Here is a 45412-nt window from a genome sequence, read left to right as displayed (position 1 = left end):
TTTGGCGGCAGCCGCCATCGGCTACCTGCTCGGCTCCATCCCCTTCGGCCTGATCCTGACGAAGGCGGCCGGACTTGGCGACGTGCGCAGCATTGGATCCGGCAATATCGGCGCGACCAATGTGCTCAGAACCGGCAACAAGAAGCTTGCTGCCGCAACGCTTCTTCTCGATGCACTGAAGGCATCCGCAGCCGCCTGGATCGTCGGCTACTTCCTGGGTAACGAAGCAGCGCTGATTGCAGGCTTCTTTGCCTTCATCGGGCACCTCTTCCCGGTCTGGATCGGCTTCAAGGGCGGCAAGGGAGTCGCCACCTATATCGGCACGCTGCTCGGCGTTGCGCCGATCATGGTTCTTGCCTTTGCTGCGGTCTGGCTGGCGGTCGCCTTCACGACCCGGTACTCGTCGCTTTCCGCACTGGTTGCAATGCTTGTCATTCCGGTTGCATTATGGATACTGGGGGCCGAAAAGGTTGCAGCTGTCATGGCGATCATGACTGCAATCTCCTTCTGGAAGCACAAGGCCAACATCTCCCGCCTGATGAGCGGGACGGAAAGCAAAATCGGGGCGAAGGGATAGGATGGACGCTCGCAGCGCAAGGCCAAAGGGAATTGCGCTGACGGAACGCCGACGCATCGCGTGGCTGCGTCTTATCCGCTCCGACAATGTCGGACCGGCGACCTTTCGCGACCTCATTAATCATTTATATCGGCGTTCTCTTTTTCGGCCACCCGTCGCAACTCAGCAAGCATCTGCCTTATGAAGGCGATGTTCTCATGCGAGCCGGATCGTCCGGTATCTTTCTTTGCGAACTTGGCCGCCATGGGATAGTCTCTCAGGAAAGAGAAACCCTGCCTTTTCGGCTAGCCTGAACCACACTTCAAAAACGATACCTCAATTATCACAAATTGCAATACGATTGCTATCTCGCATTGGTTGTGTAGCATTATAATGCGTAAAAATGCAGTCAAACCACTTGACCGAAACGATTTCCCTGTCCATGTCGAGGAACCGGTTATCTTGGCACGGCAGGGATTCCATCTGCTTATCCGCCGGCCTGGCCCATTTTTTTAGAGAATCATGATGAATGTTGTAGTGGTAGAATCGCCTGCCAAGGCAAAGACGATCAACAAGTATCTGGGCTCCGGATACAAGGTGCTCGCCTCCTTCGGCCATGTCCGCGATCTACCTGCCAAAGACGGCTCGGTTCTTCCCGATCAAGATTTCGAGATGCTGTGGGAGGTCGATAGTGCGTCAGCCAAGCGGCTCAAGGACATTGCCGATGCGGTGAAGTCGTCCGACAGCCTGTTTCTCGCAACCGACCCGGATCGCGAGGGTGAAGCGATTTCCTGGCACGTCCTCGACATGCTGAACAAAAAGCGCGTGCTGAACGGCAAGACTGTGAAGCGGGTCGTTTTCAACGCGATCACGAAGAAGGCCGTCCTCGATGCGATGGCCGACCCGCGTGATATCGACGTGCCGCTGGTTGATGCGTATCTGGCTCGCCGCGCCCTCGACTACCTCGTCGGCTTCAACCTGTCGCCCGTACTCTGGCGCAAGCTTCCCGGTGCACGTTCAGCCGGCCGCGTGCAGTCGGTGGCGCTGCGCCTCGTTTGCGATCGCGAATCCGAAATCGAGCGCTTCATCTCTGAAGAATACTGGAACCTTTCGGCTCTCTTGAAGACGCCGCGAGGCGACGAGTTCGAGGCAAGGCTGGTTGCAGCGAATGGCAAGCGGTTGCAGGCTCGCTCGATCGCGAACGGCGAGGAAGCCGGCAAACTGAAAGCGCTTCTCGAGGGTGCCACCTATGTAGTGGATACCGTCGAGGCGAAGCCGGTCAAGCGCAACCCGGGACCACCCTTCACAACCTCCACACTGCAGCAAGCCGCTTCCTCGAAGCTCGGCTTTTCGGCGTCTCGTACCATGCAGATTGCCCAGAAGCTCTACGAGGGTGTCGACATTGGCGGCGAGACGGTTGGTCTGATCACCTACATGCGTACGGACGGCGTTCAGATGGCGCCCGAAGCCATCGATGCGGCACGCAAGGCCATCGTCGATCAATTCGGCCAGCGCTACATGCCCGAAAAAGCTCGCGTCTATTCGACCAAGGCGAAGAACGCACAGGAAGCCCACGAAGCAATCCGGCCGACCGACTTCAATCGCTCGCCCGATCGCGTGCGTCAGTTCCTCGATGCCGACCAGATCAAGCTTTACGACCTGATCTGGAAGCGTGGTATCGCGAGCCAGATGGCCTCGGCCGAGATCGAACGCACGACGGCTGAAATCACGGCCGACAACAACGGCGAGAAGGCCGGCCTGCGCGCTGTCGGCTCGGTGATCCGTTTCGATGGTTTCATCGCCGCCTATACCGACCAGAAGGAAGATGGCGAACAGAGCGACGACGGTGACGAAGATGGTCGCCTGCCCGAAATCAATGCGCGCGAGAACCTCGCGAAGCAGAAGATCAATTCGACCCAGCACTTCACCGAGCCGCCACCGCGCTACTCGGAAGCGTCGCTGATCAAGAAGATGGAAGAGCTCGGCATCGGTCGCCCTTCGACCTATGCTGCGACGCTGGCGACGCTGCAGGACCGCGAATATGTCACCATCGACAAGCGCAAACTCATCCCGCAGGCCAAGGGACGGCTGGTGACGGCCTTCCTCGAAAGCTTCTTCACCAAGTATGTCGAATACGATTTCACGGCGGATCTCGAAGAGAAGCTCGACCGGATCTCGGCCGGCGAGCTGAACTGGAAACAGGTTCTGCGCGATTTCTGGAAGGATTTCTTCTCCCAGATCGAGGACACGAAAGAGCTTCGCGTCACCAACGTTCTCGACTCGCTCAACGAGGCGCTGGCGCCGCTTGTTTTCCCGAAACGCGAAGACGGCGGGGACCCCCGCATCTGTCAGGTTTGCGGCACGGGCAATCTGTCGCTGAAGCTCGGGAAATACGGCGCCTTCGTCGGCTGCTCGAACTATCCAGAATGCAACTATACCCGCCAGCTTTCATCCGAAGGCGGTTCGGAAGCCGAAGGCGTTGCGCTGAACGAGCCGAAGAATCTCGGTGCCGATCCGGTGACCGGCGAGGAATTGACGCTGCGTTCCGGGCGCTTCGGTCCCTACATACAGCGTGGAGATGGCAAGGATGCCAAGCGCTCTTCCCTGCCGAAGGGTTGGAAACCAGAGGACATCGACTATGAAAAGGCGATGGCTCTGATTTCGTTGCCACGCGACATCGGCAAGCACCCGGAAACCGGCAAGATGATTTCTTCGGGCATCGGTCGTTATGGGCCGTTTCTGCTGCACGATGGCGGCTACGCCAACCTTGAAAGCGTCGAAGACGTCTTCTCGATCGGTCTTAACCGCGCTGTGACCGTGATCGCCGAGAAAGCGAGCAAGGCGCCGGGCGGACGCGGGCGGACGGCAGCAGCAGCGCTGAAGGAACTCGGCGACCATCCCGATGGCGGCGCAATCACCGTTCGCGACGGCAAGTACGGCCCCTATGTGAACTGGGGCAAGGTCAATGCGACGCTGCCGAAGGGCACTGATCCGCGGGCACTGACCGTCGAGGAAGCGCTGGCGCTGATCGCCGCCAAGGCGGGCAAGGCACCGGCCTCGAAGAGCAAGGCAAAACCGAAGGCGAAGGCCGCGGCCGCCGAAACCAAGACGACCAAGACCGCCGCCAAGCCGACGACGGCCAAGGCGCCGGCAAAGACGAAGAAGAGCAAAGAGTGAGCAAAATCCCGCGGGAGAGAACGAAGGGCACGGGCAAGCGTCCGGGCAAGATCGGACGCGCCAGCCAGCAACCCGCAGCCGAACCGCTGAACATGGCCCACGGCACGCTGCCTTCCCGCGAAGTGATCCTGCGTTTCATCGCCGATCATCCGCAGAAAGCGTCGAAGCGCGAACTGGCGAAGGCCTTCGGGCTGAAAGGCGAAAGCCGCGTCGAGTTGAAGCACCTCCTGCGCGAACTGGAGCAGGAAGGCATGCTCCAGAAGACGCGAAAGTCGCTGATCCGGCCGGGCGCCTTGCCGCCCGTCACCGTGCTCGACATCACGACGCGCGACAAGGACGGCGAACTGATCGGTCGTCCGGCGGAGTGGCCTGATGATCAGGGCGTTGCGCCCGCCGTCGCCATCCGCCAGTCGACGTCCCCGGCGGGACGCAACGGCAAGGGCAAGGCCCCTGTTGCCGGGATGGGCGATCGCATCCTGGCGAAGATCTTTCCGGCCGCCGACCGCGGCGGGCCAGCCTACACGGCGCGCATCATCAAGATCCTCGACAAGCGCCGCGGCGCGCTGCTTGGCGTTTTCAAGGATGCGCCGGGTGGAGCCGGCCGTCTGCTGCCGATTGAGCGGCGCGGCGAGGAAATGGTGATCGATCCTGAGTACAAGGGCGAGGCCAAGGACGGCGATCTCGTCGAAGTCGAAGTCGCTCGCCTCGGTCGCTTCGGCCTGCCACGCGCCAAGGTGCTGTCGATCATCGGTTCCGTTGCATCCGAGAAGGCGATCTCGATGATCGCCATCCATGCGCACGGCATTCCCTATATATTCCCGCCGGCAGTTGTCGCCGAGGCGGATGATGCCAAGCCCGCGACAATGTCGCATCGCGAGGATTGGCGCGAGGTCCCGCTCATCACCATCGATCCGGCCGACGCGAAGGACCATGACGACGCGGTCTATGCAGAGACAGATCCTTCGTCGGACAATCCGGACGGCGTCATCGTCACCGTCGCCATCGCCGATGTTTCCTATTACGTGCGGCCGAATTCGCCACTCGACCGCGAAGCTCTGAAACGCGGCAACTCGGTCTATTTCCCCGACAGGGTCGTGCCGATGCTGCCGGAGCGGATTTCAAACGACCTCTGCTCGCTGAGAGAAGGTCTGGACCGCCCGGCGCTTGCCGTTCGCATGGTGTTTTCGAAGGACGGCCGCAAGATCGGCCATACCTTCCATCGCATCATGATGAAGAGCGCGGCAAAGCTCTCCTACCAGCAGGCACAGGCAGCGATCGACGGAAAACCCGACGACAAGACGGGACCGCTTCTGGAACCCATTCTGAAGCCGCTCTGGAATGCCTACAGGGTGATGACGCGCGGGCGCGAGCGACGCCAGCCGCTCGAACTCGACATGCCGGAGCGCAAGATCCTGCTGAAGCCGGATGGCACCGTGGATCGTGTCTTCGTGCCGCCACGCCTCGATGCCCACAAGCTCATCGAGGAAATGATGATCCAGGCCAACGTCTCGGCCGCCGAGACGCTGGAGAAGAAGCGGCAGGTCCTGATCTATCGCATCCATGACGGCCCGACACTCGCCAAGCAGGAAGTGCTGCGCGAGTTTCTGGCGACCCTTGGCATATCGCTCGCCAAGGGCGGCAACATGCGCGCCAACAATTTCAACATGATCCTTGCCAAGGCCGATGACACCCCGCATCAGACGATGGTCAACGAGATGGTGCTGCGCTCGCAGAGCCAGGCGATCTACAGCCCCGAGAATATCGGGCATTTCGGCCTGAACCTGATGAAATACGCGCACTTCACCTCGCCGATCCGCCGCTATGCGGACCTCATCGTGCATCGTGCGCTGGTCGGCTCGCTCGGCTTCGGCGAAGGCGGCATCACCCCCGATGAGGAAGGGGTGCTCGATGACATCGCCGCCGAGATCTCCACCTTCGAGCGGCGCGCCATGGCTGCCGAGCGCGAAACGGTGGACCGCCTGATCGCCCATCATCTTGCCGGTCGCGTCGGCGAGGAATTCGAAGGACGCGTATCAGGTGTGACGAAATCGGGACTATTTGTCACTCTCCCGGACTATGGAGCGGACGGCTTCGTTCCTATATCTACGCTCGGAACGGACTACTTCATCTATGATGAGGCACACCAGGCGCTGTCTGGCGAAAAGACCGGGCTTGGATATCGCCTCGGCGACGGTGTCACGGTCAAGCTTGCAGAAGCCATTCCGCTTGCCGGTGCGCTACGCTTCGAGATGATCAGCGAAGGGCGAAAGATGCCCACAGCTGTACGTTCGTTCCACAAGGCGGGCCGGCGCGACGCAAGCCGCGCGCGCAAGAAGGCCGGAACAAGGCCGCCAAGAGGGCGGCGATAGGCGTGTAGGGACGCCGCGAAAGGAAACGAACGATGACGACCACCTCTACCGACCAGGCAATCCGTTACGGAGGCAGTGAGGAGGTGGAGCGTCCGCTCGGCCGCTCTATCAAGCGCGGCATGCTGAACACCTGCCCCGCATGCGGCAGCGGCAAACTCTTCAAAAGCTTCCTGAAGCCGGTGGACAATTGTGCCGCCTGCGGCGAGGCCATGCACCACCATCGCTCGGACGACCTGCCGCCCTATCTCGCCATCGTGGTCATCGGCCATCTCATTATCGGCGGCTACATGGCAACCGACCTCCTCTGGCCAATGCCCCTCTGGCTGACGTTCGCGATCTGGACGCCTATCACGCTGCTGGCGACACTGCTGATCATCCAGCCGATCAAAGGCGGCGTCATCGGCCTGCAATGGGCATTGAAGATGCACGGCTTCGGTGGACAAACCGACGATCACGACGCCTACGAGATACCGGGCCGCAAACGCTAGGCGCGTACCTGCCCCTTCACCTTCACGACACAATTGACGTGTAGTGGCACGCCCAGCGGTGCCCCGCTTCCGCGGGGCGAAATCTCATGCCTATTCGGTAAGGTTCTTTGACTATATCCATTCAAGATCATCCAGGTTATTGCCGCCAGCGCGTTTCATCTTGTAAAGCACAGCCGTCACTCGGATTTGGTACTCCTGTGCCTTTCTATGGTGCTTCGCGGTGAGCGATTCTGTGCAGCAGGTCTCTAAGGATGCGTATATGTCTCAGCCGCGAAACGGCACAGCAGCAGGCGATGTCGAAGAAATTCATTGGCCTTCGCTGGTGGCAGCCGTCTCGTCCATCTCCGCTGTCGGCATAGCAATCGGCCTCGGGCTTCCGCTTCTCAGCATCATTCTCGAAAAGCGCGGCATTCCGTCGACGCTTATCGGATTGAACACCGCGATGGCCGGGGTTGCCGCGATGGCGGCTGCGCCCATCACCACGAAGCTGGCGCACAAATATGGTGTCGCCCCGACCATGATCTGGGCCGTCGTGATTTCAGCGATCAGCGCGCTCGCCTTCTACTACGCCCAGGATTTCTGGATGTGGTTTCCGCTGCGTTTCGCCTTTCACGGCGCGACAACGACGCTGTTCATCCTGTCGGAATTCTGGATCAACGCCGCCTCGCCGCCTTCCAAGCGCGGTTTCGTGCTCGGCATCTATGCCACTGTCCTGTCGCTGGGGTTTGCCGGCGGACCGCTGCTCTTTTCGATTCTCGGCAGCGATGGCATCTTGCCGTTTGCTGTCGGCGCCGGCGCCGTTCTGCTGGCAGCCATTCCAATCTATATCGCGCGGTATGAGAGTCCGGTCCTCGAAGAGAAACCCGAGCTGCATTTCATGCGCTACGTCTTCCTGGTGCCGACAGCAACAGCTGCCGTCTTCATCTTCGGGGCCGTCGAAGCCGGTGGTCTGGCGCTGTTCCCTATCTATGCAGTGCGCGCCGCCTTTACCGAATCGCAGGCAGCCCTGCTGCTGACCGTAATGGGAATCGGCAACGTGATCTTCCAGATTCCCGTCGGCCTACTTTCGGACCGCATGAAGGACAAGCGTCCGCTGCTGGCCGCCATGGCCTTCATGGGCCTGATCGGCTCCCTGATGCTGCCGGTCCTCGTGCACAGCTGGATTCTGATGGCGACGGTTCTCCTCTTCTGGGGCGGCTGCGTTGCGGGACTCTATACGGTGGGCCTCAGTCACCTGGGCTCGCGCCTGACCGGCTCCGACCTCGCGGCAGCCAACGCGGCCTTTGTGTTCTGCTATGCGGTTGGCACAGTGGCCGGACCGCAGGTCATCGGCGCGGCCATCGACGTTGCGGGCAACAACGGTTTTGCCTGGGCGATCGCTGGATTCTTCGGGCTTTATGCCCTGCTTTCCGCCGTCAGACTGCTTTTCCTCCGAAAGCGGGCTTGACTTTTCGGGCTGGATTCGTAGTTTCGCGCCAGAATTTGCCGTGGAGCCTATCCGGCCTGCCACGGCTTTCATTTTATTAAAGGCAGGACGACCATGGCCAAGGCTACCACAATCAAGATCAAGCTGCTGTCGACGGCCGACACCGGTTTCTTCTACGTCACGACGAAGAACAGCCGTACGATGACCGACAAGATGACGAAGACCAAGTACGACCCGATCGCTAAGAAGCACGTCGAGTTCAAGGAAACCAAGATCAAGTAATCGCTTGATCTGACGTCTTCAAAAAGGCGCGCGCCCACGGGCTGCGCGCTTTTTTTGTTCGCCGGCTTTATTGTCTGATTTCTGATGCCTGAAAACAGAAACGCCGTCCTCCCGAAAATGCGGAAAGGACGGCGTTTTCTTGAAAGGGGGTCGACCGGCAAGCAACGCGGCACGAGGAACCGCTAAATGTTGCAAACCAGCCGACCGACCCCACGACCCAGGAGATGCGGCGGACCTGAGCATCATGGGGTATCTCAGACTCCTCACGGGGAGTGCTTATCTCTTATGGTTCGATAATTTGCTCGAAAATGAAAGAAAATCAACAAATTCTTAATGGTTAGATCTCCGAGGTTGATTCTGTGGTTAAAAGTACGGCTTTGGGACAGTTTTTAGAGCTTCGAGTCGCCTCCAATAGCAAGAATAGCGCCAAATTGACAAAGAATGGCGAAACTATAGGTCAATAGTATTAGCTTGCGCCTTTACGCCTCGAAACTTGGTTATCACAGCTACTTGCGAAGTGCCGCCTAAATCTGATTGATCCTCACATTTATCACTGAGCCCGTACCGCATCTGCTTGGCGCGCTATCGAGAACCAACAAATGTTCAGGTCAAATGGCCGGCTTTGCATTCAAGTTACTTGGCTGCCACGCGTCGGCAGGCATGAATCAGGTAGCTGTGGATGACCCAAATGCTTCATAGAAGTGTTACTCAAGCCGCGGCGACGACCCGATTGCGACCGCCCGTTTTTGCCTCGTAGAGCGCCAGATCGGCCTGCTTCATCAGCTGCCCCGGCGTAACGACCGACGAGATGCGCGACGAGATGCCGAAGGAGGCAGTCACGCTCAACTCCTGCCCCGATGACTTCAGCAGGAACGGTGTCGTTTCGACCACAGAGCGCAACCGCTCCGCGACGGTTGCGGCCACCTCGGGCGAGGTATCGGGCATGACCACCACGAATTCCTCACCGCCGTAGCGGCAGGCAAGATCGGCGCCGCGGACGGTGGAGCGAATGCGGTTCGCAAACTCCCGAAGCACATCATCCCCGGCATCATGCCCATAGGTGTCGTTGACCTGCTTGAACCGATCGATATCGGTGATCAGCACCGATAGCGGACGGCCCCGCGCCATTGAGCGATTGAACAGCGTGCTCAGGTGATTATCCAGGTAGCGGCGGTTGCTGAGCCCGGTTAGCGGATCCGTGACGGCAAGCTCGATCGTCTGCTTGACACTCGCGCGTAGGCGATCGTTGTAGTGCTTGCGGCGAATCTGAGTGAGGCTGCGCGCCACCAGTTCGTTGGGATCGACCGGCCGAACGATATAGTCGTTGACGCCGAGTTCCAGCGCCCGGATCACCATGTCGTCATCGCCCTGCTCCGTGATGATCAGGAGCGGCAGAAAACGCGTGCGCTCCAGAGAGCGAAGCTGCGAACACAGACGCAGGGGATCGTAGTCGTCGAAATTGGCGTTGATGATGACGAGCTCAAAGGGATTTTCCGACGCCTCGAAAAGAGCCGCCTGCGGATCCGAGATCGCGCAGACGTCGGCGATAGGCTTCAGTGCCTTGATGATGCGTTCCTGCGAATTGGCGCGCCCGTCGACGAGCAGGACCTGGGCCGATTCGTCGCCCCGTCCCTCGCCCGAGCGTAGCAGTTCGTCGATTCCCATCGTATGGGCGGTTTCAGAGCGAATCCGTAATTCGTCGCTGAGCGTCTTCAGCCGCAAGAGGCTCTTCACCCGCGAGATCAATTGAAGGTCATTGACCGGCTTGGTGAGAAAGTCATCGGCGCCGGCCTTCAGGCCACGCACGCGGTCGGCCGGCTGATCCAAAGCCGTCACCATGACGACGGGTATATGCGAAGTCTTTGGGTTGGCTTTCAGGCGCTCGCACACTTCGAAGCCGTCCATTCCAGGCATCATGATATCGAGAAGGACAAGATCGACCTGGTTCCGCTCGCAGATTGCCAGGGCCTGATAGCCGTCGCCGGCGGTCAGTACGTCGAAATACTCGGCGACTAGCCGAGCCTCAAGCAACTTGACGTTGGCCGGAATATCATCAACCACCAGAATGCGCGCAGTCATAGGCTTCTTTCCGATGCGTCAGGCATCGCCCAGATAGGTCTTGATCGTCTCAATGAATTTAGGAACGGAAATGGGTTTGGAGACATAGGCCTCGCAGCCGCCCTGGCGGATGCGTTCCTCGTCTCCCTTCATGGCAAATGCTGTGACGGCGATAACGGGAATGACGTGCAGATCATCGTCTTCCTTCAGCCATTTCGTAACCTCGAGACCGGAAACCTCAGGTAGCTGAATGTCCATCAGAATCAGGTCCGGCCGGTACTTGCGCGCGAGATCGAGCGCCTCCATGCCATTTCGGGTCTGGATCGTCGTGTAGCCGGACGCCTCAATAAGGTCGCGAAAGAGCTTCATGTTGAGCTCGTTGTCTTCTACAATCATCACCTGTTTGGGCATGACACGCGTCCTACGTCCGTTCTGGTACCGCTTCCCCGCAAGAAGAAGACTTATGCGGCGGCTTGGTTCCATAGAACCGATGGCGGCACACTATCGCTATTTGGTTGAAAAATAGGTAATTTACCCAGAGAAATGCAAAGCAACTTCAAGACTTCGAAACAACTCGCGGCCGATCCACAGCTGACCGCAATCTCCGTTCTCACCTGGCTTGCCAACGAACCGGAACTGTTCAGTCGTTTCCTCGCGTTGACCGGCGTCGAACCGGCGCAAGTCCGCCACGCGATCAGCGATCTTGGGTTTATTTCCGGCATGATGGACTTCATCATGCAACACGAGCCGACAGCGATGGCCTTTTGCCAGGCGACCGGCACCGCGCCCGACGCATTGAATGCGGCATGGCTGCACTTTTCGCCGCCGGGACTTGGCTCGGGAGAATATTGAGCATGGATACTGCTACCAACATCAGCCAGGTGCGCCTCGGCGACCGGCCTTTGGTCGTCTGCGACATCGACGAAGTGGTTCTCGAGTTCCTCACTCCCTTTACCGCTTTTCTGCGCTCGCACAGTTACGACCTCCTGCCACGGTCGTTCCGCCTCTACGGCAATATCGTCTCTTTGCTCGATGGCAGCGAGTTGGATAAAGCAGCCATCGATTCGTTTGAGGAAGTATTCTTCGCGAACCAGCACCTCTGGCAGAGGCCGGCGGAAAACGCGGTCGAAACGCTGCAGGCGCTCTCGGCCGACGCCGACATCGTCTTCTTGACCGCAATGCCACCTCGGCACCACGGTATCCGACGAGAATTTCTCAACCAGCTCGACCTCTCTTTCGACCTGATCGCCACGGAGGAGCCCAAGGGGCCTGTTGTCGCAAGGCTTCATGATCGGCGAAGCCTGCCTGTCGCCTTCATCGATGATATGCAGCGCAATCTCCTTTCCGTTGCCGATCATCTGCCTGAGTGCCTGCTCCTGACCATGATGGCCAACGCGGATTTCAAGCCGTTCGCACCACCGCCGGTTGGAAACATCGTGGCGGCCACTGGCTGGGACCATGCCGCAGAGCTGCTAAGGGCACATTTCGCGGCCGATGCCCTCACGAGCGCAAATCCAGCCGCATGAGCGGCCGGCCATCCTTTCGCTTTGCCACGGTTTCAAATCCAGCCGCATCGAAGATCGCGGTCGACCCCGTACAAAGCGTCACCGACTTCGATTGCTTGACGTGGTCGATCGGACAGCCTTCAAGGTAGCGAGCGCCGTGACGCCGCGCATGATCGATTGCACCGGCAAGGAGACGATGGCTGAGCCCCTGCCCCCGCAAATGCGCGAGCAGGAAAAAGCAGCTTACTGCCCAGAATGACGGATCGTGAGCATCGCCTTCCTCCACCGGTCGGGACACCGTTCGCGGCGAATTAAATTGCGGCACGTCGTGCCGGGATCCGACTTGGACCCAAGCGACCGGCTCGTCATCAGCATAGGCCAGGATGCCTGGCGGCGGACCGACGGCTATCCGGCCCTGCATGTGCGATTTTCGCTCTCCCGGCCCCATCTTCGCTCGCACGGCATGAGGCAAACGGAGGGCAACGCACCAGCAGTCATAGAAGGCTCCACGAGGACCGAAGAGCCGTTCGAAGTCACCCCACCGGTTCGCGGTCACCGGCTCGAAACGGAGATCGATATCCAATGCAAACCTCCTCGCCTCTCTTGAGACTCAAAAGTTTAGAGGCTAATGTTGCAATGTTCAATCTTTGTTCTCGTCATGACACTTGTGTACGCCAAGACACCCGGCTTCTGTCGCGACTGCCTTGCCGAGCAGAAGGCCGAAACGCGCCGCTGCGCGGCGTGCGGAAGCCCTCGTCTCGTGCGGCACAAGGAACTGTACGAGCTGACGCTGGCGCACATCGATTGCGACGCCTTCTACGCAGCGATCGAGAAGCGCGACAATCCTGAGCTCGCCGACAAGCCTGTCATCATAGGCGGCGGAAAGCGCGGGGTGGTCTCGACCGCCTGTTACATCGCGCGTATCCATGGCGTTCGTTCGGCGATGCCGATGTTCAAGGCCTTGGAGGCCTGCCCGCAGGCAGTGGTCATTCGGCCCGACATGGAAAAATATGTCAAGGTCGGACGCGAGGTCCGCACCTTGATGCAGGAACTGACGCCGCTGGTTCAGCCGCTTTCGATCGACGAGGCGTTTCTGGAACTCGGCGGCACCGAGCGGTTGCATCACGATCCGCCGGCGCGCACGCTTGCCAAGTTCATCCAGCGCATCGAGAAGGAGATCGGCATAACCATCTCCGTCGGCCTTTCCTACTGCAAGTTTCTCGCCAAGGTCGCGTCCGACTTGCAAAAGCCCAGAGGTTTCTCGGTCATCGGCCGGGAAGAGGCCGTCTCCTTCCTTGCCCCGCGGCCGGTGACGACGATCTGGGGCGTGGGCAAGGCATTTGCGGCTACGCTCGAGGCTGACGGCATCCGCACCATCGGCCAGTTACAGGGGATGGAGGAAAACGACCTCATGCGTCGATATGGCAGCATGGGGCAGCGGCTGGCGCGCCTTTCGCGTGGCGTCGACGACCGCGAAGTCCATCTGAACGATGCGGCAAAGAGCGTTTCGTCCGAAACGACCTTCTTTGATGACATTTCCCGCTACGATGAACTCGTTCCGATCCTCCGCAGTCTTTCGGAGAAGGTCTCCTGGCGGCTGAAGAAGCACGACATTGCCGGCCAGACGGTGGTTCTGAAAATGAAGACGGCGGACTTCAAGTTGCGCACTCGCAATCGCAAACTCGAAGACCCGACCCAGCTTGCCGACCGGATCTTCCGCACCGGGCTGGAACTTCTCGAGAAGGAAACGGACGGTACGAAGTTTCGCCTGATCGGGATCGGCGTGACCGATCTTTGCGACCCCGCGCGCGCCGATCCACCCGACCTTATCGATGTGCAATCCGGCCGCAGGGCAGCCGCCGAAGCGGCAATGGACAAGCTGCGCGACAAGTTCGGCAAAGGCACCGTCCAGACCGGATATACGTTTGGCGGCAAGCGCGAACACTAATATGTGAGCCTGCCTCAAGGTCCGTTATTTCAAGTTTTCCTTAAGCTTCGCCGATTAGGCTGGCGTTTCAAGTATTGCGTATCGGTTGAGTCATATGTTGTCGCGTCTCGTTTTTGTCCTCGGCTTGCTGTCGGCCACCGCACTCGTGCACCCCGCGCTCGCGGCGGATGCACGCACGCTGCAGATCTTCGTATCGAAGGATGCGCAGTCGCTCACACTCTATGACGGCGCCGAGGTCGTGGCGACCTCGAAAGTCTCGACCGGAAAGCCGGGCCATGCAACGCCGAGCGGCATCTTTTCCGTTATCGAGAAGCGGCGATATCACGAGTCCAACCTCTATTCGGCGGCTCCGATGCCCTTCATGCAGCGGCTGACCTGGTCCGGCATCGCGCTTCACGAGTCGGACTCCGTGCCCCAGTACCCGGCATCGCACGGCTGCGTCCGCATGCCGTCAGCCTTCGCCAAGCAGCTTTATAAGCTGACGGAGATGGGCGTTCCGGTTATCATTACCGATGGCGAACTAACGCCTGAACCGATCGATCATCCGACGCTCTTCCGGCCGGACATGCCAGAGCCCGCAGCGTTGCTTTCCGACGCGGCTTTGCGGCCGGCGATCGGCCAGGCTCCCGTTCAGGTCGCGATGAACGACGTCGCGCTACCGGCTGCCCAAACTCCGGCGGCAAGAGCGCCCGCGAACGACACGCCGATCCGCATTCTCATCACGCGCCGCAGTCTGCGCGAGGAGGTCATCGACCTTCAGACCTACCTCAATGAGCTCGGATTTGCCGCAGGTGAACCCGACGGCTTGCTCGGCTCGGCAACGCTGCAGGCGATCGGCGATTTCAAATTGAAATATCCGGTTGAGCCCACGGCAGACAAGTCACCAACGAGTGACGCACTCACCAAGGCGGTTTATGCCGCGGCCGGGAAGGGAACGCCGCCGAACGGCGTCATCATGATCCGCCAAGGTTTCCAGCCTGTTCTTGAAGCGCCGATCTCGATCGAGAACCCTCGCCTTGCCCTCGGCATGCATTTCTTGATGGCACGCAGTATCGATTTCGAAACCGGCTCGGCAGACTGGATGGGTGCGACGCTTCCAAATACACTCTCGCGCGCAACCATGACGCGGCTTGGAATCAGCAGCCTCGAGAGCTCGATCATATCAGGCACGCCGATCGCCAATGCTCTGAGCCGTATCGATATTCCCGATGAGACGCGGCGAAAAATCGACGCCATGCTGACCCCCGGCTCGACACTGACGATTTCCGACACCGGCCTCGGACCCGAGACCGGCAACGGAACCGACTTCATTACCCTAACAAGGGGCTGACGTCAGACCAACTCGACGTCAACGACGCCAGGTGCCGCACGAAGGGCCGCGGCAATCTCGGGCGTGATGCGATATTTTTGCGGAAGCTCGACTTCCACCTCGCGTTTGCCCTCCTCCTTAATCACGATGAAGGAGACGAGGCCATCACCCTTGGCATTGAGGTGCGCCGCGACCGCGCGAAGCGGCCCGGAATCGCGCACGTAGACGCGCAGAGCCTTCTGCATCTGCAGAGACTTCTCCTCAAGCGACTGTATGGTCTGCAGCCGAAGGCCGACACCTTCCGGCCGCTCCTCCCCGGTCGCGGTGATCACGAAGGACTTTCCGGATTCCAGCACATCGCGGTACTGGTTCAGCATCTCGGAAAACAGCACGGCTTCGAACTGACCGGATGAATCCGAAAACACGATGATGCCCATCTTGTTGCCGGTCCTCGTCTTGCGCTCCTGCTTGGAAATGACGGTGCCCGCAAGGCGTCCGTTGCTTGCTCCCTGCTTCACTGCCGCCGAAAACTCGGCGAAGGTCTGCACGCGCATCTTCTGCAGAATGTTTTGGTAGCTATCGAGCGGATGCGCGGTCAGGTAGAAGCCAAGGACCTGGAACTCCTTAAGCAGCTTCTCGGAGGCCAGCCACGGCGAAAACGGCGGCAGCGAGATTTTCTCGGGGCCTGACGAAAGAGCGCTGCCGAAGATATCCGACTGGCCGCTCAGCTTGTTTTCCTGCGCACGCTGGGCATAGCCCATGATCCGGTCGAGACCACCTGCCAGTTGCGCGCGATCGAGCCCAAAGCAATCGAAAGCACCGGCGAAGATCAGGCTTTCCAGCACGCGGCGGTTTACCTGTCGCGGATCGATGCGCAGGCAGAAATCTTCAAGGCTCGCGAATGGAGTGTCGCCACGAACCTCAACGATATGATCGACAGCCGATTCGCCGACACCCTTCAGCGCCGCCAGCGCGTAATAGATCCTGTTGTCGCCGGTTTCGAAGTGGCGAAACGAAGTCTGCACCGAGGGTGGGATCACCTCGATGTCGAGGCGCTTGGCGTCCTGGCGGAAGTCGTTGACCTTTTCGGTGTTCGACATATCAAGCGTCATCGACGCGGCGAGGAACTCGACCGGATAATGCGCCTTCATGTAGGCGGTCTGATAGGAGACGATCGCGTAGGCGGCGGCGTGCGACTTGTTGAAGCCGTAGTTCGCGAACTTCGCCAGAAGCTCGAAGATGTTGTCGGCCTGCGGCTTCGACACTCCGTTCTTCACGGCACCATCGACGAAGCGCTCGCGCTGTTGGTCCATCTCGGCCTTGATCTTCTTACCCATGGCGCGGCGCAGAAGGTCGGCCTCGCCAAGCGAGTAGCCGGACAGGACCTGGGCGATCTGCATCACCTGCTCCTGGTAGACGATAACCCCCTGCGTTTCCTTCAGCAGGTAGTCGATCGTCGGATGGATCGATTCTATTTCTTCCTCGCCGTGCTTGCGGGCGTTGTAGGTCGGGATGTTCTCCATCGGACCGGGGCGATAAAGCGCCACGAGCGCGATGATGTCCTCGATGCAGTCTGGTCTCATGCCGATCAGCGCCTTGCGCATGCCCGCACTTTCAACCTGGAACACGCCGACCGTTTCGCCGCGCGAGAGCATTTCGTAGGTCTTCTTGTCGTCGAGCGGGATCGAAGCGAGATCCACCTTGATGCCGCGTTTGGCGACAAAATCGACGGCGACCTTCAGCACCGTCAGCGTCTTCAGGCCGAGGAAGTCGAACTTGACGAGGCCGGCTTGCTCGACCCACTTCATGTTGAACTGGGTGACCGGCATGTCGGAACGCGGATCGCGATACATCGGCACCAGCTTCGACAGCGGGCGGTCGCCGATGACGATACCGGCGGCGTGCGTCGAGGCGTGGCGGTAAAGGCCCTCGATTTTCTGGGCGATATCGAGCAGGCGCGCGACAACCGGCTCCTTGCCGGCCTCCTCCTGCAGCTTCGGCTCTTCCTCAATCGCCTTCGACAGTGGCGTGGGATTGGCTGGGTTGTTGGGAACCAGCTTGCAGATCTTGTCGACCTGACCGTAGGGCATTTCCAGCACACGGCCGACGTCGCGCAGTGCCGCGCGTGCCTGCAGCGAACCGAAGGTGATGATCTGCGCCACCTGCTCGCGGCCGTATTTGCGCTGCACGTAGCGGATCACCTCTTCGCGGCGATCCTGGCAGAAGTCGATATCGAAGTCGGGCATCGAAACGCGTTCCGGATTGAGGAAGCGTTCGAAGAGCAGCGAGAAACGCAGCGGATCGACGTCGGTAATCGTCAGCGCGTAGGCAACCAGAGAGCCCGCACCCGAGCCACGACCCGGACCGACGGGAATGTCATGCTGCTTTGCCCATTTGATGAAGTCCGAAACGATGAGGAAGTAGCCCGGAAACTTCATGCGTTCGATAACGCTGAGCTCGAATTCCAGGCGCTCGCGGTAGTCCTTCTCCTCGTAGCCGGGCGACATGCCGAGCGTGGCGAGGCGATTGTCCAGCCCCTCCTCTGCCTGCCGGCGCAGTTCGAGCGCCTCTTCGCGTTCCGCTTCCTCGGGATCGGCCGTGGCGCCCGTGAAGCGCGGCAGGATCGGCTTGCGCGTCTTGAGTATGAACGAGCAGCGGCGCGCGATCTCGATGGTATTTTCCAACGCTTCCGGCAGATCCGCAAACAGCTTCGCCATCTCGGCTCGGCTCTTTAGGTAGTGATCGGGCGTCAGGCGGAACCGCGTATCGTCCGAAACGATGGCGTTGTGGGCCACCGCCATCAGGGCGTCGTGGGCATCATAGTCGTCGCGCGTCGGGAAGAATGCTTCGTTGGTGGCGACCAGCGGCAAATCATACTCATAGGCAAGACCGATCACCTTCTGCTCATGGCGTTTGTCATAGGTGCCATGACGTTGCAGTTCGACATACAGTCGGTCGCCGAAATGCCGCTTCAGCAGCAGAAGGCGTGCTTCCGCCTGAGCTGTATGGCCGTCCTTCAGCGCCATATCGATCGGCCCCGTCAAGGCACCGGTCAGAGCAATTAAGCCGTCGGTTCCGATCTCATCGAGCCAAGAGGCACGAATGTGGATCGACTGACCGCCCTCGCCGCCAAGATAGGCCCGACTGACGAGATCCACCAGCCGCTCGTAGCCGGCCTCGGTCGCAGCCAACAGTACCAAAGACGGGAGCTTGACGAGCGCCTGCTGGCCGCCACGCCGTTCCGTCTCCAGGCCGTCTTCCATGTCGACCGAGACCTGGCAGCCAATAATCGGCTGCAGACCTTCATCCACCGCTTTCTGAGAAAACTCGAGGGCGACGAATAGGTTGTTGGTGTCGGTGATCGCGATCGCCGGTTGGCTATCGCCCGACGCCTTGTAGAGGATCTTCTTTAGCGGCAGCGCGCCTTCAAGCAGCGAATAGGCCGAGTGGACCCGAAGGTGAACGAAGCCGGGCGTACCGCCGATGAAACCGCTTACCGCGTCTTTCTCCGCACCCGCCATGACATGCCTTCCGATCACCTGAATCAATCAGAGCTATTCTCAGCATTGAGGGGTCGATGTCCAGAGAAGGGAAGCGTTCAGACCGCATGGCAGTCATGCGGTCCCCGTAATTCTTACATTGCCATGCAGATCAGCGAGAAGCTGGCAACGAACATTGCGATGGAGGTGAATGCTGCGATATCACGGATCATGTCAGTCATTTGGCTCTCCTGTTCTCTTATGTTTTTATTTTGTTCTGCTATTGTTCTATTGTCAACAGGATTCTTTTCCGCTCTGCTGGCGGTCTGGCGACGGGAGAAAAGCATGTTTAAGTTTGTATTAATTGCTGGATTGGCTTTATCGGCGGCGTTTACTGCCAATGCCGAGCAGATTGATGCTGCGCGCATCGTCGATGCTGCGACCGGTGATTGGGATGGCGACGGGGGAATGGATCTTGCACTGTTAGTCGCGCCAGCAGGCAGCGCCAGCGACGACCAGATCGGCATATACATCTATCTTCGCGACAGCGACCACGAGCTCTTGCGACTTTCGCTGAGTGCGCCAAACAAGATTTGGGGCAGCACCCGCGCTGAGGGCGTCTTCGGACAGGAACCGTCGTTGAAAGCCGTCGGCAAATCCTCGATCGCCATACACTCACAAAACAGCGCCATCGGCCGTGATCGCTGGGACCAGACGCTGACGGTTGCCTATCGGAACAAGCAGTTTGTCGTCGGCGGCTACACCTACAATCACTACGACACGCTCGACCCCAATGCCGGCGGTTCCTGCGACTACAACGCCTTGACCGGCAAGCTGCAGAAGAACGGCAAGGACGTCAAAGCCGAACCGCGCACCATACCGATCGCCCAGTGGAAGGACGACACAGGACAAGCAATCTGCGGGCAATAGCTTTGTTCCTATTTTGTTCTTTACAATTGGCACCATTATTGAGAGGCTGCCGAGCGGGAGGGCAAAGATATGGATATCGCCGAATTGAACCGCTTTATCGTCGAGGCCAAGGCCAATACCTATGTCGGCGGTGGAATTCCTTCGTCTGCCTGCCGGACGGGATCGCATGACATCGGCTATCAGCGCGGCCCGTGGCGCTATCTCGACAGCTACTTCGGCGGAACGGATTTCGCGGGGCAGGAAGTGGTGTGGCTGGACAGCGAACCGATCTGGGCGATGAACTATTTCGGCCGCATCGTTGAGCATTCGCTGATCGACGGAGAACGAGCGGGGACCGTCATCAAGGCTGCGCTGTCGAAAATGTATGCCGAATACCGACGCTTTCTCGGCGGCATGGAATTCGAGCATGCCTTCGGTTTCTATGCCGATCAAAGCACCGGCGACTGCAGCCATTTCAGCGGCCGCGAAGTAATCGTAGTGAACGAGCGCCGGGCTTACGAACTCGATTATCAAGGTGGGCTCATCCACCCCTAGCTAGCGCCCGTCCATAAACGGTAAACTGCTGAAATTATTAGATGAATCGTGATATCTGCGCGGGCAAAGCCCGGCGGTTTCAGGTATACTTTAGATCAAGCTACTGATTCTAAAGACAAACCCGTAACCGCCGGAGCCGACAATGCGCCAAGAACGCACGGTCCAAGCCAGTGTATTCGATCTTTTCGCGAACACCAGATCGGTCGTGAACTGAAGGCGATGTCGCAACGGCTGGATGAGCATCGCAATCTGCTCGGGCTGGTGTCGCGGGACCTGCGCCGGCATGGTCTCAAGGAGACCGGTCGCGAGGGGCTGCCGGCCGAGGCTGTGCCTCAACCAGCATCGCCAGTTGAGTTATCAGGAACTGGCCTTCCATCTCGAAGACTGCGCCTCGTTTCGGGCCTTTGCCCGGCTGCCGTGGGGGTGGAATCCGAAGAAGTCGGCCTTGCACAAGACGATCTGCGCGATCCGGGCGCAAACCTTTGAAAAGATAAACCGGGTGCTACTGGCGAGCGCCCGGCAGGAGAGGGCTGGAAAGTGGCAAGGTCGTGCGTGTGGACAGCCCCGTCACGGCCGCACTGATCCACGAGCCGAGCGACAGCAGCCTGTTATGGGACGCTGTCCGGGTGATGGTGCGGCTGTTGCAGCAGGCCGATGCACAGGGTCGTGCCATCCCATGGCGCGACCACCGCCGCGCGGCAAAGAAGCAGGCTCGGGCGATCGAATATTCCCGCGGCCGCCCGAAACGGATCAAGCACTACCGCACACTGCTCAAGATCACGCGGACAACCTTGAGTTATCTGCAGCAGGCGAGTGAACAGTTGCCCCTGGCGGCGGGCCCGGCGGTTGAACTCTGGCAGGCGCAAGTCTGCCACTATAAGCCGCTGATCGAGCGGATCATCGCCCAGACCGAGCGGCGGGTCCTGGCCGGGAAGCCGGTCCCGGCCGGCGAGAAGCTGGTGAGCCTGTTCGAGCCGCATGCCGACATCATCGTCAAGGGCAGCCGCGACGTCGATTACGGCCACAAACTCAATCTGACCACCGGCAGAAGCGGGCTGATCCTCGACCTCGTCATCGAAGCGGGCAACCCTACCGACAGCGAGCGCTTCTTGCCGATGCTGGAACGCCACGTCGCTTTTTACGGCGAGCCGCCGCGTCAGGTCGCGGCCGACGGCGGCTATGCCAGCCGCGAAAATCTGAGTGGAGCCAAAGCCCGCGGCATCCGCGACATGGCCTTCCACAAGAAGCGCGGCCTCAGCATCGAAGACATGGTCAGCAGCCGCTGGGTCTATCGCAAGCTGCGCAACTTCCGCGCCGGCATCGAGGCCGGCATCTCTTGCCTGAAACGCGCTTATGGCTTGGGACGCTGCACCTGGCGTGGGCTCGATCACTTCAAGGCTTATGTCTGGTCCTCGGTGGTCGCTTGCAATCTCGCCCTGTTCGCCCGCCTCAGGCCGGCCTGACGCTCCTCATCCGGCAGCGTTCAGAGCACGCCCGGCGGGCGTCGGCCGATACCCCTTTGCCGCCAGATCGCTCTTCGGGCCATAACCTGCATGGTCTTGTGCCATCACGCGTCCAAAAACACGCTTCAGTCGACAAGCAACCTTGAAAACTCCAGACAAACAGACGTTTATGGACGGGCACTAGCTAGAAATCCACCACCTTGCCGTCGACGATCGTCACACGACGATCCATACGGGCGGCGAGTTCGTGGTTGTGGGTCGCAATCAGCGCTGCCAAGCCCGATTGGCGCACCAGCGCTTCCAAGGCATCGAAAACATAGCTCGCGGTTTCCGGATCAAGATTTCCCGTCGGTTCGTCCGCCAGCAGCAGACTCGGCGCATTGGCGACGGCGCGGGCAATCGCGACGCGCTGCTGCTCGCCACCGGAAAGCTCCCCGGGGCGATGGGTACCGCGATGGCCGATCCGCATGTAGTCGAGCAGCTGGCCGGCCCGCTCCTTCGCTTCCTTGCGCGGCAGGCCAGCGATCATCTGCGGCATCATGATGTTCTCGATCGCGGAGAATTCCGGCAGTAGATGATGGAACTGATAGACGAAGCCGATTTCGTTGCGGCGGATCATGGTGCGCTTGTCGTCCGACAAGCCGTCGCAGGCATGGCCATTAATCGTCACCTCGCCGCCATCGGGATGCTCAAGCAGGCCGGCAACATGCAGCAGTGTCGATTTTCCCGTGCCTGACGGTGCGACGAGGGCGACGATTTCGCCGCTTTTCAACGTAAAATCCGCACCTTTGAGGATCGAGAGCAGCGTCTCGCCCTGGCCATAGTGGCGCTCGACACCGGAAAGCTTGAGAACGGTATTCCGTTTCATGAACAGGGCATTCCTTATTCGTAGCGCAGGGCCTGCACGGGATCGAGCTTGGAGGCTCGCCATGCCGGGAAGATGGTGGCGAGGAAGGACAGTGTCAGCGCCATAATCACAACAGAGAGCGTCTCTCTGAGGCTCATTTCTGCCGGCAGTTGGCTGAGGAAATAGAGCTGCGGATCAAACAGCACCGTGCCGGAAACCCAGGAGAAGAACTCGCGGATTTTCTCGATATTGATACAGACAATGACGCCGAGCAGAACGCCGGCCAACGTGCCGACGACACCGATTGCCGCGCCCGTCATGAAGAAGATGCGCATGATCGCGCCGGAGCTTGCGCCCATCGTGCGCAGGATGGCGATATCGCTGCCCTTGTCCTTCACCAGCATGATGAGGCCGGAAATGATATTCAGCGCAGCAACGAGAACGATGAGCGTCAGGATCATGAACATGACATTGCGCTCGACCTGCAAGGCCGAAAAGAAGGTCTGGTTGCGTTGGCGCCAGTCGGTGATCGCAATCTGGCGGCCGGCCGCGGCTTCCACCTTCGGCCGCATATTGTCGATGTCGTCGGGATTGTCGACGAAGAGTTCAATGGATTGAACCAGCCCCTCGGCATTGAAATAGAGCTGTGCTTCCTCGAGCGGCATGTAGATGATCGTGGCGTCGTATTCCGACATGCCGATCTCGAAAATGCCCGAGACCTTATAGGATTTGACCCGCGGGTTGACGCCCATCGGCGTGATGTCACCCTCCGGTGATATCAACGTGATGCTGTCTCCAGCCTGGAGGCCGAGCTGCTCGGCCATACGCGAGCCTATCAGTACGCCTTGTCCTGCGGCGAAACCAACAAGGTCGCCGGACTTGATGTTGCCGGAGACAGTCTTCACCTTGTCCAGGTCTTCAGGCCGGATACCACGGACCAGCGCGCCCGTCCCTGCTCCGCCCTGCCCCGACGCCAGTGTCTGCCCCTCCACCAGCGGGAGCGCCAATTTTATACCCGGCACGGCAGCAAGTCTGTCGGTCAACGCCGGATAGTCGTTGAACGGCGTATCGACGGGCTGAACGATCATGTGCCCGTTGATGCCGAGAATGCGGGAGATCAGCTCCGTACGAAATCCGTTCATCACAGCCATGACGATGATGAGCGTGGCGACACCGAGCATGATGCCGATGAAAGAAAAGCCGGCGATCACCGAAATGAACGCCTCCTTGCGGCGGGCACGCAGATAGCGCCACGCCACAAGCCGTTCGAAGGCGGAAAATGGCCGGCTGGCCGGCGCCGAGCCGGATTTGGAACCCTGCTGCTGGCTCACCGCTGCATCTGCCATATTGCCTCCCGCCTGCTCAGCCCAAGAGCTTGTTGATCGCCGCGTCGATGGTCATCGTTTCACGGGCGCCCGTCTTGCGGTCCTTCACTTCTACTTCGCCGCTCGCAACCGCCCGCGGGCCGGCGATGATCTGCAGCGGAACCCCGATCAGGTCGGCGGTCGCAAATTTCGTCCCGGCGCGATCGTCTGTATCGTCATAGAGGACATCCTTGCCGGCGTTCGACAGCACCGCATAGATCTTCTCGCAGGCCGCATCGCACGCCGCATCACCGGCCTTCATGTTGATTACGACCACATCGAACGGCGCCACGGACGCCGGCCAGATGATTCCGTTCTCATCATGCGATGCTTCGATGATGGCGGGAACAAGGCGCGTCGGTCCAATCCCGTAGGAACCCATGTGGACAGTATGTTCCTTGCCATCCGGACCCTGCACCTTCGCGCCCATCGGCTCCGAATACTTGGTGCCGAAGTAGAAGATGTGGCCCACTTCGATGCCGCGGGCGGAGAGGCGGTCGCCTTCGGGAACCGCGTTGAACGCAGCTTCGTCATGCATCTCCGATGTGGCTGCATAAAGCGATGTCCACTTGTCGAAGACAGCCTTCAGGCCCTCGACGCTCTCGAAGTCGGTATCTTCGGCCGGGATATCAAAGTTCACGAAGTCCTTGTGGCAGAACACTTCGGACTCGCCGGTGTCGGCCAGGATGATGAACTCATGGCTGAGATTGCCGCCAATCGGGCCGGTATCGGCGCGCATCGGAATAGCGCGTAAGCCGAGGCGGTCGAAGGTGCGCAGATAGGCGGTGAACATCTTGTTGTAGGAGTGCTCTGCATCTTCGCGCGTCAGATCGAAGGAATAAGCGTCCTTCATCATGAATTCGCGCGAGCGCATGGTGCCGAAGCGCGGACGGATCTCGTCGCGGAACTTCAACTGGATGTGATACAGGTTGAGCGGCAGGCTCTTGTAGGACTTCACGTAGGACCGGAAGATATCCGTGACCATTTCCTCGTTCGTCGGGCCATACAGCATCGGCCGATCCTGGCGATCCTTGATGCGCAGCATTTCCTTGCCGTAGGCGTCGTAGCGCCCGCTTTCCTGCCATAGCTCAGCAGACTGCAGCGTCGGCATCGACAGCTCGATCGCGCCGGCGCGGTTCTGCTCCTCGCGGATGATGTTGTTGACCTTGTCCAGGACGCGCTTGCCGAGCGGCAACCAGGAATAGATGCCCTGCGACTGCTGCCGGATCATGCCCGCGCGCAGCATCAGCCGGTGTGAGACGATCTCCGCTTCCTTGGGATTTTCCTTGAGGATGGGCATGAAATAGCGAGATAGGCGCATGGCGAATTCCAGAGCTGTTGAGACACCGCAGGTCGCGGAATCGAAGGCGATCACAAATATTGGCAGCGTTCATAACTGCTTCGCGAAAGGAAAGAAACCCGCGACGGGCTCAAGCGGCCTTCCGTTAAAGCATGTTCGCACTTGCGAAGCAGACAAAGTAAGAAAAAGGCGGAATTATAATGGTTTGTACGAAATTCTTATCAACAGAAAAAATTTGCTGGAGTGTAGCAAAAATGCAAAAAAACCTAATGACAAAGCCCAATCTTTGAGCTAGTTTTAGCCCACAAAACAGGCAGGGAGCTCAAATCCCTGTCGATTTCGCGGTCAAGTCTTGGGAGGATCAGATCTTAGGCGCGCTTGTCGCAGCCCCGGCAACGGATAAGGATCACGCGATACTTAAAACAAGGCTTTCAGCCTTGTTTTTTTTTGGCTTTTCGCTGCTCAAGAAAATTCTGGAATAGCTCGCCTGCCGTTACGCAATGCCCGTATCACGTAACGGCACCTCCATGCCGCAACTTCATGACACGTGTATGACAGCCGCAATCTGCATCCGCCCAAAAACTGGGCAAACGCCCTTAGACGTTCGAAAATGACGGGCCGATCTGCGGCAGGGCGTCGAAGCCCCATCCGAAGTAATTCGAAGCAATATACCAAAGCGCATAGATGATGGCAGAAATGAGCGTTGTCATCGAGAAGACAAAGACAGGCCGGAACCGGGTCGGCGCGCTCGGGACGGTGCCGGGAACGACGTCGTTATCCTCTGCCTGCGTGCGCAGGCCGATCGGGAGCACGGCAAAGAGGGTGATCCACCACACGATAAAGTAGACGGCGAAGCCCTGTAGAAATATCTGCAGCATCGGATTGTCCCGCTAGGCTCTCTGCGGTTATCGCAGTTGCCGTGCTTATAGGCCGAAATACCCGTCAACTCAAAGCCGGTTCAGACCCCTTCCCAACTTTTGCGGGATTTCGGTCACTCTGCCGCAGGCTTGCTCAGACCTGCTCGAGCTCGATCAGGGTCCCGAAGAAATCCTTCGGATGCAGGAAGAGCACCGGCTTGCCATGCGCGCCGATCTTCGGCTCGCCGCTGCCGAGCACTCTTGCCCCGCGTTGGGTCAGCTGGTCGCGGGCGGCGAGGATATCGCCGACCTCGTAGCAGATATGGTGCATTCCGCCGGACGGGTTCTTGTCCAGGAAAGCCGCGATTGGCGATTCCGTTCCCAACGGCTGCAGGAGTTCAATCTTGGTATTCGGCAACTCGACGAAGACGACGGTGACGCCGTGTTCCGGTAGAGCCTGCGGGGCTGAGACGGTTGCGCCGAGTGTGTCCCGATATGCAGCCGTTGCGGCCGCAAGGTCGGGAACGGCGATAGCAACGTGGTTGACCCGGCCGAGCATTCGTCAGACCTTCGTAACAAAGACTGTGACCACGGGTTTCTTCCCCCAGGTCTGGTTTGCCGCTGCGCGGATAGCACGGCGAACTGACTCCTGCAGCAGGTCGAGATCCTTGCGGCGAGCCCGCGGAATGCTTTCGATGGCACCAACTGCAGCATCATAGAGCGTGTCTTCCATCTCGTCGCCCTCGTCGTCGTAGACAGGCAGGCCGATTGCAACTAGGTCCGGATCGCCGACGATATCGTAGCGGCTGTCGATCACGACGTTGACGGCGACGTGGCCGACATAGGAGAGCTTCTTACGCTCGCCGATGCCCATTTCGTCAAAATCGCCGATCAGCGCGCCGTCCTTGTAGATGCGGCCATGCGGCGCCTCGTCGATCACCTCGACTGGTCCTGGCGCCAGACGAAGAATGTCGCCGTTGCGCACGCGCGGCACGATCGAGATGCCCGACTGCTCCGCGAGTTCCTTGTGTGCCGTCAGGTGCGTCGCCTCGCCGTGCACCGGCACGACGATCTTCGGCCTCGTCAGCTCGTACATCTTCTGCAGCTCGTTGCGGCGCGGATGTCCGGAAACGTGGACAAGAGCCTCGTTGTCGGTGATCACATGGACACCCTGCTCGATGAGGCCGTTCTTGATATCCTGAATCGCCTTCTCGTTGCCGGGAATAGCGCGCGAGGAAAATACGACGATATCGCCGGAGGCAAGCGCCACGTTGCGCATCTCGTCGCGCGAGAGTTTGGCAAGGGCCGCGCGTGGCTCACCCTGGCTTCCCGTAAGAATGACGACCACTTTGTCGCGTGGAATATAGCCGTACTCGTCTTCTGAAATGAACGGCTTGATGCCTTCCATCAGGCCGATATCGCGGGAAACGTCGACCACGCGCTTGAGCGAACTGCCGAGCAGAAGGATTTCGCGGCCTTCAGCCTCCGCCGCCTCGGCTACTGTGCGGATACGGCCGACATTCGATGAGAACGTCGTCACCGCGACGCGACCCTCGGCATTCTCGATGATCTTGCGCAGGCTCTCCGAGACGTCCTTTTCCGAGGGCGAGACACCGTCGCGGAGGGCGTTGGTGGAATCGCACATCAGCGCCAAGACGCCTTCATCGCCGAGCTGGCGGAAACGCGTCTCGTCCGTCAGCGGACCGAGAGACGGCTCATGGTCGATCTTCCAGTCACCGGTATGGATTACATTGCCGAGTGGTGTGCGGATCACCAGCGACATCGGCTCGGGAATGGAATGGTTGACCGCGACGCCCTCGACACTGAAGGGGCCGGCATTGACGGTATCGCCCGCCGTAAACAGTGTCACCGGAATCTCACCGATGGCCGACTTCTCGAAGTTTCGCTTCGCCTCGAGCAGCCCGGCGGTAAAGGCCGAGGCATAGACCGGGACATTGAGGCCCGGCCATAGATCGGCGAGCGCGCCGTAATGGTCCTCATGGGCGTGGGTGATGAAGATCGCCTTCAGGCTCTTCCGCTCGCTCGCGAGATAGCGAATGTCGGGCAGCACAAGATCGACGCCCGGCAGGTCAGGTCCGGGGAAGGTGACGCCGCAGTCGACCATGATCCACTGGCGATGGTCCGGCGGGCCGTAGCCATAAAGGGCGAGATTCATTCCGATCTCGCCAACGCCGCCCAACGGCAGAAATACCAATTCGTCCTGCTTCGCCATATTATTCTTTTTTCCAATCAACCAAAGAAGACATCGCCGGCAGCAATCGTCATCATCCTGCCTGCGCCAGTATCCAGCATCAACAGGCCATTATCATCAATTCCGGCGAAGTGGCCGGAAATCGACCGGTCCGGCAGGTTCACAGTTATCTTTTCGCCGATACCGCAGGCGACTTGGCGCCAGCGTTCGGTGATTTCGCGCACTCCACGGCCACGATCCCATGCCTCGAGGACTTCGGCCATCGACGCGAAGAGATGCGCGAAAACCTCTTCAGGGGAAGCAGAGCTCCCCTGCTCGCGTAGGCAAGTCACGGGGTAAAGCGGGTTGTCGGGCATGAAAGCGACATTGATGCCGATGCCGATGACGAGCGCGTGGCGCCCGTCAGGCAGGGCTTCGGCCTCGACGAGAATGCCGCAGGTCTTCTTTCGCCCGATCAGGATATCGTTCGGCCATTTCACTTCCAGCCGCTCGGCCGTGTGCGGCAACACCTGGCGCACGGCCTGATGCACTGCGACGGCAATCGCCAGCGGCAGCGAGCCCAGACGCTCCATGGGCGCCGGATCGATAAGGAGAAGCGAGGCATAGAGATTGCCCCGCTCGGAAACCCAGGGGCGACCCCGGCGGCCACGGCCGCCGGTCTGCTTTTCCGCCGTGATCCAAAGGAGACCGCGGTCCCCTGCCCGGGCACGGGCAAGGCATTCGCTGTTGGTGGACGATGTCTCCGACAGAGCCTCGTGCCTGAAATCGTCGAGCGATATCCGGCGCCGTGCCTCGGAGTTCATCAAAAGAGCGTCGCAGCAGCAAGCTCGGCTGCGCCGCCGATCGGACCGCCGATGAGGACATAGGCGAGAACGAAGAGACCGGAGACACCGAAGACCAGGCGCAGCGAACCGGACACGCGTGCAAATTCGTCGGTGGCTTCATCGAACCACATTAGCTTGATGACGCGGAGATAGTAGTACGCGCCGACGACCGATGCGAGAATGCCGATGATGGCAAGCGCATAGAGCTTTGCCTCAATTGCAGCGACAAACACGAAGTACTTCGCGAAGAAGCCTGCGAGCGGAGGAATACCGGCCAGCGAAAACATCAGGATGGTCAGCACCGTCGCCATGAACGGATTGGTGGTCGACAGGCCGGCCAGATCGTTGACCTCCTCGACAACCGTGCCGTCCTTGCGGCGCATCGACATGATGATCGCAAAGCTGCCGAGTGTCATGACCATGTAGATGACCATGTAGAGCATGACACCCGAGACACCGGTCTGCGTGCCGGAGGCAAGACCAACCAGCGCATAGCCCATGTGGCCGATCGACGAATAGGCCATCAGGCGCTTGATGTTCCTCTGACCGATTGCGGCGAAGGAGCCGAGCAGCATGGAGGCGATCGAAATGAAGACCACGACCTGCTGCCAGTCGGCCAGAACCGGCTGGAAGGCGGTAATGACGATGCGGGTCATCATCGCCATCGCAGCAACCTTCGGGGCGCTTGCAAGGAAAGCCGTGACCGGGGTCGGCGCACCTTCATAAACGTCCGGCGTCCACATATGGAACGGAACGGCCGAAATCTTGAAGGCGATACCGGCAAGGATGAAGACAAGGCCGAAAATGAGGCCGAGCGAACGCGCGCCGTCAACGGTCAATGCCTGAGCAATCGCAGCGAACTGCGTGTGGCCGGTGAAGCCATAGACCAGCGACATGCCGTAAAGCAGCATGCCCGAGGAGAGCGCGCCGAGCACGAAGTACTTCAGACCGGCTTCCGTGGACCTGACGCTGTCGCGATTGATCGCAGCAACGACGTAGATTGCCAGCGACTGCAGTTCGAGGCCGAGGTAGAGCGAGATGAGGTCGTTGGCCGAAATCATCAGCAGAATGCCGAGCGTGCAGAGCACGAGCAGCACCGGAAACTCGAACTTGTCGAGCTGGTTTTCCCCGGCAAGGCCGAGCGACATGAAGAGCGCCACCATCGAGCCGACCAGCGCCGTGATCTTCATGAAGCGACCAAAGCCGTCCGACAGGAAGACGCCGCCATAAGCAACGCCTTCACTCGGAACGAAGATCAGCCAGAGAGCGGCCGCCGCCAGCACGATCAGCGCGAGAACGCTGACCATACGGCCGGAGCGCTCTCCCGAGAAGACGCCGACCATCAACAACACCAAGGCGCCGACCGCGAGGATCAACTCCGGAATGGAAAGATGCAGGCTTGCGAGAATTGTTTCAGAGGTCATGTCCCAAAAGTCCCGTCATCATTTCATCGACAGCGCAACGTCGTGCGCTGCCTGGACTGCGGCCGTGTAGCTATGGATCAGCTGGTCAACCGATGCAGCGGTCACATCGAAGACCGGAGCCGGATAGACGCCGAAGAAGATGGTCAGTGCAATCAGCGGATAGAGGATCAGCTGTTCACGCCGAGAAAGGTCGAGCAGCGCCTTCAGCTTTTCCTTTTCCAGCGCGCCGAAGATGACCCGGCGATAGAGCCAGAGCGCATAGGCAGCGGAGAGGATAACGCCCGTTGCGGCGAAGAGCGCGACCCAGGTGTTGACGCGGAAGACGCCAATCAGGGTCAGGAATTCGCCGATGAAGCCCGAGGTGCCCGGCAAGCCGACGTTTGCCATCGTGAAGACCATCATCGCAACGGCGTATTTCGGCATGTTGTTGACCAGACCGCCATAGGCCGCAATCTCGCGGGTATGGGTTCGGTCGTAGATGACGCCGACGCAAAGGAAGAGAGCGCCCGAGACGATGCCGTGCGACAGCATCTGGAAGATCGAGCCCTGCAGACCCTGCGCGTTGGCCGCAAAGATACCCATCGTCACGTAACCCATGTGGGCAACGGACGAGTATGCGATCAGTTTCTTCATATCGTCCTGCATCAGGGCCACCAGCGAGGTGTAGATGATGGCGATCACAGACAGCGCAAAGACGAGCGGTGCGAAGAACTCGGAGGCAACCGGGAACATACCGAGCGAGAAGCGGATCAGGCCGTAGCCGCCTAGCTTCAGGAGCACGCCGGCCAGGATGACCGAGCCGGCCGTCGGCGCCTGAACGTGCGCGTCCGGAAGCCAGGTGTGAACCGGCCACATCGGCATCTTCACCGCGAAGGACGCGAAGAAGGCAAGCCAGAGCCAGGTCTGCATCTGTGGCGGGAACTGGTAGGCGAGCAGTGCCTGAATATCGGTCGTGCCGGCCTGCCAGTACATCGCCATAATGGCGAGCAGCATCAGAACGGAGCCGAGCAGCGTGTAGAGGAAGAACTTGTAGCTGGCGTAGACGCGATCCTTGCCGCCCCAGACACCGATGATGAGGAACATCGGAATGAGGCCGGCTTCGAAGAAGACGTAGAAGAGAACGATATCAAGCGAAACGAAGACGCCGACCATCATCACTTCCAGGATCAGGAAAGCGATCATGTAGTCCTTCAGGCGCTTCTCGATCGACAGCCAGCTCGCCAGCACGCAGAAAGGCATGAGGAAGGTCGTCAGGATCACGAAGAGCATCGAGATCCCGTCAACGCCGAGATGATAGCTGATGCCGGTGCCCAGCCAGCCATGCTTCTCGATCATCTGGAAGCCCGGGTTCGCATTGTCGAAACCGATCCAGAGGAAGAGCGAAAGGACGAACGTCGCGACCGTCGTAATCAACGAGATGTTGAGGACGTTGCGGCGGCCACTCGGACCGTTTTCATTCATCAGCAGTAGGAGCACCACGCCGACGAGCGGCAGGAAGGTGACCGTTGAAAGAATAGGCCAATCGGTCATCAGAAGGAACTCCCGAGCATCATCCAGGTAACAAGCGCCGCAACGCCGATCAGCATGGCGAACGCGTAGTGATAGAGGTAACCAGTCTGCAAGCGCACGACGCGGTTGGTGACATCGACGACGCGGGCAGCGATGCCGTTCGGGCCGTAGGTGTCGATGACGCCGACGTCACCCTTTTGCCACAAGAAGCGGCCGAGCGCCTTTGCCGAGCGTACGAACAAGAAGTCGTAAAGTTCGTCGAAGTACCACTTGTTCAAGAGGAACTGGTACAAAACCCGATGCTGCTTGGCGAGGACGCGCGGCGTCGACGGCGACTTGATGTACATGTACCAAGCGGTGACGAAGCCAACAAGCATGGCGATAAAGGGGCTGAGGCCGACCCACGCTGGAACGTGGTGGAATTCTTCCAGCAGTTCATTGTGCTCGGAGGTGAAGAGCGCACCCTTCCAGAACTCAGCGTATTCCTCGCCGTAGAAACGGCCTTCGAAAAGGACACCGGCAAGAACCGCGCCGGCAGCAAGAAGGTAGAGCGGAACCAGCATGACTTGCGGAGATTCATGAACGTGGTGCATGACTTCGTGCGAAGCGCGCGGCTGACCGAAGAAGGTCAGGAACGCCAGACGCCAGGAATAGAAGCTGGTGAAGAGAGCTGCGATGACCAGAAGCGTGAAGGCAAAGCCTGCGACCGGCGAATGCGACGCGTAAGCCGCCTCGATGATCACGTCCTTGGAGAAGAAGCCCGCAAAGCCGATCGGGGTGAACGGGATGCCGACGCCGGTCAGCGCCAGCGTGCCGATCGTCATCATCCAGAAAGTGACGGGGATGTGCTTGCGCAGACCGCCCATGTAACGCATGTCCTGCTCGCCATCGACGGCGTGGATCACCGAGCCGGCACCAAGGAACAGCAGAGCCTTGAAGAAGGCGTGCGTAAAGAGGTGGAAGATGGCCGCGCCATAAGCGCCAACGCCGAGCGCGACGAACATGTAGCCGAGTTGCGAGCAGGTCGAATAAGCGATGACGCGCTTGATGTCGTTCTGCACGAGGCCGACAGTCGCGGCGAAGAAGGCCGTGATGGCACCGATCGTCGTTACGAACACAAGCGCATCTGGCGAAAGCTCGAACAGCGGCGACATGCGGGCGACAAGGAAGACACCTGCGGTAACCATGGTTGCGGCATGGATAAGTGCCGACACCGGCGTCGGGCCTTCCATTGCATCGGGCAGCCAAGTATGCAGCAGGAACTGTGCCGACTTACCCATTGCGCCCATGAAGAGCAGCAGGCAGGCGCCGGTCAGCGCTTGTGCCTTGTCCAGGTGCATGCCGAAGAGGTTGAGAACGATTTCGCCGCCCTCGCCGCCGGCTTCGGCCGGAGCAAAGCTCGCAGCGTTGGCGAAGATGGTATCGAGATTGATCGCGCCGAAGAGAACGAACAGGCTGGAAATACCAAGGATGAAGCCAAAGTCGCCAACGCGGTTGACAATGAAGGCCTTGATCGCAGCGGCGTTTGCCGACGGCTTCTTGAACCAGAAGCCGATGAGCAGGTACGAAGCCAGACCAACGCCTTCCCAGCCGAAGAACATCTGGGCCAGGTTGTCGGCGGTCACCAGCATGAGCATGGCGAAGGTAAAGAGCGAGAGGTAGGCAAAGAAGCGCGGACGATGCGGATCATGATGCATGTATCCGATCGAATAGACGTGTACCAGCGTCGAGACCGTGTTGACGACGATCAGCATGACCGAGGTCAGCGTATCGATGCGCAGCGACCAGGAAACGTCAACGCCGCCGGACTGGATCCAGCGCAGGACCTCGACCTTGATCGGACCACCTTCGTGGTGGCCCATGCCGACCGTAATGAAAACGTACCACGAGAGAACGGCGGCGATGATCATCAAACCGCAGGTAACGTATTCCGATGCCTTGGCGCCGATCGCGCGGCCGAAGAGGCCGGCGATGATCGCGCCAATCAGGGGAAGAAAGACGATAGCTTTATATAAAAACATGAGCCCTCAGCCCTTCATCATATTGACGTCTTCGACGCCGATCGAGCCGCGGTTGCGGTAGAAGACGACGAGAATTGCAAGACCGATGGCCGCTTCAGCAGCAGCAACGGTCAAAATGAACAGTGCAAAAACCTGGCCGACGATGTCGTTGAGGAATGACGAGAAGGCGACCATGTTGATGTTGACCGCAAGCAGGATGAGCTCGATCGACATCAGGATGACGATGATGTTCTTCCGGTTAAGGAAGATGCCGAAGACGCCGAGCGTGAAGAGGATGGCGCTGACCGTCAGGTAATGGGAAAGTCCGATGACCATTGTGTTTGTTCCTTAAGCTCGCGCCTGCCTCAAACGCCCTGCCCCGGCTTGACTTTGACCACCTCAACGGCGGTCGCCGGATTGCGGGCAACCTGTCTGGCAATGTTCTGCCGCTTGATGTGTGTGCGATGCTTCAGCGTCAGCACGATTGCACCAATCATAGCGACGAGCAGCACGAGACCAGCGATCTGGAAGAAGTAGACGTAATTCGTATAGAGAACGTCGCCGAGTGCGGCGGTGTTGGTGCGCTCGGTCAGAGCCGGGATCGGCATCGCGACCGTCTTGGCGATCTCCGGCGAAATGACCGTGCCGCCGACGACAACGATGAGCTCAGCCGCCAGGATCAACCCGATGATCGCACCGATCGGCGCGTATTCGAGAACGCCGGCGCGCAGCTCCGTGAAGTCGATGTCGAGCATCATGACCACGAAGAGGAAGAGAACCGCCACGGCACCGACGTAAACGACGAGCAGGATCATCGCCAGGAACTCGGCGCCAAGCAGCAGGAAGAGGCCGGCCGCGTTGAAGAAAACCAGGATCAGGAAGAGAACCGAATGTACCGGATTCTTCGACCAAATGACCATGAACGCCGACGCTACCGCGACAAAGGCGAAAAGATAGAAAAATAGAGCCTGCAGACCCATGTTGGTGCCTTTTTCATCTTCCCCCGGGCAGCCGGGAGTTTCCCTGCCCGATGAAGCTTCGCGGGACGGGATCCGGCAAAGCCTCGGTGCATGTTGACCGGAAGCCACGCAACGGGCGGCACTCCGGCATTTCAATTTCGATCAACGGTACGGTGCGTCCAGCGCGATGTTGCGCGCGATTTCGCGCTCCCAACGGTCGCCGTTCTCCAGAAGCCTCGCCTTGTCGAAGTAGAGTTCTTCGCGGGTTTCCGTTGCAAATTCGAAATTCGGACCTTCGACGATCGCATCGACCGGGCACGCTTCCTGGCAGAAGCCACAGTAGATGCACTTGACCATGTCGATGTCGTAACGAACCGTGCGGCGCGTGCCATCGTTGCGGCGTGGGCCAGCTTCGATGGTGATCGCCTGGGCAGGACAGATCGCCTCGCAGAGCTTGCAGGCGATGCAGCGCTCTTCACCGTTGGGATAGCGACGCAGTGCGTGTTCGCCGCGGAAGCGCGGGCTGACCGGCCCCTTTTCGAACGGGTAGTTGATTGTTGCCTTCTGCTTAAAAATGTACCGGAAGGTCAGCCAGAACGCACTGACGAATTCCTTCAGGAACAGCGAGCTGACAGCGTTGGACAAGCCTGCCATCTTCAACCTCCAATATTGCTTGAAACGAGGGCCGGCATGATCATGCCCAACCCGTCAGCTTCAGCACGAATGCAACGATAACGACCATGGCAAGCGACAGCGGAAGGAAGACCTTCCAGCCGAGGCGCATCAGCTGGTCGTAGCGATAGCGCGGCACGAATGCCTTGACCATCGCGAACATAAAGAACACCAGGCACGACTTAAGCGTGAACCAGATTACGCCCGGAACCCAGTTCACGAACCACACGTCGACCGGCGGCAGCCAGCCTCCGAGGAACAGGATCGTCGTCAGTGAGCACATCAGAACGATGGCCGCATATTCGCCGAGCATGAACATCATGTAGAGCGAGGAGCCGTATTCGACCATGAAGCCGGCGACGAGTTCCGATTCTGCTTCCGGAAGGTCGAAAGGCGGGCGGTTCGTTTCGGCAAGCGCCGAAATGAAGAAGATGATGAACATCGGGAATAGCGCCAGCCAATGCCAGTCGAGGAACGACGACGGCAGACCGAGACGCGTGCCGAGGCCGGCCTGCTGGGCATGGACGATATCCGTCAGATTCAGCGAACCAACGCAGAGCAGCACGGTGACGATAACGAAGCCGATCGAGACTTCGTAGGACACCATCTGCGCGGCGGAACGCAGTGCACCGAGGAACGGGTACTTCGAGTTCGAAGCCCAGCCGCCCATGATGATGCCGTACACTTCAAGCGACGAGATCGCGAAGATGTACAGGATGCCGACGTTGATGTTGGCGATGACCCAGCCATCTGCCAGCGGCACGACGGCCCAGGTCGACAGCGCCAGAAGCACGGTCACGAGCGGCGCCAGCAGGAAGACCGCCTTGTTGGCGCCGGCAGGAATGACCGGCTCCTTGAAGACGAACTTCAAAAGATCGGCGAAGGACTGGAAAAGGCCCCACGGGCCCACCACGTTCGGACCGCGGCGGAGCTGCACTGCCGCCCAGACTTTGCGGTCGGCCAACAGGATGTAGGCGATAAAGACGAGCAGGCAAACCAGGAGAAGAAGCGACTGACCGACCATAAGGAGGCCGGGCAAGACATAAGTTGAAACAAACGATTCCATAGTCCCCTGCCCTTACTCTGCCGCGACTTTGAAGTTATTGCGGGCCAATGCCGAGCACTCGGCCATCACTGCCGAAGCGCGCGCGATCGGGTTCGTCAAATAGAAGTCTTTGACCGGCGACGCAAACCCGGATTTGTTCATCTTGCCGGCTTTTTTCGCAACTGCGGCAATTTTGGCGCTGTCGCTTTCAGCGATCTCGTCGAGCGCTGCGAAATGCGGGAATGCCGCATAGAGCTTTGCACGCAATTCGCCAAGCGAATCAAACGGAAGCTTCTTGCCGAGCACGTCGGAAAGCGCACGCAGGATTGCCCAGTCTTCGCGGGCGTCGCCCGGCGCGAAGCCTGCGCGATTACCCATCTGAACACGACCCTCGGTGTTGACCCAGGTGCCAGACTTTTCGGTGTAGGCAGCAGCCGGCAGGATGACGTCGGCATGATGGGCGCCGTTGTCGCCGTGCGAGCCGATGTAGACCGTCAGCTTTGCCTTCTTGGCGGCGAAATCAAGCTCGTCGGCGCCGAGCAGGAAGAGAACGTCCATCGACGCCAGCATCTCTGCAGCGTTGACGCCCTTTGCGCCCGGAACGAAGCCGAGGTCGAGGCCGCCGACACGCGACGCAGCAGTATGGAGGACTGCAAATCCGTTCCAGCCTTCGACAACCGCGCCGACGGTGCCGGCAAGCTTAGCTGCAGTTGCGAGAACGCCAGCGCCATCGGTGCGCGACAGAGCGCCCTGGCCGATAATGATCATCGGCTGCTTGGCATCCGTCAGAACCTTCGTGAAGGCATGGTTGCCGTCGACGAGATCCTTCAGCGTATCCGGGCCAGCGCCGAGATATTCATAGTCATAGCGCAGTTCGCCGGCTTCGCCGATCAAGCCGATCGGGAAGTTGCCGCGACGCCAGCGCTTGCGGATGCGGGCGTTGAGCACGGCCGCTTCGAAGCGTGGGTTGGCGCCGATGATCAGCAGCGCGTCCGCCTGTTCGATGCCCTCGATTGTCGGGTTGAAGACGTAGCTTGCACGCCCGAGCGACGGATCAAGTGCCGTCCCATCCTGACGACAGTCGAGATTCTCGGAACCGAGTGACTTCACCAGCTCCGACAAAGCGTACATTTCTTCGACGGATGCGAGGTCGCCGGCAATCGCGCCGACCTTTTCGCCGCTGGTCGCGGCCACGGCAGCCTTGATCGCACCGAAGGCTTCGCCCCAGGTCGCTGCCTGCAATCGACCATCCTTGCGGACGTATGGGCGGTCGAGGCGCTGCGTCTTCAGGCCGTCCCAGATGAAGCGGCTCTTGTCGGAAATCCACTCTTCATTGATCTGGTCGTTAACGCGCGGCATCACGCGCATGACTTCGCGGCCGCGCGTGTCGACACGGATGGCGGAACCGAGCGCGTCCATGACGTCGATCGTTTCGGTCTTGCTCAACTCCCACGGACGCGCCGTGAAGGCGAACGGCTTCGAGGTCAGCGCGCCGACCGGGCAGAGGTCAACGACGTTGCCCTGCAGCTCGGAGGTCATCGCCTGCTCGAGGTAGGTGGTGATTTCGGCGTCCTCGCCGCGGCCGATCAGGCCGAGTTCGGAGATGCCGGCCACCTCGGTCGTGAAGCGAACGCAGCGCGTGCAGTGAATGCAGCGGTTCATGACCGTCTTGACGAGCGGTCCGATATATTTGTCTTCGACGGCGCGCTTGTCTTCCTGATAGCGCGAGCTGTCGATGCCGAAGGCCATCGCCTGGTCCTGCAGGTCGCATTCGCCGCCCTGGTCGCAGATAGGGCAATCCAGCGGATGGTTGATCAGCAGGAATTCCATCACGCCTTCGCGGGCCTTCTTGACCATCGGCGTGTTGGTGAAGACCTCCGGAAGCTCGCCGTTCGGACCGCCGCGGATATCGCGCACGCCCATGGCGCAGGATGCCTGCGGCTTCGGCGGGCCGCCCTTTACCTCAACGAGGCACATACGGCAGTTGCCGGCAACCGAAAGGCGCTCATGGAAGCAGAAGCGCGGAACTTCAGCACCGGCTTCCTCACACGCCTGCAGCAGCGTGAAATGATCCGGAACTTCGATCTCGTTGCCGTCAATCTTCAGTTTTGCCATCGTCACTCAGTCCTGTTTTCCGTTTGCCGGATGGCGGCAAACAAACCCACTTTGCAACAGTTTCGCTGCCAGGCCGGATTCTTATCCCGTTGGCATCGGTGTCGCTCAAATTCTCTGCTCACCCCGAGATCCGGGATCAGCTTGGCCTCTGCGGTTTCGGGCCCCTGCCCTTCACTCTTCAGCCTTGACCTTGCTCCGGCCGTTCCGGCCGAAAAACTTACTTTCGTTTGCGCCCCTTGGCGGCGAGCGCCTTTGCCTGCGCTATCCAGCCGTCACGCGCAATGCGCCCATCAAAGCCGAGCTCCGCGTCAATACGTGCCACGTCCTCGTGAGACCAGCCAGCGATGGCGGTGAAGCTGCGAATACCCTTGGCGTTCAAGACCTGCTCGATCTTCGGGCCGACGCCAGAAATCTGCTTCAGATCGTCAGCCTTTCGGGCACGCGATGCGGGCTTTGTAACCACCTCGGGCTTTACGTCCGGTTGCCGAGCCGGAACAACCGAAAGCTTGACGTTGGCGGTTGCCTTAGCAGGCGTGGGGTGAACATTCTCCGGCCGGATCTCGACCTCAGGCTTGCCTTCATCGGGCGGCGTTTCGTCAAGTACTGCCGCCAGCTTGCTCGTTGCATCGAGCGCACCCTGCAAGGCTCCGAAAAACGCGCCGGCCATCTGTGTCGAAAAGCCGAAACCGATCGCCGTCGCCGCAGCCATTGCCGCAGCGGGGTTGACCATCACCGGCGGCACGGGCAGCGCGCGAGCGTTTTCCAGCATCTCGGCAGCAAGACGACCGAAGTCGGCCGAGAAATCAGCCGCTCCTTCCTTCTTCATGCTGTCGGACGCCTTCGTCGTCATCGCCCTTACTCTGCAGCCTCAAGAACCGCCCCGTGATCCAGCGCGCTTGCCGTATACTGGTCGATACGCGCTTCGATCTCGTGACGGAAGTTCCGGATCAGACCCTGCACCGGCCATGCAGCAGCATCACCGAGCGCACAGATAGTGTGACCTTCGATTTGCTTGGTGACCTGGAACAGCATGTCGATTTCGCGCTTCTGGGCATTGCCCTTGGCCATGCGCTCCATCACACGCCACATCCAGCCGGTGCCTTCGCGGCACGGCGTGCACTGGCCGCAGCTCTCATGCTTGAAGAAGGCCGAGATGCGAGCGATCGCCTTGACGACGTCGGTGGACTTGTCCATGACGATCGCGGCAGCCGTACCGAAGGACGAGCCGACAGCGCGAAGGCCGTCGAAATCCATCGGGCAGTCGATAATGTCCTTGGCCGGGACGATTGGGCACGATGCGCCGCCCGGGATGACGGCGAGCAGGTTGTCCCAGCCGCCGCGAATACCACCAGCGTGACGATCCACGAGTTCACGGAAGGTGATGCCCATTTCTTCTTCGACCGTGCACGGCTTGTTGACGTGACCGGAAAGCATGAAAAGCTTGGTGCCGACGTTGTTCGGACGACCAATCGAGGAGAACCAGCCCGCACCACGACGCAGGATGGTCGGAGCAACGGCGATCGACTCAACGTTGTTCACGGTCGTCGGGCAGCCATAGAGACCCATGTTCGCCGGGAACGGCGGCTTCAGGCGCGGCTGGCCCTTCTTGCCCTCGAGGCTTTCGAGCAATGCCGTCTCTTCGCCGCAAATATACGCGCCAGCACCATGATGGACGTAGATGTCAATGGGGTAGCCGAGCTTGTTGCTCTTGCCGAGCAGACCGTAGTCATAGCATTCGTCGATAGCAGCCTGCAGCGCTTCGCGCTCCCGGATGTATTCACCGCGGACGTAGATGTAGGCGGCGTTCGCACCCATGGCGAAGCTTGCGATGACGCAGCCTTCGATCAGCGTATGCGGATCGTGGCGCATGATATCGCGGTCTTTGCAGGTACCGGGCTCCGACTCATCAGCATTGACGACGAGATAATGCGGGCGTCCGTCGCTTTCCTTCGGCATGAAGGACCACTTGAGACCGGTCGGGAAGCCCGCGCCGCCACGTCCGCGAAGCCCCGAGGCCTTCATCTCGTTGATGATCCAGTCGCGACCCTTTTCGAGGATCTGCTTTGTGCCGTCCCAGTGGCCGCGGCTCATCGCGCCCTTCAGGGACTTGTCCTTAAGGCCGTAGATGTTGGTAAAGATGCGGTCTTTATCTTGTAACATGCTTCACCTTCTTACCGCGGCTTCTTACCGAAAACCTTGATATATTCCGCTTCGCCGCCCTTGGCGAGCGCCTTGGCCTGCTTGACCCAATCGTCGCGCTCGATACGGCCCTTGAAATTCAGGTAGCCGTCAACCCATTCGCGTTCGGCCTTCTTCCATCCCGCGACCTGCGCGAAGGTGAAGATTCCGATCTCATGCAGGGTCGCTTCGATCTTCGGGCCGACGCCGGAGATCATCTTCAGATCGTCAGGCGTCGCGGGCTTTTCGATGCCGGCGGGGCGGTTCTTGTCGCTGAGCGAGGGCTTTGCGGCATGCTCGACCTGCGCAGCCGTGGCGGGGGCCGGCTGCTCTTCAACAGCCTTGACGTTCTTCGCGGCGGCCTTCGGGGCAGTCGCCGGCGTCTTCAGCGCAGCATTCGTCTCGGCGTCGGTGCTCTTTGCACGCGCAGCTTCGGACGGCGGGACCGGTGCTGCATCGACCGTTGCAGTCACAGCTTCCGCGACGGTCTTCTTGGCAGAAGCCTTCTTTGCCTTCGGCTCTTCGCTCAGCAGCGTCGTCGGGCCGCCTTCCGGCGAGGAGAAGTGACGATCGATTTGCGGACCAACCTCGATGCTTGCGCCATTGCCGACCTCAAACGCGTCGATGATCTCTTCAAGGCGCTCAGGCGTCAGATCTTCATAAGTATCCTTGCCGATCATGACCATCGGAGCGTTGACGCAGGCCCCGAGACATTCGACTTCTTCCCAGGAAAGCGTACCCTCGGCGTTCCGCTCAAAGGGATGATGATGGATCTTGCTCTTGCAGACCGCCATCAGGCTTTCCGAGCCGCGCAGCATGCAAGGCGTCGTCCCGCAGACCTGGATATGGGCGCGCGTGCCGACCGGGTTCAGCTGGAATTGCGTGTAGAAGGTCGCGACCTCGAGAACACGGATATAGGCCATGTCGAGCATGTCGGCGATCTGTTCGATCGCGGCGCGCGTGACCCAACCATCCTGTTCCTGCGCCCGCATCAGCAGCGGAATGACCGCCGATTGCTGACGGCCTTCAGGATATTTCTTGATCGTCTTTTCCGCCCAGGCAGCGTTCTCGTCATTGAAGGCGAACGCGGCAGGCTGGAATTGATCTTCGGCTAATCGACGAACGGACATTCTTCCTCACGCCTTGTCAGTTTATGGTCCCACACTGCGATGCCGTCAGAGACTTCATCTCGCACGCGTAGGCCGACTGGTTTTTTTGCAAAAACACAACGAACTTGCCGCCGTTCGGAACGGCGGCCTTGATCTCATAGCCCTTGGACAAGAGCTCACCCAGAGAGGCCTTTGCCGCCGGTGGCTGCACCTCGTCCTGGCCCAGCTTCGGCCCCATTCCGCCGACTTCCTGGGCGAAGGCCCCGAAAGCAGCGAAAAGAACGATAGCGACAAGCGGCAACAGCTTCATCAGCGGTCTACCTCACCGAACACGATATCGAGCGAGCCGAGCACGGCTGTCACGTCAGCGAGCATGTGCCCCTTGCAGAGGAAGTCCATCGCCTGCAGGTGCGCATAGCCCGGTGCACGAATCTTGCAGCGGTACGGCTTGTTGCTGCCATCGGCGACCACGTAGACGCCGAATTCGCCCTTCGGCGCTTCGACCGCCGCGTAAACTTCGCCGGCCGGCACATGATAGCCTTCCGTATAGAGCTTGAAGTGGTGGATGAGCGCTTCCATCGAACGCTTCATCTCGCCGCGCTTCGGCGGAACGACCTTGCCGTCGATCGACGAGACCGGACCGGTCTTCGCACTTCCCATAAGGCGCTCGACGCACTGCTTCATGATACGAACCGACTGGCGCATTTCGATCATGCGGATCAGGTAGCGATCGTAGCAGTCGCCGTTCTTACCGATCGGAATGTCGAATTCCATATCGTTGTAGCACTCATAGGGCTGCGAGCGGCGCAGGTCCCAGGCAGCGCCCGAACCGCGCACCATCACGCCCGAAAATCCCCACGACCACGCATCCGCCAGCGACACAACGCCGATATCGACGTTACGCTGCTTGAAGATGCGGTTGTCGGTCAGAAGCCCTTCGATATCATCGAGGATTTTCAGGAACGGATCGCACCACTTGCCGATGTCCTCGACCAGTTCCGGCGGAATGTCCTGGTGGACGCCGCCCGGACGGAAGTAGGCAGAGTGCATACGGGCGCCGCAGGCGCGCTCGTAAAACACCATGAGCTTTTCGCGCTCTTCGAAGCCCCAGACCGGCGGCGTCATCGCGCCGACGTCCATCGCCTGCGTCGTCACGTTCATGATGTGCGACAGAATTCTGCCGATTTCCGAGTAGAGAACACGGATCAGCTGGCCACGAATCGGAATCTCGAGCTTCAGCATCTTTTCGACGGCGAGCGCGAAAGCGTGTTCCTGGTTCATCGGCGCGACGTAGTCGAGACGATCGAAATAGGGAACGGCCTGCAGGTAGGTCTTCGTCTCGATCAGCTTTTCGGTCCCGCGATGCAGAAGGCCGATATGCGGATCGACGCGCTCGATGATTTCACCGTCGAGTTCAAGCACGAGGCGCAGAACACCGTGCGCGGACGGATGCTCCGGTCCGAAATTGATCGTAAAATTGCGAACGTTATGTTCAGTCATAGCGACGCGCTCCGCGCTGGCAATTGGCATGAGACGGCGAACAGAGAGGCTTCAAGAAATCCGAGCTCATCTTCACTTCGCCGCCTTCTCGTCTCCCGGCAGCACGTATTCGGTGCCTTCCCAAGGGGACATGAAGTCGAAATTGCGGAATTCCTGCTTCAGCTCGACGGGTTCGTAGACAACGCGCTTGGCAGCATCGTCATAACGCACCTCGACGTAACCGGTTGTCGGGAAGTCCTTGCGCAGCGGGTGCCCCTCGAAACCGTAGTCGGTGAGAAGACGGCGCAAGTCAGCATGACCGGAGAAGGGAATGCCGTACATGTCCCAGGCTTCGCGCTCGAACCACTCGGCACCCTTGTAAACGCCGGTTGCCGACGGCACCGACTCGCCGTCAGCCACGGCGACCTTGATGCGGATGCGCAGGTTCTGCTTCGGCGACAGCAGGTGATATACGACGTCGAAGCGCTTTTCGCGCTGCGGCCAGTCGACACCGCAGATATCGATCATGCTGATGAAACCGCAGCGCGCATCGTCGCGCAGGAACGTCAGCAGCGCCAGAATCGTTTCCGGCGTCGCAGTCACGTTAAGCTCATCGTAGCTGATGGCTGCATCGACAAAGAGATCGCCCCTCATCTCGCGGAGATACGAAGACAGTTCGCTCAAGGCTTCAGTCATGACAGTCCTCCGCCCTTAGCGCTCGATCGTTCCGGTTCGACGGATCTTCTTCTGCAGAAGCAGCACCCCGTAGAGCAGCGCTTCTGCCGTGGGGGGACAGCCCGGCACGTAGATATCGACAGGAACGACACGGTCGCAACCACGCACGACCGAATAGGAATAGTGATAGTAACCGCCGCCGTTGGCGCAGGACCCCATAGAGATAACATAGCGCGGCTCAGGCATTTGGTCATAGACCTTACGGAGCGCCGGCGCCATCTTGTTGGTCAGCGTGCCGGCAACGATCATGACGTCAGACTGGCGCGGCGACGCGCGCGGAGCGACACCGAAGCGCTCCATGTCGTAACGCGGACCGGAGACCTGCATCAGGCCTTCGACTGCGCAGCAGGCAAGACCGAATTGCATCCACATCAGCGAGCCCGTACGGGCCCAGGTGATGAGATCGCGGGTCGAGGTAACGAGAAAGCCCTTATCGGCCAGTTCATCGTTGATTTCGCCGAAGAAGGCGCTGTCGCTGCCGATCGGCTTGCCCGTTGCCGGGTCGATGACGCCTTTCGGGTGCGGCGCGACGAGCGCCTTATCGCTTTGGGCTACTCCCATTCCAGGGCTCCCTTTTTCCATTCATAAATAAAGCCGATGGTCAGCACAGCGAGGAAGACCATCATGGACCAGAAACCAAACCAGCCGATCGCGCCGAACGAAACAGCCCACGGAAAGAGGAAGGCGACTTCGAGGTCGAAGATGATGAAGAGGATCGACACCAGATAAAAACGGATATCGAACTTCATGCGAGCGTCGTCGAATGCATTGAAGCCGCACTCGAAAGCCGAAAGCTTTTCCGAATCAGGCGCCTTGAAGGCAACGGCAAACGGCGCGATCAGAAGCGCCAGGCCGATTACAAGGGCGATACCAATAAAAATAGCGATCGGAATATAGGAACTGAGCAGTCCAGTCATCAGGTTCATCCCTGCTTGCGGCTGCGCCAGGAAGGCACCAGTGGGCAATTGCCCGGCAAGCGAACGTGCGTTGCAACAGAGCCGTCGTTAGCGCAGCCAGCGCCAGGGCGCAAGACTTTTAGAGCACCAATTCGACTGTCGAGGCGCGACATTATCAAGCAGATGCAATGATGTCGCGACAAATCCACACTAGTTGATTCAGACTGCATGTCAGCCCGTCGGATATTGCATGGCTCGCAACAAAGGAGAAAGTCCAAACCAAGAGAGAACAGCGAAAACCGACGCTCGCCCGGGACACAATATTATCGAAGGAGAGAAGAAAATGGCGCGAGTGACGGGGCT

Annotated in this window: 40 protein-coding genes and 2 pseudogenes; 14 read left to right on the top strand and 28 right to left on the bottom strand. The window is 59.7% G+C overall.

Going from position 1 to position 45412, the window contains the following annotated elements:
- Window position 1 precedes the first annotated feature (1 nt).
- Together plsY and PMI09_RS30070 are read left to right on the top strand one after the other, a co-directional pair.
- The gene (gene plsY, locus PMI09_RS05540; RefSeq protein WP_007789736.1) at window positions 2-577 is read left to right on the top strand and encodes a glycerol-3-phosphate 1-O-acyltransferase PlsY; all 576 of its coding nucleotides are present in this window, start codon (window positions 2-4) and stop codon (window positions 575-577) included.
- A 1-nt stretch (window position 578) separates the two neighbouring features.
- Window positions 579-701, top strand: a pseudogene (locus PMI09_RS30070) (DNA-processing protein DprA); the annotation flags it as partial.
- Here PMI09_RS30070 and PMI09_RS32505 read toward each other — a convergent pair.
- The gene (locus PMI09_RS32505) at window positions 694-822 is read right to left on the bottom strand and encodes a hypothetical protein (RefSeq protein WP_007789734.1); all 129 of its coding nucleotides are present in this window, start codon (window positions 820-822) and stop codon (window positions 694-696) included. The pseudogene PMI09_RS30070 and the gene PMI09_RS32505 sit on opposite strands and share 8 nt — an antisense overlap.
- Before the next feature lie 259 nt (window positions 823-1081).
- Between PMI09_RS32505 and topA the strand changes: the two genes are divergently transcribed.
- The 5 genes from topA (at window position 1082) to rpmG (ending at window position 8298) form a co-directional block, all read left to right on the top strand.
- Entirely contained in the window at window positions 1082-3733 is a 2652-nt protein-coding gene (gene topA / locus PMI09_RS05535) for a type I DNA topoisomerase (RefSeq protein ID WP_007789732.1), read from the top strand.
- A complete protein-coding gene (rnr, locus tag PMI09_RS05530; protein ID WP_007789730.1) occupies window positions 3730-6102 on the top strand; it encodes a ribonuclease R in 2373 nt (790 codons plus the stop codon). Before topA ends, rnr begins: the two co-directional genes overlap by 4 nt.
- 32 nt (window positions 6103-6134) lie before the next feature.
- Window positions 6135-6590, top strand: a complete 456-nt coding sequence (locus PMI09_RS05525) for a DUF983 domain-containing protein (protein ID WP_007789728.1) — start codon at window positions 6135-6137, stop codon at window positions 6588-6590.
- 259 nt (window positions 6591-6849) lie between these two features.
- A complete protein-coding gene (locus tag PMI09_RS05520) occupies window positions 6850-8037 on the top strand; it encodes an MFS transporter (RefSeq protein WP_007789726.1) in 1188 nt (395 codons plus the stop codon).
- Window positions 8038-8130: 93 nt separating this feature from the next.
- Entirely contained in the window at window positions 8131-8298 is a 168-nt protein-coding gene (gene rpmG, locus PMI09_RS05515; RefSeq protein WP_003587245.1) for a 50S ribosomal protein L33, read from the top strand.
- Between the two features lie 708 nt (window positions 8299-9006).
- On the opposite strand, the gene PMI09_RS05510 is transcribed toward rpmG, so the two are convergent.
- Together PMI09_RS05510 and PMI09_RS05505 are read right to left on the bottom strand one after the other, a co-directional pair.
- Entirely contained in the window at window positions 9007-10377 is a 1371-nt protein-coding gene (locus PMI09_RS05510) for a PleD family two-component system response regulator (protein ID WP_007789723.1), read from the bottom strand.
- An 18-nt stretch (window positions 10378-10395) separates the two neighbouring features.
- Window positions 10396-10767, bottom strand: coding sequence for a response regulator (locus PMI09_RS05505; RefSeq protein ID WP_007531841.1), 372 nt, complete (start codon window positions 10765-10767; stop codon window positions 10396-10398).
- A 132-nt stretch (window positions 10768-10899) separates the two neighbouring features.
- Between PMI09_RS05505 and PMI09_RS05500 the strand changes: the two genes are divergently transcribed.
- Both PMI09_RS05500 and PMI09_RS05495 read left to right on the top strand, forming a co-directional pair.
- Window positions 10900-11208 (top strand): DUF3572 domain-containing protein, encoded by a 309-nt coding sequence (locus tag PMI09_RS05500; RefSeq protein WP_007789721.1) that lies wholly within the window; start codon window positions 10900-10902, stop codon window positions 11206-11208.
- A 2-nt stretch (window positions 11209-11210) separates the two neighbouring features.
- Window positions 11211-11882, top strand: a complete 672-nt coding sequence (locus tag PMI09_RS05495; protein WP_007789719.1) for a hypothetical protein — start codon at window positions 11211-11213, stop codon at window positions 11880-11882.
- Here the strand turns inward: PMI09_RS05495 and PMI09_RS05490 are convergent.
- The gene (locus tag PMI09_RS05490; protein ID WP_007789717.1) at window positions 11857-12444 is read right to left on the bottom strand and encodes a GNAT family N-acetyltransferase; all 588 of its coding nucleotides are present in this window, start codon (window positions 12442-12444) and stop codon (window positions 11857-11859) included. The two genes, PMI09_RS05495 and PMI09_RS05490, sit on opposite strands and share 26 nt — an antisense overlap.
- 75 nt (window positions 12445-12519) lie before the next feature.
- On the opposite strand from PMI09_RS05490, the gene PMI09_RS05485 reads away from it, so the two are divergent.
- Window positions 12520-13809: a DNA polymerase IV gene (locus PMI09_RS05485; RefSeq protein WP_443216171.1), complete on the top strand. Its 1290-nt coding sequence runs from the start codon at window positions 12520-12522 to the stop codon at window positions 13807-13809.
- Window positions 13810-13903: 94 nt separating this feature from the next.
- On the top strand, window positions 13904-15139 hold the full coding sequence (locus PMI09_RS05480) for a L,D-transpeptidase family protein (RefSeq protein ID WP_007789713.1): 1236 nt from the start codon (window positions 13904-13906) through the stop codon (window positions 15137-15139).
- Window positions 15140-15141: 2 nt separating this feature from the next.
- Here PMI09_RS05480 and dnaE read toward each other — a convergent pair whose 3' ends face one another.
- Window positions 15142-18639, bottom strand: coding sequence for a DNA polymerase III subunit alpha (gene dnaE, locus PMI09_RS05475; RefSeq protein ID WP_007789711.1), 3498 nt, complete (start codon window positions 18637-18639; stop codon window positions 15142-15144).
- Window positions 18640-18942: 303 nt separating this feature from the next.
- On the opposite strand from dnaE, the gene PMI09_RS05470 reads away from it, so the two are divergent.
- From PMI09_RS05470 to PMI09_RS05460, 3 genes and pseudogenes are all read left to right on the top strand, one after another.
- The gene (locus PMI09_RS05470) at window positions 18943-19527 is read left to right on the top strand and encodes a hypothetical protein (RefSeq protein ID WP_007789709.1); all 585 of its coding nucleotides are present in this window, start codon (window positions 18943-18945) and stop codon (window positions 19525-19527) included.
- 69 nt (window positions 19528-19596) lie between these two features.
- Complete coding sequence (locus tag PMI09_RS05465; protein WP_007789707.1) at window positions 19597-20061, top strand: DUF5680 domain-containing protein; 465 nt, start codon at window positions 19597-19599, stop codon at window positions 20059-20061.
- Between the two features lie 142 nt (window positions 20062-20203).
- Window positions 20204-21524 (top strand): annotated as a pseudogene (locus tag PMI09_RS05460) (ISNCY family transposase).
- A 184-nt stretch (window positions 21525-21708) separates the two neighbouring features.
- On the opposite strand, the gene PMI09_RS05455 reads toward PMI09_RS05460, so the two are convergent.
- The 23 genes from PMI09_RS05455 to PMI09_RS05345 all read right to left on the bottom strand — a co-directional run bounded on the left by PMI09_RS05455 (window position 21709) and on the right by PMI09_RS05345 (window position 45070).
- Window positions 21709-22392: an ABC transporter ATP-binding protein gene (locus PMI09_RS05455; protein WP_007789702.1), complete on the bottom strand. Its 684-nt coding sequence runs from the start codon at window positions 22390-22392 to the stop codon at window positions 21709-21711.
- Window positions 22393-22406: 14 nt separating this feature from the next.
- Window positions 22407-23717 carry a lipoprotein-releasing ABC transporter permease subunit gene (locus PMI09_RS05450; protein WP_007789700.1) on the bottom strand — a complete coding sequence of 437 codons (1311 nt, stop codon included), beginning with the start codon at window positions 23715-23717 and terminating at the stop codon, window positions 22407-22409.
- A gap of 16 nt (window positions 23718-23733) precedes the next feature.
- Window positions 23734-25056: a proline--tRNA ligase gene (gene proS, locus PMI09_RS05445; protein WP_007789697.1), complete on the bottom strand. Its 1323-nt coding sequence runs from the start codon at window positions 25054-25056 to the stop codon at window positions 23734-23736.
- A gap of 575 nt (window positions 25057-25631) precedes the next feature.
- Window positions 25632-25913, bottom strand: coding sequence for a DUF1467 family protein (locus tag PMI09_RS05440; protein WP_007789695.1), 282 nt, complete (start codon window positions 25911-25913; stop codon window positions 25632-25634).
- A 133-nt stretch (window positions 25914-26046) separates the two neighbouring features.
- Window positions 26047-26451, bottom strand: a complete 405-nt coding sequence (gene mce, locus PMI09_RS05435; protein ID WP_007789693.1) for a methylmalonyl-CoA epimerase — start codon at window positions 26449-26451, stop codon at window positions 26047-26049.
- A gap of 3 nt (window positions 26452-26454) precedes the next feature.
- On the bottom strand, window positions 26455-28125 hold the full coding sequence (locus PMI09_RS05430) for a ribonuclease J (RefSeq protein ID WP_007789692.1): 1671 nt from the start codon (window positions 28123-28125) through the stop codon (window positions 26455-26457).
- A gap of 17 nt (window positions 28126-28142) precedes the next feature.
- Window positions 28143-28907, bottom strand: a complete 765-nt coding sequence (locus tag PMI09_RS05425; protein WP_007789682.1) for a biotin--[acetyl-CoA-carboxylase] ligase — start codon at window positions 28905-28907, stop codon at window positions 28143-28145.
- Window positions 28907-30352 carry an NADH-quinone oxidoreductase subunit NuoN gene (gene nuoN / locus PMI09_RS05420; RefSeq protein ID WP_007789681.1) on the bottom strand — a complete coding sequence of 482 codons (1446 nt, stop codon included), beginning with the start codon at window positions 30350-30352 and terminating at the stop codon, window positions 28907-28909. The genes PMI09_RS05425 and nuoN overlap by 1 nt, the downstream gene beginning before the upstream one ends.
- 18 nt (window positions 30353-30370) lie before the next feature.
- Window positions 30371-31882: an NADH-quinone oxidoreductase subunit M gene (locus tag PMI09_RS05415; RefSeq protein WP_007789678.1), complete on the bottom strand. Its 1512-nt coding sequence runs from the start codon at window positions 31880-31882 to the stop codon at window positions 30371-30373.
- The gene (nuoL, locus tag PMI09_RS05410; RefSeq protein WP_007789675.1) at window positions 31882-33882 is read right to left on the bottom strand and encodes an NADH-quinone oxidoreductase subunit L; all 2001 of its coding nucleotides are present in this window, start codon (window positions 33880-33882) and stop codon (window positions 31882-31884) included. Before nuoL ends, PMI09_RS05415 begins: the two co-directional genes overlap by 1 nt.
- 6 nt (window positions 33883-33888) lie before the next feature.
- Window positions 33889-34197: an NADH-quinone oxidoreductase subunit NuoK gene (gene nuoK / locus PMI09_RS05405; protein WP_007531803.1), complete on the bottom strand. Its 309-nt coding sequence runs from the start codon at window positions 34195-34197 to the stop codon at window positions 33889-33891.
- Window positions 34198-34226: 29 nt separating this feature from the next.
- Entirely contained in the window at window positions 34227-34841 is a 615-nt protein-coding gene (locus PMI09_RS05400; RefSeq protein WP_007789673.1) for an NADH-quinone oxidoreductase subunit J, read from the bottom strand.
- A 141-nt stretch (window positions 34842-34982) separates the two neighbouring features.
- Entirely contained in the window at window positions 34983-35474 is a 492-nt protein-coding gene (gene nuoI, locus PMI09_RS05395) for an NADH-quinone oxidoreductase subunit NuoI (RefSeq protein WP_007789671.1), read from the bottom strand.
- 40 nt (window positions 35475-35514) lie between these two features.
- Complete coding sequence (gene nuoH / locus PMI09_RS05390; RefSeq protein ID WP_007789669.1) at window positions 35515-36558, bottom strand: NADH-quinone oxidoreductase subunit NuoH; 1044 nt, start codon at window positions 36556-36558, stop codon at window positions 35515-35517.
- Window positions 36559-36570: 12 nt separating this feature from the next.
- Window positions 36571-38652, bottom strand: coding sequence for an NADH-quinone oxidoreductase subunit NuoG (gene nuoG, locus PMI09_RS05385; RefSeq protein WP_007789667.1), 2082 nt, complete (start codon window positions 38650-38652; stop codon window positions 36571-36573).
- A 217-nt stretch (window positions 38653-38869) separates the two neighbouring features.
- Entirely contained in the window at window positions 38870-39502 is a 633-nt protein-coding gene (locus PMI09_RS05380) for a 5' DNA nuclease (RefSeq protein ID WP_007789666.1), read from the bottom strand.
- Window positions 39503-39507: 5 nt separating this feature from the next.
- Window positions 39508-40812, bottom strand: a complete 1305-nt coding sequence (gene nuoF, locus PMI09_RS05375; RefSeq protein WP_007789664.1) for an NADH-quinone oxidoreductase subunit NuoF — start codon at window positions 40810-40812, stop codon at window positions 39508-39510.
- A gap of 11 nt (window positions 40813-40823) precedes the next feature.
- On the bottom strand, window positions 40824-41960 hold the full coding sequence (locus PMI09_RS05370) for an NADH-quinone oxidoreductase subunit E (RefSeq protein ID WP_007789662.1): 1137 nt from the start codon (window positions 41958-41960) through the stop codon (window positions 40824-40826).
- A 16-nt stretch (window positions 41961-41976) separates the two neighbouring features.
- The gene (locus PMI09_RS05365) at window positions 41977-42249 is read right to left on the bottom strand and encodes a hypothetical protein (RefSeq protein WP_007789660.1); all 273 of its coding nucleotides are present in this window, start codon (window positions 42247-42249) and stop codon (window positions 41977-41979) included.
- Entirely contained in the window at window positions 42249-43439 is a 1191-nt protein-coding gene (locus tag PMI09_RS05360) for an NADH-quinone oxidoreductase subunit D (RefSeq protein ID WP_007789658.1), read from the bottom strand. The genes PMI09_RS05365 and PMI09_RS05360 overlap by 1 nt, the downstream gene beginning before the upstream one ends.
- A gap of 72 nt (window positions 43440-43511) precedes the next feature.
- Window positions 43512-44114 carry an NADH-quinone oxidoreductase subunit C gene (locus tag PMI09_RS05355; RefSeq protein WP_007789656.1) on the bottom strand — a complete coding sequence of 201 codons (603 nt, stop codon included), beginning with the start codon at window positions 44112-44114 and terminating at the stop codon, window positions 43512-43514.
- Window positions 44115-44129: 15 nt separating this feature from the next.
- Window positions 44130-44714, bottom strand: coding sequence for a NuoB/complex I 20 kDa subunit family protein (locus PMI09_RS05350; protein WP_007789655.1), 585 nt, complete (start codon window positions 44712-44714; stop codon window positions 44130-44132).
- A complete protein-coding gene (locus PMI09_RS05345) occupies window positions 44705-45070 on the bottom strand; it encodes an NADH-quinone oxidoreductase subunit A (protein WP_007789653.1) in 366 nt (121 codons plus the stop codon). Before PMI09_RS05345 ends, PMI09_RS05350 begins: the two co-directional genes overlap by 10 nt.
- Window positions 45071-45412: the final 342 nt, after the last annotated feature.

Source organism: Rhizobium sp. CF122 (genome assembly GCF_000282035.1).
Taxonomy (GTDB): Bacteria; Pseudomonadota; Alphaproteobacteria; order Rhizobiales; family Rhizobiaceae; genus Rhizobium.
The sequence above is the reverse complement of the archived record's forward strand: the minus strand, read 5'-3'. Positions and strand labels throughout refer to the sequence as shown.

Excerpts from the sequence above, each read along its gene's own strand:
- dnaE (WP_007789711.1), bottom strand. The coding sequence starts at position 18,639 with ATGGCGGGTGCGGAGAAAGACGCGGTAAGCGGTTTCATCGGCGGTACG.
- nuoH (WP_007789669.1), bottom strand. The coding sequence starts at position 36,558 with ATGGAATCGTTTGTTTCAACTTATGTCTTGCCCGGCCTCCTTATGGTC.
- topA (WP_007789732.1), top strand. The coding sequence starts at position 1,082 with ATGAATGTTGTAGTGGTAGAATCGCCTGCCAAGGCAAAGACGATCAAC.
- PMI09_RS05360 (WP_007789658.1), bottom strand. The coding sequence starts at position 43,439 with ATGACTGAACATAACGTTCGCAATTTTACGATCAATTTCGGACCGGAG.
- nuoG (WP_007789667.1), bottom strand. The coding sequence starts at position 38,652 with ATGGCAAAACTGAAGATTGACGGCAACGAGATCGAAGTTCCGGATCAT.
- PMI09_RS05495 (WP_007789719.1), top strand. The coding sequence starts at position 11,211 with ATGGATACTGCTACCAACATCAGCCAGGTGCGCCTCGGCGACCGGCCT.
- rpmG (WP_003587245.1), top strand. The coding sequence starts at position 8,131 with ATGGCCAAGGCTACCACAATCAAGATCAAGCTGCTGTCGACGGCCGAC.
- PMI09_RS05370 (WP_007789662.1), bottom strand. The coding sequence starts at position 41,960 with ATGTCCGTTCGTCGATTAGCCGAAGATCAATTCCAGCCTGCCGCGTTC.
- proS (WP_007789697.1), bottom strand. The coding sequence starts at position 25,056 with ATGCGCCTATCTCGCTATTTCATGCCCATCCTCAAGGAAAATCCCAAG.
- PMI09_RS05455 (WP_007789702.1), bottom strand. The coding sequence starts at position 22,392 with ATGAAACGGAATACCGTTCTCAAGCTTTCCGGTGTCGAGCGCCACTAT.
- nuoF (WP_007789664.1), bottom strand. The coding sequence starts at position 40,812 with ATGTTACAAGATAAAGACCGCATCTTTACCAACATCTACGGCCTTAAG.
- PMI09_RS05500 (WP_007789721.1), top strand. The coding sequence starts at position 10,900 with ATGCAAAGCAACTTCAAGACTTCGAAACAACTCGCGGCCGATCCACAG.
- PMI09_RS05505 (WP_007531841.1), bottom strand. The coding sequence starts at position 10,767 with ATGCCCAAACAGGTGATGATTGTAGAAGACAACGAGCTCAACATGAAG.
- nuoL (WP_007789675.1), bottom strand. The coding sequence starts at position 33,882 with ATGTTTTTATATAAAGCTATCGTCTTTCTTCCCCTGATTGGCGCGATC.
- PMI09_RS05365 (WP_007789660.1), bottom strand. The coding sequence starts at position 42,249 with ATGAAGCTGTTGCCGCTTGTCGCTATCGTTCTTTTCGCTGCTTTCGGG.
- PMI09_RS05510 (WP_007789723.1), bottom strand. The coding sequence starts at position 10,377 with ATGACTGCGCGCATTCTGGTGGTTGATGATATTCCGGCCAACGTCAAG.
- PMI09_RS05525 (WP_007789728.1), top strand. The coding sequence starts at position 6,135 with ATGACGACCACCTCTACCGACCAGGCAATCCGTTACGGAGGCAGTGAG.
- PMI09_RS05415 (WP_007789678.1), bottom strand. The coding sequence starts at position 31,882 with ATGACCGATTGGCCTATTCTTTCAACGGTCACCTTCCTGCCGCTCGTC.
- PMI09_RS05400 (WP_007789673.1), bottom strand. The coding sequence starts at position 34,841 with ATGGGTCTGCAGGCTCTATTTTTCTATCTTTTCGCCTTTGTCGCGGTA.
- PMI09_RS05425 (WP_007789682.1), bottom strand. The coding sequence starts at position 28,907 with ATGAACTCCGAGGCACGGCGCCGGATATCGCTCGACGATTTCAGGCAC.
- PMI09_RS05520 (WP_007789726.1), top strand. The coding sequence starts at position 6,850 with ATGTCTCAGCCGCGAAACGGCACAGCAGCAGGCGATGTCGAAGAAATT.
- nuoN (WP_007789681.1), bottom strand. The coding sequence starts at position 30,352 with ATGACCTCTGAAACAATTCTCGCAAGCCTGCATCTTTCCATTCCGGAG.
- PMI09_RS05480 (WP_007789713.1), top strand. The coding sequence starts at position 13,904 with ATGTTGTCGCGTCTCGTTTTTGTCCTCGGCTTGCTGTCGGCCACCGCA.
- PMI09_RS05380 (WP_007789666.1), bottom strand. The coding sequence starts at position 39,502 with ATGACGACGAAGGCGTCCGACAGCATGAAGAAGGAAGGAGCGGCTGAT.
- nuoI (WP_007789671.1), bottom strand. The coding sequence starts at position 35,474 with ATGGCAGGCTTGTCCAACGCTGTCAGCTCGCTGTTCCTGAAGGAATTC.
- nuoK (WP_007531803.1), bottom strand. The coding sequence starts at position 34,197 with ATGGTCATCGGACTTTCCCATTACCTGACGGTCAGCGCCATCCTCTTC.
- PMI09_RS32505 (WP_007789734.1), bottom strand. The coding sequence starts at position 822 with ATGGCGGCCAAGTTCGCAAAGAAAGATACCGGACGATCCGGCTCGCAT.
- PMI09_RS05355 (WP_007789656.1), bottom strand. The coding sequence starts at position 44,114 with ATGACTGAAGCCTTGAGCGAACTGTCTTCGTATCTCCGCGAGATGAGG.
- PMI09_RS05440 (WP_007789695.1), bottom strand. The coding sequence starts at position 25,913 with ATGCTGCAGATATTTCTACAGGGCTTCGCCGTCTACTTTATCGTGTGG.
- PMI09_RS05430 (WP_007789692.1), bottom strand. The coding sequence starts at position 28,125 with ATGGCGAAGCAGGACGAATTGGTATTTCTGCCGTTGGGCGGCGTTGGC.
- mce (WP_007789693.1), bottom strand. The coding sequence starts at position 26,451 with ATGCTCGGCCGGGTCAACCACGTTGCTATCGCCGTTCCCGACCTTGCG.
- PMI09_RS05470 (WP_007789709.1), top strand. The coding sequence starts at position 18,943 with ATGTTTAAGTTTGTATTAATTGCTGGATTGGCTTTATCGGCGGCGTTT.
- PMI09_RS05345 (WP_007789653.1), bottom strand. The coding sequence starts at position 45,070 with ATGACTGGACTGCTCAGTTCCTATATTCCGATCGCTATTTTTATTGGT.
- PMI09_RS05465 (WP_007789707.1), top strand. The coding sequence starts at position 19,597 with ATGGATATCGCCGAATTGAACCGCTTTATCGTCGAGGCCAAGGCCAAT.
- PMI09_RS05450 (WP_007789700.1), bottom strand. The coding sequence starts at position 23,717 with ATGGCAGATGCAGCGGTGAGCCAGCAGCAGGGTTCCAAATCCGGCTCG.
- PMI09_RS05485 (WP_443216171.1), top strand. The coding sequence starts at position 12,520 with ATGACACTTGTGTACGCCAAGACACCCGGCTTCTGTCGCGACTGCCTT.
- PMI09_RS05350 (WP_007789655.1), bottom strand. The coding sequence starts at position 44,714 with ATGGGAGTAGCCCAAAGCGATAAGGCGCTCGTCGCGCCGCACCCGAAA.